Genomic DNA, 57,671 nt, shown 5'->3' with positions numbered 1-57,671 from the left:
TTATGTAGTGGGTAAACAAAAAATATTAATGAGACTGCAGGTTGTAAATGCTTTGTTGGTTTTTATTTCAATTTATTCAGGGTATTATTTCTTTTCAGATTACTATATTTCATTGATATTATTTTCTGGAGTTTCTATTTTATCAAATATTATTTTCTTAATTTTTACAAATAAATTATCAAAAGGTGTATACTGAAAAAGTAAATAAATTACAAGTCGTTTTTTTGGTTCTGATGCTTTATGGGTATGAACTGGTATCTTTTTTTCCTAGTTTACTGAATATGGAGTCATCAAGACCTGTATCTGTAGGATATAGAGTATTTGTTTTTTTATTGGCTAGCTGGGTAATTCTTAAAAATAAAATCAGATTAACAAATAAACACCTTTTAATATATACTTTCTGGTTCCTGTATTTATTACGATTATTTTATGATTCAGCATTGACCTCAAAAATAATACAATCTCCTATTGTAGATTATTGGGCTTTCTCTGCAGGGATTATCGGCTGTTCTTTGGCTTGTACAACAAATTTTAATCAAAATACCATTATATCCGCACGAAAATGGGTGGTAATTGTTTTATATATCGTTAATTTATGGGGGCTGTATAATAACATTACACAGCCTCAGATAGTACCAGATGATGTGCTGGTAAGAGCAGATGCTAATGCTGCTCTTAATACTGTTTCTTTCGGTAGGGCAGCCGCTGTTATGTTCTTTATTTGTTTTACTATATTTTTAGAAAAAAATACAGCCTGGCAGAAAGTTTTGCTTGGTATAGGGATGGGGATCAGCCTTTTCAATTTGTTTATGGCAGGGTCAAGAGGCCCTTTATTACAGCTAGTGATTGTTATTATTGTATTTTTATTAAGTTCAAGAAAACTTATTAAGCCGAAATATATTCTCTTATTTGTCATTATGGTAGTAATACTGATGACCCTTTTTCCACAATATTTAAATATTTCAGAATTAGTTTTTGAGAGATTTAAAGAAACAGGTTTTTCTTCTAATGATAGTGATCGGTTTAGAGCAGAATTATTTAAATCAGCCTGGAATCAGTTTCTTGATCATCCCGTCTTTGGTGACTCGATTGAAACTGTTTTTGAAGGTACTTATCCCCATAATCTGTTGCTTGAATCCTTAATGAGTATTGGTTTTGTGGGAGGAATAATGATTATTATAATTATCATAATAGCATTCATTAATGCTGTCAGATATATAAAAATACCCTATTATAATTGGCTGGGAGCAATTCTATTGATGGATGTGATTTCATCCAATTCATCAGGATCTATTGCCAATTATTTATTATTCTGGCCGTTATTGGCATTTACCATTAATAGCCATATTACAAAACAACAAAACGGAAAAACAATACAGATATGAAAATATTAATGCTGTGTGATGCCTACTTTATCGACTTTCAGTATCAGGAAAATTTAATTGCGAAAAGTTATATTAAATTAGGATATGAAGTGGTCGTGATAACAAATACAAATGAAAAAATTCTTGACTTTATTAATGATATTCATGATAATTCACTTCCTGAAAAAATTGAATATGATAATGGAGTTAAAATTTACAGAGAGCCTTATAGTATAAATATTCTACACAGGGTAAGACGCTTTAAAAATGTTAAAAGAATTCTGGATCAGGAAAAGCCGGATTTTCTCTTTTCTCATGATATACAGTTTAATATCGGAGATCTGGTAGATTATAAAAAAAAATATAATACCAGGATTATTATGGATTATCATGCTGATTTTTCAAATTCTGGAAAAAACTGGGTGTCAATTAACATTCTTCATAAAATTATACGAAAAAGATACCTGTATAGATATAAAAAATATATTGATAAAATATATCCTGTAGTTCCTGCCGGTGAAGAATTCCTCCATAAAATCTATGGAATTTCATATGATGAGATGGAACTTCTCCCTCTTGGCTGTGAGTATGATGAATGTGAAAAATTTAGAAAAGAAACGGATATTATAAAACTTAGGGAAGAATATGGTATTTCACCCAATGATATTGTGATTATCACAGGTGGAAAATTCCATAAGTTGAAACGTACCGATTTGGCTGTAAAGGCAGTGAAAAAAATAAATCAGAAAAATGTACATATGATAGTATTCGGTACGGCAGATAAGAATCATGAAGAGTACTTAAAAACTATGCTGCAAGATGCTGAAGGCGCCAATATACATTTTACAGGATGGGCAGATAGTAAAAAAATTTATGAGCTAATGGCAATTTCTGATATTGCATTATTTCCGGCCAGTCAGTCAGTACTCTGGCAGCAGTCAATAGGGATGCATTTACCTCTTATTGCTGGGGATGCTGGGGGTCAGGATATGTCTTATCTCAATCAGAATGGTAATCTTATAAAAATTGATGCCCCTGATATTAATGAAGATTTTATTAAAGAAATTTTGCTAGATTTAATTCAGAATCCTGAGAAAATTGAATCAATGAAAAAGGGAGCTGAAAAAACAGCAAAAGAGTATTTAGATTACTCTATTATTGCAAAAAGAACTCTAAGCTAAGCAGCTGTCAGATAAGTCTTATGAAAATAGTACAAATAAGCAGTGAAGTAAATATTGGATCTGTAGGTAGAATTGCCGAACAGATTGGAGAAAATGTCCTGAATGAAGGATGGAAAAGCTATATTGCTTATGGAAGAGAAGCTCTTCCCAGTAAGTCTGAAGTTTTTCAGATCGGAAATAAACTGGATATTTATAAACATGTTATTTTGACAAGACTTACCGATAGACACGGATATGGATCTGGAAGAGCAACAGAAGAGCTTATTGAGAAAATAAAAAAAATTAATCCGGACATTATTCATTTACAACATGTACATGGATATTTTGTAAATATTGATATTTTGTTTAATTTTTTGAAAGAGGCCAATTTACCTGTAGTATGGACTTTCCATGACTGCTGGTCTTTTACAGGACATTGTGCCTATTATGAGTTGATAGAATGCAATAAATGGGAAACACAGTGTAGTGAATGTCCGCAAATTTCAGAATATCCAAAGTCTATATGGAAAGATAATTCGAAAAAAAATTATATTGACAAAAAGAAGTTGTTTACCTCAGTACCCCGAATGACCATTGTACCCGTATCCAGTTGGCTCGAAGGTGAAGTGAAAAAATCCTTTCTGAAAAGTTATAATGTGAAGACTATTCATAATGGTGTTGATATTCAGCAATTTGTGTATAGGGAGAACGATTTTAAACAACGGCATCATATTGAAAATAAATTTTTAATATTAGGAGTAGCTAGTCCTTGGGATAAGCGAAAAGGATTAAAGTATTTTATAGAATTATCAAAAATGTTATCTGATGATTATAGAATTGTATTGGTTGGATTAAGTAAAAAACAAGTAAAAGCTCTACCTGTAAATATTATTGGATTTGAAAGAACAAAAGATGTAAATGAGCTGGCAGAACTCTATTCCGCTGCGGATGTGTTTGTAAATCCTACGCTGGAAGACACTTTTCCAACTACCAATTTAGAAGCTCAATCTTGCGGAACGCCGGTTATTACTTTTAAAACAGGAGGTTCCCCGGAAGCGATCAGTGGATTAACGGGAATTGTAGTAGAAAAAGGTGATGTTTCTGGACTTGTAAACGCTATCCAGGAAGTGCGGAACAACACCCGTGCTTTTTATTCTGAAAACTGCAGAAAAAGAATCTTGGATTTATTTGATAAAAAAAATGCATTCAAAAATTATATAGATTTATATAAAGAATTAATAACTAAGAATTAAAAACGAATACTAAAAAACCAAATAGATATGAGTTTCACTGTAAAAATACGATCTACCATCAATGCATTGACCGGAAAAATTACTAATGTAAAAAGAAACATAAATATAAACCATAAATGGTATGGTAATGATTACAGTGGTTTTTATGTTTCTCCGGTAAAACTTAGTGAAAAATCGATTATCTATTCTTTTGGAGTAGGCGAAGATATTTCATTTGATGAAGATTTGATCAAAGAATTTGGATGTAAAGTATTTGCATTCGATCCGACTCCAAAATCCATAGAATGGATTAAAAATAGAAATATACCTTCAGAATTTGCTTTTTTCCCCTATGGTATAGATGACCATACAGGAGTAGTTGAATTTTTGTTACCTAAAAATGATAATCATGTTTCAGGAAGTGTGATCAATCAGATCAATGTGGATGAAAAGAAAACTGTAAAAGCATCAATGAAATGTCTTTCAGATATTGTTAAAGACTTGGGGCATTCATATATAGATATCGTAAAAATTGATATTGAAGGTTCTGAATACAAGGTTTTAGAGAGTATATTGTCTGCTCCGGTAGAGATAGGTCAGATATTAATAGAAATTCATGAGAGGTTTTTTTCAGATGGAAAAGATAAAACCAAAGAACTTCTTAATATGCTGGATCAAAAAGGATTTAAATTATTTGGAATATCAGATTCAAAAGAAGAATTGTCTTTTATAAAACTATAGTTGCTTATTTCTTTTTTAATAATTGTAAACAGAAAATTATGAAAAGTTTATTATCATCATTATTTTTACTGTTGATGGCTTGTACGTCAACTTCACAAGTTAAAAATAACCAGACAAAACTCTATTATTCATTGGGTACAATAGGAAACAAGGCTGACAATTATTTTAAACAGATAGGAGCTGTTGAAGTGGGCTTTTTAGACGAAGGGCAGTTCATTTCCAGGACCGGAGATAAGTACTATCTGAACAGAGAATTACTAGAAAAAGAAATCAATAGAGGAGTTCCCGATAAAAATGCAAAAGGTATTGTTTATATAGACCTGGAAATGCCATTTGAGGATATGAATGGTAAGGATAATAATCTTGCCATGAAAGGCATGAATTATTGCCTTGAAGTATTAAGATATGCTAAAAAAGCAAGACCAAATATAAAATGGGGATTTTATGGATTCCCATTTACCAGTGTTTGGGGACCGAATAAGGAATTTTTTGATGAACAAAACAAATTTGCACCTCTATTGAAAGAATGTGATATTTTTTTTCCGTCACTATATACCTTTTATAGTAATCCTGCAGCGGTTCTTGCTAATGGTAATTACTTAGAAAATAATCTGAACGGACTTATAAAATTAGGAACTGCTTATAAAAAGCCTGTTTATGTTTTTATGTGGCACAGATACCATACCAGTAATGAGAAAGATGCTATGAAGGAAATTTCAGATAAGATATGGCAGGAACAGATGGAAACTGTTGCAAGTCAAAATGTAAATGGTAAATTTGTAGATGGAATTATGTGGTGGGGAGCAGATGCCTATTTTTATGAGAGACCTGAAGCGGAAAATATGAGAAAAGAATTTAAAGGGACCCTCAATAATTTTATTTCTCATAATGATGAGTCGATAATAAGGAAAGCCAAGATAATAAAAGACGTTTTACAAAGTAAAAAATGATGAATAAAAGACCATATCAGATCTGTACAAAAACTATAATGGACACTACAGACCCGAATATTATTTTTAATGAAAGGGGAGAAAGTGATTATTATACCAATTTTAAAGAAAATATTGAACCCAACTGGCATACAGATCAGCAAGGATACGACGAATTGATGAAAATTGCTGATAGAATCAAAAAAACATCTAAAAATAAAGATTTTGATTGTATTATTGGTCTGAGTGGAGGATTAGACAGTTCTTATGCAGCTTATATAGCAAAAGAAGTTATGGGGATTCGTCCCTTGATTTTTCATGTTGATGCAGGATGGAATACAGACAAAGCCGTGGGAAATATTGAAAAACTGATCAATGGTCTGAATCTGGATTTATATACTGAAGTAATCAATTGGGAAGAAATGAAAGATCTGCAGGTCGCATTTTTAAAGTCTCAAATCTCAGATCAGGATTTACCACAGGATTATGCTTTCTTTTCTGCCCTATATAAATTTGCAAAGAAAAATAAAATCAACTATGTACTTACGGGAAGTAATTTTTCTACTGAATGCTGCAGAGAACCTGAGGAATGGGGAGGGTTCCCCGGGATTGACACCACCTTGGTAAAAGATATTCATTCCAAGTTTGGTAAAAGACCTCTTAAAACATTTCCGTTAGTTGATATTCTTTCTTATAAAATTCTTTACAAATATGTATACGGAATGGAAGTATTCAAACCTCTGAATCTGGTTCCGTTTCATAAAAAAGAAGCTGAATCCCTTTTAGTAGAAAAGTTTGGTTGGGAACCTTTCCAACACAAACATCATGAATCAAGATTTACCCGTTTTTATGAAGATTACTGGTTACCAAGGAAATTTGGTTTTGAAAAGAGAAAAGCACACTTTTCTTCACTGATTCTTACCGGGCAGATGACCAGAGATGAGGCTTTGGACAGAGTGTCAAGACCTGAACTGTCAGAAGAATTTTTACAGAAAGAATTTGAATATGTCGCAAACAAGTTAGACCTTACAAAAGAAGAACTGCAGCAGATCTTCGAAGGAAAAAATAAGACATATAAAGACTATAAAAATAAAATGGGTATCATTAAATTTGGTGCTCAGACCATGCAAAAGTTAGGGTTAGAAAAGAGACTATTCAGATGATTACAATTATTGACTACGGTGTAGGAAACATTAATGCTTTTGTAAATGTGTATAAAAGAGTGGATGTTCCTGTTAAAATAGCCAGAACAAAAGAGGACTTAGAAGGAGCGCAAAAATTAATCTTGCCCGGAGTAGGGCATTTTGACCATGCAATGGCTCAACTGAATAATTCGGGGATGAGAGAGAAGCTTGATGATTTGGTAGTCAACCAGAAAGTACCTGTTATTGGGATCTGTGTGGGAATGCAGATGATGGCTAACAGAAGTGATGAAGGAGTCATGGAAGGTCTTAAATGGATTGATGCTACTGTTAGGAAATTTGACGAAACTAAAATACAGCAAGTAACCAGATTACCCCATATGGGTTGGAATGATGTGAAACCTGTAAAAGATGTAGGGTTATTTAACGGATTACATGAGAATTCAATTTTTTATTTCCTTCATACGTATTATTTTGAATGTAATAATAATGAAGATATCATGGCAGTTACGGAATATGGTGGAGAATTTGCTTCTGCTGCCCATCATGAAAATAAATTTGGAATACAATTTCATCCGGAAAAAAGTCACCATTATGGTGAGATTTTATTACACAATTTTGCAAAACTTTAAGAGTCTATGTTAAGACCCAGAATTATACCTTCTCTTCTGATACAAGATAACGGACTTGTAAAGACAGTCAATTTTAAGAATCCTAAATATGTAGGAGATCCTATCAATGCAGTAAGAATTTTCAATGAAAAAGAAGTCGATGAGCTTGCTATATTTGACATAGACGCGACTGTAAAAGGATTGGAACCTAACTATAGTTTAATTGAAAGAATTGCTAACCAATCCAGAATGCCTCTTTGCTATGGAGGTGGAGTAAAAACAGTAGAACAAGCTCAGAAGATTTTTGGACTTGGCATAGAGAAAATTGCACTTTCGTCTGCTGTCCTTCAACATCCTCAGCTGATCACTCAGATTGCAGAAAGAGTAGGTTCACAAAGTGTTATCGTGGTGTTAGATGTAAAGAAAAAATTATTTGGTGGATATGAAGTTTATACCCACAATGGTAAGAAATCCACCGGAATTAATCCTTTTAAATTTGCGGAAGAGGCTCAGAAATTAGGAGCAGGAGAAATTATTATCAATTCAATTGATCAGGATGGGGTAATGAAAGGATATGATATAGGACTAATAGATAAGGTAAGAGAGAAAATCTCACTGCCTCTTACGGTTTTAGGAGGAGCCGGATCCTTAGATGATATAAAACAGGTCATCGATAAACATGGTATCATTGGTGTGGCTGCAGGCAGCTTATTCGTGTTTAAAGGAGTTTACAAAGCTGTATTGATCAATTATCCTTCCTTTGAAGAAAAAGAAAAATTAAGACACAAATAATTATTGATGATATGAAATCGTTCTTTTAAGATTGTTGCTTGTTTCCCTAAAAGAGCTTTCTTAAGAATTATCAATATCATGTAGAAAAAAAATATTACTATGCACATAAAAGATAAAATACTTCTCATTACAGGCGGAACAGGTTCATTTGGCACAGCTGTTTTAAGAAAGTTCATCAATACAGACCATTTTAAGGAGATCAGGATTTTTTCCCGTGATGAGAAAAAGCAGGATGATATGAGAAATCAGTTTAAAAATGATAAACTCAAATTTTATATAGGGGATGTAAGAGATTATAATAGTATTGAATCTGCCATGAGAGGAGTAGACTATATTTTCCATGCAGCAGCACTGAAACAAGTCCCATCCTGTGAATTTTTTCCAATGCAAGCCGTAAAAACAAATGTAGAAGGAACGCAAAATGTTATTGATGCAGCGGCCAGGAATAAGGTGAAAAAAGTTATCTGTTTAAGTACAGATAAAGCTGCTTATCCCATCAATGCAATGGGAATTTCCAAAGCTATGATGGAAAAAGTTGCCGTTGCAGCATCCAGAAATCTGGAAGAAACTGTAGTTTGCCTTACAAGATACGGAAATGTAATGGCTTCAAGAGGATCTGTAATTCCTTTATTTATCAAACAGATCAAAAACGGAGAGCCAATAACAGTTACAGATCCTAATATGACCAGATTTTTGATGTCTCTTGAAGAAGCTGTCGAACTTGTATTGTTTGCTTTTGAACATGGAAACTCTGGAGATCTGTTTGTCAACAAGGCCCCAGCAGGAACTATAGGTGATTTGGCGCAGGCTCTAAAAGAAATGTTTCAGGCTGAAAATCAGATTAAAATAATAGGAACAAGGCATGGTGAAAAGCTTTATGAAACACTATGTACTCGTGAAGAAATGTTAAAAGCCGAAGATATGGGAAATTTCTATAGAATTCCTGCTGATAACAGAGACCTGAACTATGCACAGTTTTTTTCAGAAGGAGTGGAAGATGTCTCAAAAATAGAAGACTATCATTCCCATAATACTGAGCAGCAGGATGTAGAAGGAATGAAGAAGCTATTATTGAAATTACCTCTGATCAGGAAAGAAGTTTTAGGTGAGGATTTACTGCAATATCCGGATTAATAAAAAGAATATCTAATGAGTTTACCTAAGGTTTTCAAAGGAGGAAAATATTCGGATGAAAGAGGATGTCTTTTCTTTAATAATAACTTTGATGCATCTGTAATTAAAAGAATTTACTATATCGAAAATACTGATTTACAGTTTATCAGAGGCTGGACGGGACATAAGATTGAGCAACGCTGGTTTTCAGCTTTGTTAGGAAGTTTTATCATAAGGCTGATCAAAATAGATGACTGGTCTGTGCCTTCCAAAGGATTGGAAATTTTAGAATATCAGTTAGATACAGACCAATTGGATGTGCTCCATGTTCCTGAAGGCTACGCAAGTGCTATTCAGGCTAGAGAAAAAGCATCAAAATTATTAGTAATGGCAAATTATTCTTTAGGAGAAATAGATGATGATTATCGTTTTCCTATAGATTATTTCGAAAATTTATAAAATGAAAAGAATAGGAATTACGGGACAGAATGGGTTTGTAGGATCTCATTTATATAATACTTTAGGGTTAAAGCCGGAAGAATTTGACAGAATTGAATTTAAAAAAGAATATTTCAACAACCCTGAGAAACTGGACCATTTTGTAGAACAATGCGATATCATTGTGCACTTAGCCGCTATGAATCGCCATCCGGATCCCGAAGTTATTTTTGAAAATAATATCAATCTGGTTAAAGAGCTGATCGCTTCTTTAGAGAGAACCGGATCAAAGGCTCATATTCTGTTTTCCTCCTCTTCTCAGGAAGAAAAAGAAAATTTATATGGAAAGTCTAAAAAAGAAGGAAGAGAACTGTTCTCAGAATGGGCTAAAAGATCTGGAGGTACTTTTACGGGAATGGTGATTCCAAATGTTTTCGGCCCTTTTGGTAAACCCAATTATAATTCATTCATTGCAACTTTCTGTCATAAACTTACTCATGGAGAAACTCCAAGTATTGATCATGATGGAGAAGTTAAACTTATTTATGTAGGAGAGCTTGTGCAGGAAATTATAAATAATATATATACAGGAGAAACGAAAGAACTATACGAAGTTTCCCATACCTCTGTCAATAAAGTTTCGGAGGTACTGGAAAAACTAAACAGCTATAAACAGCTTTATTTTGAAAATGGAGAAATTCCGGAATTAAAAACCCAATTTGATTTAAACCTATTCAATACTTTCAGATGTTATTTTGATGTTAAAAATCATTATCCTGTAAAATTTACACAGCATATAGATCCGAGAGGTGCTTTTGTAGAGGTAATTCGTTTAGGAATTGGCGGCCAGTGTTCCTTTTCTACAACAGTTCCCGGGATTACAAGAGGAAACCATTTTCACACCAGAAAAATAGAAAGATTTGCTGTTATTAAAGGTAAGGCTTTGATACAGTTAAGAAAAATAGACACAGATGAGGTACTGGATTTTTATCTGGATGGAAGTGAACCTGCCTATGTAGATATGCCTATCTGGTATACACATAATATTAAAAATATAGGTAATGAAGAGCTTTATACGATCTTTTGGATCAATGAACCATTTAATCCTGAAGATGCGGATACTTACTTTTTAAACGTCTAAATATGATCACGATAAAGAAAAATTATATTGAGTATATTTTTATTTTTTTTCTGACTTTTGGGTATATCTTTTTTTACTCACTTGCAGTTCCTCTGAATGTTCCGAATACGCTCTTTTCGGTTCCTTTTCGTGTTGTGCTGCTCCTCATCAGTTTTTACATTATCTATGCCAATTTTGATACGATAAAGAAAAGAAAAACGACAGTCATTTTTGTTATTCTTTTTTGGGGGTTCTATTTTATAAAAGCAATCTATAGCTTTAATACAGATACCTATCTGCAGAAAACATTAAATAATGAACAACAGATTTATATAAGAATTATCGGGTTGAATTTAATCCCTTATATTGCTGTTTTAAGTATTCATTTTTCAAAAGAAATTGTAATAAAACTGAACCGCTTAATATTTAATTTTTTATTAATCATATTAGGAATAAGCTGCTTATATACAATATTTGTCTTTCAGTCTTTTGAAAAATCAAGCGGGATATTTGCCGGATATTATATTAGTACCGGGCATTACAGTTTGTCGTTACTCATATTATCTGTGTACTATTATTTTGTGTCACCACAAAAAATCAAATCTTTTTTAGGAATACTTATTGGAGCTTTTACTGTATTTAGTTCTTCAGCAAGGAGCCCTATGTTAGCCGCTTTTGTGATCTTATTTATCGTATTATTATATGTTAATAAATTAAAATACTGGGTGGCATTATTGCTTACAGTACTTCTTTTTATTATAAGCATTTATATTTTGAAACAGGTTTATATGTTTGATTTTGAATTTGTTGAAAGGATGTATAATGCTATTTTTAAAGGAGATGGATCCGGGAGGTCTTATTACTTAACAAAAGGATGGGATGTTTTCAAAAATAATATACCTTTTGGAGGGCGTATTTTATTTGAAGATGGTTTGTATCCGCATAATGTTTTTATGGAAGTTCTTATGAGTATGGGGATTGTTGGAATCATTTTATTCTTTTCGTATTTTAAAGATGTATGGAAGTTTAGGATGAAATTTATAAGTGAGAATACATACTACTTACCATTTATTCTATTTTTTATACAATATTTTGTTCTTGTCCTGACTTCTTATAACCTATTTGCTAATATGGAATTCTGGACTTTTTCAACAGTATTTATATCCATAATTTTATTTTGTCATGATGAAAAAATTAAAAGTAATGACGGTCGTGGGAACACGGCCGGAAATCATTAGATTATCAAGAGTATTATCAGCATTGGATTCATCTGAGGCTGTAGAACATATTATTGTCCATACAGGGCAGAATTACGACTATGAGCTTAACCAGATCTTCTTTGATGATCTTGGATTAAGAAAACCTGATTATTTTCTGGAAGCAGCCGGAAAGTCGGCTACGGAAACAGTTGGAAATATCCTGATCAAGATTGATCCGCTTTTAGAAGAATTGCGGCCAGATGCTTTCCTTGTTTTAGGGGATACCAATTCATGTCTCTGTGCAATTCCAGCTAAAAAAAGACAAATTCCTATTTTCCATATGGAAGCAGGTAACAGATGCTTTGATCAGAGAGTGCCGGAAGAAACCAACCGTAAAATTGTTGATCATACATCAGATATCAATCTGACATATTCGGATATAGCCCGTGAATATCTGCTGAAAGAAGGACTGCCTGCGGATAGAATTATCAAAACCGGATCTCCCATGTTTGAGGTACTACACCATTATTTACCACAGATAGAAAGCTCTGATGTTCTGAAAAGGTTAGACTTAGAAGAAGGGAAATATTTTGTCGTTTCATCACACAGAGAAGAAAACATAAACTCTGAAAAGAATTTTCTGGGATTAATGGAAAGCCTTAATACAATTGCAGAAAAATTTGCATATCCAATTATTGTTTCTACCCACCCCAGAACAAGAAACATGATTGATAAAATGAAGATATCTGTAAGGCCTGAAATACAGTTTTTAAAACCTTTGGGTTTTCATGATTATAACGCACTTCAAATGAGAAGTTATGCAGTATTATCAGATTCAGGCACGATTTCAGAAGAATCTTCAATTCTTAATTTCAGAGCCCTTAATATCAGAGAAGCACACGAAAGACCTGAAGCTATGGAGGAAGCATCAGTAATGATGGTAGGCTTATCTCCTGAAAGAATCTTACAGGGATTGGTTCAGCTTCAACAACAAAAAACAGGGAAAGAAAGAAATTATAGACCGGTATCAGATTATTCTATGCCAAATGTTTCTGAGAAAATGGTGAGAATTATTCTTAGTTACACAGATTATGTAAACAGAGTGGTCTGGAGAAAATAGAAAATATGGCTAAAAAAGTACTCATTCACAGTATTGTTTTTGCTCCTGATGCTGTTTCTACAGCTTACCTTTATAATGATATTGCATATAATTTAAAAAAGAACGGCTTTGAAGTGGAAGTTCTTTCCACAATGCCACATTATAATAAAGTTGATCAGAGTAAAACAAAATTTAAAAAGAAATTCCTAGGACTTTATTATTCCAGTAATTATAAAGGGATCAAAGTATATCATGTACCTCAGAAGAAATATGAAAGTGTTCTTTTAAGAGGATTTGTTATGATTTACTGGCATTTGCTATCGTTTTTTCTTGGAATGAGAATTAGAAATGTTGATGTGATTATAAGCCCTTCACCTCCTCTTACTATTGCACTGGTATCTATTGCATTGGCAAAACTAAAAAAGGCGAAGTTTATCTATAATGTTCAGGAAATCTATCCGGATTTTTTTGTGAACCAAGGCAAAATGAAATCTCAGTTTGTTTTAAATATTCTTAAGAAGCTTGAAAAATTTGTTTACAGGCATTCAGATTCACTGGTAACAATAGACCAGAATTTTAAAAATACATTGATTCCAAGAGTTGAAAATCCTGATAAAATTGAGATTATTGCTAATTTTGTAGATACGGAACTTTATCATCCAATAGATCTTCCGGTAGTTAATACTCAACTATTTCCTGCTAATGATCATTTAAAAGTAATGTATGCGGGTAATATTGGTTTTGCCCAGGACTGGATTCCGCTTATAGAAATTGCAAAGAAAACAAAGGGGATGGCTATCAGTTATTTTGTTATTGGTGATGGGGCCTGCAGATCATGGCTTAAAACCCAAATTGAAACACATAAGCTGAATAATATAAGTTTAATTGATTATCAGGCGAGAGAAACGATACCTCATATGATTAATTATGCAGATCTGCACTTCATCTTTATGAATAAAAAATTAGAAAAAGATGGTCTTCCCTCCAAAGTGTATACAATTATGGCATGTAAAAAACCTTTGCTGGTAATCAGTAATAAGGATACACCTCTGTATGACCTGCTGGAAAATACCGGTGCTGCATTTTTAATTGAAAATTCTTCTAATCATGTTAATGAAGAATTATTTACTGTACTCCAGGACGTATTGAATCATAGAGATAAATTAAAACAAATGGGGGAGAAAGGATTTAATATGGTACAAAAAGATTATACAAAAGAAAAAGTTACCGAAAAATATTATCAACACATCAATAGTGTCATGAATAGCTAATAAAAAAACAACGATGAAAATAATAATTATTACTCAGGAGGATTCCTTTGTTGTTCCCAAAAATATTGAAAAGATTCTGCATTTAGAAAATGTGGAGCTTTTAAAAGTAGTAGATATTGATTCTAATTATAGTCTTGTTAATAAAAAATCATACTTTATTAAAGGTTTTGGATTACTGCAGACTATAAAAATGGGTCTGAAAGTAATCTCGGCTAAGGTCTTGAATAGTGTAGATATCTTTACATCTTACAGACTTGCTATTAAACCTAAAAGTCTGAAAGCCGTTTCGGGACGATACAATATACCATTTGAAAGGATAAAAAACCCCAACTCAGTAGAGTTTTTAGAAGAAGTAAAAGCTTTACGGCCGGATCTTATAGTGTCCTATTCTGCACCTGTGGTATTTAAAGAACCCTTATTGGAGATTCCTAAACACGGGTGCATCAATCTGCACTGTTCATATTTACCTTATTATGCAGGGGTAATGCCTAGTTTTTGGACATTGTATAAAAAAGAAAAAACAACGGGAGCTACAGTACATTATATGGATTCAAAAATTGATAATGGGGCCATCCTAAATCAAGAGGAAATTCAGATTTCTCCAAATGAAACTATGTTTTCCTTAATTTTAAAAAGCAAAGAAATAGGTGGAAATCTAATGTGTGAAACTATTCGTAATATTCAAAATTCTACTGTTAGCATTAAAGAGAATTTTGCTGAGAAAGGCAGTTATTTTACCTGGCCTACGGTTGACCAATTTCAGGACTTTACTAAAAACGGAGGAAAATTAATATGAATAAGTATGCTGTGCTTAGTATGGATGTAGAAGAGTGGTATCATCTGGACTATTTTACAAAAGAAGAATGTGAGTTGAGTCAGTCAACTTTAGACGGATTGGATATTTATTTGGATATTTTAGATCAATATGATATTAAAACTACCTTTTTTATTGTAGGAGAACTTGTAGAAGTTTTAAAGGATAAGATTAAACATATAAAGGATAAAGGTCATGAAATTTGTCTGCATTCGTATGCTCATAAAAGACCTCTTCAGCTTAATCTTGATGAGTTTAGAAAAGATACCATTAAAGGAATCAATTCATTTCAAGAATTTACGGGCCTTGCAGTGGATGGATACCGGGCTCCATGCTTTAGTTTAGATAGACCCCGGCTGGAGATTTTAAGAGAATTAGGATTTTCATTTGATTCGAGTAAAATAAAATTTGATGCACATGACTTATATGGAAGCATTAATCTTGATGATTTTGAGGAATTCAGCCCAACAATATATAAACAGGGGTCATTTTATGAGTTTGAAGCTTCTACCGTAGAAGTATTGGGGAAAAACCTGCCGGTTTCAGGAGGGGGATATTTAAGAATTTTTCCTTGGGCACTTACGAAAATGCTTTTAAAAAAATATTTTAAAAAAAATCAGCATTATTTCTTTTATATTCACCCATTTGAGTTTTCGAAAAATTATAATATTACTGTTCCCGACAATACAGATTTTAAAACAAAAATCAGATTTAGCCAAGGAAGAAAGAGCGTGGAAAATAAAATGCATAAACTGATTAAATTGTTGAAAGAGAATAACTATAAGTTTGTTACATTTAACCAAATTATTAGAAATGAAGGCTAAGTTGCTTTTGACAGGAGCTAGCGGATTTATAGGTTCACAAATATATAAAGCTCTGAAGGATAATTTTGATGTTACTGCGGTCTCTTCTTCTTCTGTAGGAGAAGAATATACAGCTCTCGACCTTTTGAATCAAAGTGACTGTGAATTATTTTTTAAAAATAAAGAGTTTGATTATATTATTCATGCTGCAGCAATAGCCCATGGCAATAAGAAGAAGAGCAGAATGGAAGTGGGTGAAGCTAATGTTTTGATGACCAGAAATATTTTTAATTCTCTGGATGTAAGAAATACAAAAGTTATTTTTTTAAGCTCGGTTTCTGTATACAGTTTCAAAAATAATAAAGAAATAATTTCAGTGAATGATCAGCCATTACCTGTTACAGACTATGGGAAAAGTAAGCTGGCATGTGAAGAATTGTTAAAAGGGAAAAAGCCTGAATCACTGCATATCCTAAGATTAGCACCTGTTTACACACAAAATAATTTAAAAGATTTAGGAAAAAGAGTTTTCCTTCCTGTACTGAAGATCCCTTTCATTACAAAGCAAAAGAGAATTTATTCATTATGTCATGTCGATGTGGCTGTGAGTGAAGTAGTAAATTCTATAAGTGCAAGCCAGGATTCATTAAAGATTGTAAAGGATTTTAAAGATCATACACAGGAAGAGCTGTTATCATTTTTTAAAATTAAAAAACCGCAAGTGGTTGTCAATCAGGATATTGTTAAACCATTATTTTTTGTATTAAGCTTAATCCCTGTTTCAAAGTCGAATATTGTAAGAGATATGTTTACGAAGTTATTTTATTCGGCTGTATATATTAATTAATTTTACTTTTGATGAATGAATTTATTTATTTAGTGATAATTTTATTACTTTTTTTGGCTGAATTGATTTATTTCAAAATAGCCGATAAATATAATATTATAGATAAGCCTAATCATAGAAGTGCCCATACCCAGGTTACTTTAAGAGGTGGCGGAATTATATTTCCAATTGCTTTTATACTTTTTAGCCTTTTCAATTTCAGTGAAGTAATTAAAGAGTACTGGGCTTTTGGTTTAGGAATGCTTGCCATTTGTACCATTAGTTTTATAGATGATGTCAAGCCATTATCAAATAAAATAAGACTTACGGTTCAGTTTATTTCTGTTGTTTTACTTTTGTACTTTACAAATGCATTTGCTTTGATACCGTTTTGGGCATGGCTGATGACGTTTATTGTGATTGTTGGAACATTGAATGCTTATAATTTTATGGACGGAATCAACGGGATGACAGGATTATACAGCCTGGTTACCATTGGCTGTCTTATTTATATCAATAGTAATATTGTTCAATTTACTGAGAGTAACTTTATTTACTATCCGGCTTTGGCGTGTATTGTATTTCTTTTTTTTAATTTTAGAAAAAAAGCAAAATGTTTTGCAGGAGATGTGGGAAGTATGGGAATTGGTTTTTGGGTGATAGGACTTATTACGCTATTGATCATGAAAACTCAGGATTATAAATACATACTACTGTTATCTGTTTACGGAATTGAAGTCGTTTTGACAATCATTGAAAGGATTATATTAAAAGAAAATATCTTTGAGGCACACAGAAGACATCTGTATCAGCTTTTTGCCAATGAAAAAAAAGTTTCCCATCTGTTGATAAGTTTTGTATATTCCTTTCTGCAACTGGTAATAAATGCTTTTTTAATATACTCTGATTTTCCAATCTGGTTAGTTGCTCTTATGGTTTTTTTACCCATTGGAGGATTGTATCTGATATTAAAATGGAATATTAAAAAACAATATAATCTCTAAACTTTTTAGAAATAAATCATGAAAATTAAAGAAACCCCGCTTAAAGACTGCTACATTATAGAGCCTACTGTATTTGAAGATGAAAGAGGCTATTTTTTTGAAAAGTTCAACGAAAAAAAATTTGAAGAACTGACAGGGATGAATGGTCATTTCGTACAGGATAATATCTCTAAATCATCTTATGGTGTATTGAGAGGACTGCATCTTCAGAAAGGAGAACACGCCCAGGCAAAATTGGTTTCCTGTCTTGAAGGAAGTGTATGGGATGTAGCTGTAGACCTTAGAGAAGATTCCCCTACTTATGGAAAATGGTTTGGAATAGAACTTACCGCTGAGAATAAATTACAGCTTTATGTACCGAGAGGTTTCGGACATGGATTTTCTGTGCTGAGTACGCATGCCGTATTTTCTTATAAATGTGACAATTTTTACAACAAAGAATCAGAAGGCAGTGTCAGATTCAATGATCCGGATCTTAATATCGACTGGAAGATAGATGAAAAAGATACTGTGCTTTCAGAAAAAGACCAGAACGCTCCTGGATTCAAAGAAAAAAACTTTTAAAGCATATCCCTGAAAACCACTTTTATAAAGTGGTTTTTATTTTTTTGATTTTAACTCTTCAATATTTTGTATCTTTGCAGACTCAAAATCAAAACGATGCGTACAAAATCTGTAGGGAAGAAGAAAATCAATGTAGTCACTCTTGGATGTTCCAAGAATGTATATGATTCTGAAGTATTAATGAGCCAGCTGAAGGCCAACGGCAAAGAAGTGGTTCACGAAGACCGTGGGGACATTGTTGTGATCAATACCTGTGGATTTATTGATAATGCTAAAGAAGAATCTATCAATACCATCCTTGATTATGTAGAAGCGAAAAACAGAGGTGAAGTAGAAAAAGTATTTGTTACAGGATGTCTCTCTGAAAGGTATAAGCCGGATTTGATCAAAGAAATTCCCGATGTGGATCAGTATTTCGGGACAAGGGATCTTCCGGTACTGTTAAAGCACCTTGGAGCTGATTATAAACATGAGCTGGTAGGAGAGAGATTGACAACAACTCCCAAACATTATGCATACCTGAAAATCTCTGAAGGATGTGACAGACCATGCTCTTTCTGTGCTATTCCACTGATGAGAGGGGGACATGTTTCAACCCCTATTGAGAAACTGGTTTCAGAAGCTCAGAAACTGGCAAAAAAGGGCACCAAAGAATTGATTCTTATTGCGCAGGATCTTACGTATTATGGTCTTGATCTTTATAAAAAAAGAGCACTGGGTGATCTTTTAAAAGAACTGGTAAAAGTGGAAGGTGTGGAATGGATCCGTCTTCATTATGCTTTTCCGAGCGGTTTCCCTGAAGATGTGCTTGACATTATCCGCGAAGAACCTAAAGTTTGTAATTATATAGATATTCCTCTTCAGCATATCAACTCCGATTTGCTGAAATCAATGAAAAGAGGAACTACCCATGAGAAAACAGATGCTCTTTTAGGAAAATTCAGAGAAAAAGTACCTGATATGGCGATCAGAACAACGCTGATTGTTGGATATCCAGGAGAAACAGAAGAGAGATTCCAGGAGCTTAAAGATTGGGTAAGAGAGCAGAAGTTTGATAGACTAGGCTGCTTTACTTACTCTCACGAAGAGAATACAACGGCTTATGTGTTGGAAGATGATATTCCACAGGAAGTAAAAGAAGCAAGAGTAGAAGAGATCATGGAGCTGCAGTCTCAGATTTCATGGGAAAAAAACCAGGAAAAAGTAGGTAAGACATTCAGATGTATTTTTGATCGTAAAGAAGGAAATTATTTCATTGGTAGAACAGAGTACGACTCACCGGATGTAGATAATACGGTGTTGGTTTCCGCTGAAGATACCTATATTTCTATCGGTGAATTTGCAGAGGTCAAAATCACTTCCGCTGAAGAATTTGATTTATACGGAGAATTGGTATAGCTAAATACTTATTAATCAGGAAAAAAAATAAATTTAAAAATTAAGATATTCATAGAATTTAACATAATTTTGTTTCTCTAGATTATTTTTAAACAATTGTTTTCCAGTTGATTATGTTTTTGTGAGATTAAGAATTTTTAAATTTTTTTCTTAAATTATTAAAATTCGAAAATTATGTCTTAAATTTGCGCAATAAGCAATATTTTTAAATCATGTGCTTTCAATAAGTTAATCATTTAAAGTGAGCTAAAAACATAGGAACGAATTGTTTTGTTTTTAAATGCTTTGATATTCACAAGTTGGGATGCAGTTTTCTATAGAATATTGATTAAAATGTAATTAAAAATCTTTAAAAACTTATGAAAAAATTTTTATTAACAACAATTATGCTTGTTGGCCTTTCGGCGCTTTCCAAGGCTCAGCAGGGGCGAGTGGGGATTAACACAACCACACCTGCCACAACCTTAGACGTAACAGCAAATACTGCTGATACTTCTAAACCTGATGCCTTATTGGTCCCTCGTTTGACAAGAGCTCAATTATTAGCAAAAGATGCAGCTTATACTGCAGATCAAAATGGAGCCCTTACATTTGTTACAACAATAGATGGTACAGCCACTCCAAAAACAACGAATGTTATTACAACAGGTTTTTATTATTATGATGCCCCAAACTCTGTTTGGAAGGGCGTAGGTGGAGGATCTTCTACTCCCAACTTCCAAATTCAAAAAGGAAGACTTCACTCAGCTAACGCTCCAATTGTATGGGCTGCTGATGACTACTCTGTCGTTACAACAGCAATGGGGGGTACGAGCCAGTTATTATTACCTAATGCAACAACATTACCTCTAAACTCAGTAAGATGTGTGTCTTCTAACGGACCCGGAAATGTGGGATGGGATCCTGCAGCAGTTCCAGGTACTACAAGACCCATTAACAATTTACCAAGTACAATTACTTCAGGAGGATCTTTCTGCTTTATCATAGTTGATCAGGCTGGTACGAACGTTTGGGCTATGCTTTCCGGTAGATAATAGAATTTAGTTGTAATATTTAATTTAAAACAAAATGAAAAAAATAATATTTGCGCTTCTTGTAGCTTCAGGTACATTAGCAAGTGCTCAGGTTTTATCTAATGGTGCTATCGCCAATCAGTTCCCAAATGAGAATGTATTCTTAGATGCTTCTACAAATAATAATGCTACAGTTAATGATGGTAAAGGTTTATTATTTCCTTCAACTGATTTAACTCAGTTTACTTTTAAAACGGCCAGCCTTGACGGAATTAACTTTCCATCTGCCTATGATGGTATGGTAGTTTATAATACGGCTACTGGTAATACTGTAACAGGAAATGGAATTGTAACTGCTGTAGTTCCAGGATTTTATTACTTCTCAAACCCTGGTCAGACTACAAATGTTGCTCCAGGTAGATGGGTTCCGATGGGAGCTAACCCTAATGCAGGTAAAGTAAATATCCTTACTACAGAGACTATTACTAATACTTCTGTAAATGGAGCCCAGGTATATGCTGTGAAAGGTACATTTACTACTACAGGAGCTTCTACTGCTGTATCTATTCCTTCACCATCAGGAATGACTTCATTATACGGAATTACTATTTATAAGACTTCAGGTACGGGTAACAAAGTAGTATACTCTAGAGATCTTTATTCTTATAATCTTGGTAGCACAAATAATGCTGTTACAGGTTCTCCCAGCATGTCTGTAGTATACCCGGCTGATACATATGACTATGTATTAGAATACGTGAAATAATAAAGAATTAATTATATTATAAAAAACCAATGAGCAATCATTGGTTTTTTATTTTTAAGAGACTGTACGTTCATTGATTTTTTGTAACTAAAAGTAATACGGATCAAGCGCAAAAGTTTGGGGCTCGTACAAAATCTATACTTTTTATTGAACCGACAGGCCATTTTTTAATCGCAAAGAAAAACGATTCAAATGTTTTATTTCAGGAAGCTAAGAAGTGCAACTTTGTCGTTGAAGAAGCTTAGTGGATATGTATTTGCTAGAAAGAATCAATGAAATTGATTCCATCCTTTGCTCCTTGAAAATATGAGATAAGAGGCTAAAAATTTAAATTCCATAAATACAATATCCCCCAGCTTTTGAGACTGATCCAGTAATACTGATTCAAATATTTAGTATTTAATCCTAAATATTTACTGAAATTAGAACATTCTGGAATTTTAACAATCTGTCAGCATGTTAAAATATTTTTTGGGAAATATAACTTTACAGGGCTGTACATAGTCTGTCAGCAGTTTTCTTCATATCCGGATTTTAAGACTTTTATTTTTAAAGATAATTATTTTGATTCAGAAATTAACATTGCGTATTTTATAATTAACTGATTATCAGTTATATTTGAATTTGTATTTTTTAAATTATGCACAAATTAGTTAATTATGTTAACTTTTCAGATGTTTTTTTAACGTTTTTTAACAGTGTGACATAAAACCCCTATTCATAGGATGTTGCAGGGTTTGTTAACATTTTATTAGTGTTTTGTTAACTGTTTTTAACATGTGGAGTAGGGTTTTATAAAGATTCCTGATACTTTTGCTCCGTCAAAACCAATAAAAGTTCAACATGATGAAAAGATTCATTCTCGTAATCATAATGATGATTTCAACCTTAGGTATTTATTCTTTTACGAGTAATGCCTTAGATGCGAAAAAAACAAGTTATGCATCGTACTACCACGATAAATTTAACGGTAGAAAAACCGCTAGCGGAGAAATCTTTGATAACTCAAAGTTTACCGCAGCAAACAGAACGCTTCCATTTGGAACAAACGTTAAGGTAACGAATCTTAATAACGGGAAAGAAGTAATAGTAAGGATTAATGACAGAGGACCTTTCCATTCATCAAGAGCTTTAGATATGTCTAAAGCAGCGTTCGATGAGATCGGAGATATCAATCATGGTACCATTCCGGTTGAATATGAAATTGTCGATTAATTTTATGATTTAAATTAAAAAAAGCCAGCTGACAAGCTGGCTTTTTTGTATGGATATTATCCCATTGATTATATATTAAGTTCCAATAATGCAGGGCAGTGGTCAGAATGTACTGCTTCCTTTAAAATAACAGCTCTGCTGAGTCTGTCTTTTAAACTGTAAGAAGTAAAGTTATAATCCAGCCTCCATCCTTTATTTCTTTCCCTGGAATTTTGCCTGTAGCTCCACCATGTGTAATGATCAGGTTCATTGTTGAAGAATCTGAAACTGTCAATAAGTTCACATTCATTAATGAAATTGGTCATCCATTCCCGTTCCATAGGAAGAAAACCTGAAACATTCTTTAAGCCGACAGGATTGTGAATGTCGATCGCTTCATGACAGATATTGAAATCACCGGATATAATCAGGTTGGGAATTTCCTTTTTTAAATTTTTGATATACTCCAGAAAGTCATGGCAGAACTGCATTTTAAAATCCAGCCTCTCAATATTAGATGCAGAGGGAACATACACAGAAATAGCAGAAAATCCATCAAAATCTGCACGGATGATTCTCCCTTCATTATCATAACTTTCAATACCGCACCCGTACTCTACATGATTAGGTTTGATTTTTGAAGCAATTCCGACACCGCTATAGCCCTTTCTTACTGCTGAGTGCCAATAACTGTGATATCCCAATTTTTCAAGGCTTTCAATGTCTATCTGATCGTTTCCGGCCTTGCTCTCCTGAATGCAGATAACATCTGGATCAGCAGTCTTCAGCCAACCCAGAAAATCTTTAGTAAAAGCGGCCCTTATTCCGTTGACATTGTAAGTGATTAATCTCATAAACAAAATAAATTTTTTCAAATGTAGGGAAATAAAAAAGCCGGTCTTTAATTTCAAAGCCGACTTTTTATATTTTTAGGAAGTGAGTTTATTTTTTAAAAACTGTTTTACCATCCTTCGTCAGTTCTATTTCCTCACCTTTTCCTCTCAGTTCATAATGATCATTCTTGTACCATATTCCTGAAGCAGGCTTTTGCCCCTGCAGTTCAATCGTTTCATTGTTGAATACTACTGTAGCTGTATTTTTGGTATTGTTGAAAGTCATTTCCAGAGTTTTTCCATGGCTGTCTTTCGAGGTGCTTTTTACAATCTCATCCTGATTCCCTGCAACAACGGCTGAATCAGTCGGTTTAGAAGCAACACTGTCTACAGAGGCAGAAGTAGAATCTGTTACTTTGTTTTCTTTTTTACATGAAGTTAAAAGTAGTGCAACAGCTGCTGCAGCAATAAAAATATGCTTTTTCATAAATATATATTTGTTTAATGTTGTATTCTAGCATGCAAAATGAGTGCCTAAAAAAGAAGCGGAAAAAATCAATCGATTTTTTCCGCTTTAAACCCAAAATTAAATAAACTATGAAAAAAACTACTTGGGTTCTAAAATGCTGATAGGAATGATGCACTCTTCCAGTGATATTCCTCCATGCTGGTAAGTTTCTTTATAGTAATTAACAAAATGATTATAGTTCTTAGGATAAGCAAGAAAGGTATTGTTTTTGGCAAAAATATACTTCGAGCTCAGATTTCCTTTTGGAAGGAAAAGTTTTTCAGGATTGGTAATAGCCCATACATCACTGTCATCATACGTCAGGCTCTTGCCGGTTTTATATCTGATATTGGTAGAAGTCTCCCTGTCTCCAACAACTTTGCTCGGTTTTTTTACATAAACAGTACCGTGATCTGTCGTGATGACCAGTTTATATCCGTTTTCTGCAGCGGTTTTGATAATCTTCATCAGTGAAGAATTTTCAAACCAGTTAAGGGTAAGAGAACGGAAGGTTTTATCATCACGGATCAGCTGATCAACAATATGGTTGTCTGTTTTGGCATGCGAAAGAATATCGATGAAATTGTATACGATCACCAGCAGATCGTTATTTTTATGCTGGTTAAAATCATCATAGATCTTTCTTTCAAAATCAGCGTTCAGTACTTTAAGGTACTTCATAGACTTGGAACCAAGGCCAATTCTCTTCATCTGATCTTCAAGGAAGTCACGCTCAAATTCATTTTTGTTTCCTTCTTCGTTGTCATTGAACCATTTGTCAGGGAAACGTTTCTCAATTTCAGACGGCATTAATCCCGCAAAGAAAGAGTTTCTTGCATATTGTGTTGCGGTAGGAAGTATGCTGTAGTAATAATCTTCGGATATTTTATTATAATATTTCGTGAACAGGGGTTCAATAACTTTCCACTGGTCATAACGAAGATTGTCCACCATCAGTAAAAGAACTTTTTCTTTTTCTACTTCCGGTTTTATTTTTTCCTTGAAAAGCGTATGGCTCATCATGGGTTTATCAGAATCTGTAAGCCAGTTCTCATAGTTTTTCTCAATAAACTTGGCAAACTGAATATTGGCTTCTTCTTTCTGGGACTGCAGAAGATCTGCAAATTCATTATCTGCTACCTTATCAAACTTAATTTCCCAGCTAAGGATCTTTTTATAATATTCAGCCCATTCCTGATATGTTCTCAGGTAAGAAAGTTCCATAGAAAGGTTTCTGAATTCCTGCTGATATTGTAAAATCGTTTTTTGCTCCACCAGGTTATCCTGCTGAAGGTTTTTCTTTAGGGAAAGTAATATCTGATTAGGATTGACAGGCTTTAATATATAATCGGCAATCTGAGAGCCGATAGCCTCTTCCATGATGTGTTCTTCTTCGCTTTTGGTAACCATTACGATTTTTAAGGAATTATCTTTTTCCTTAATCATAGGAATTGCTTCCAGTCCTGAAATACCAGGCATATTTTCGTCGATCAGCGTTAAAGCAAATTTCTCTGAATCCATAAGTTCCAAAGCCTCATTCACATTATTAACAGGGGTTACCTGGTAACCCTTTTTTTCTAAAAATACGATATGAGGTTTAAGTAAATCTATTTCATCATCGATCCATAATATCTTTTCTGACATAATTTATTTTTTACATGGTTATTGTATCAAAATGTTGACCAATTCCTTTTAAAATCTCACAAAATCGAAAGATTAAAAGTTAAATATTAGTTAAATGGAAATATCGTAAAATATTTCACATTTTCTGTTTCATTCAATTGATGGTCTTTATATATTCCAAAGCCCTTTCCAGGACTTCATCCTTTCCGTTTTTAAGCCCCTCAATACTGGGCTTTACAGTAATATCAGGAATGATGCCTATCCTTTGTGTTTCTCTGCCATCAGGATAATAAGCTCCAAGGCCTGTAAACCGGGTATCAAGACCGGCAATTTTAAATGTGATAACATCGCCGTTGGCTCCTGAAGTATGACTGCCGATAATTTTGGCTTTCGGATGCTGCTTCAGCATCATCGTGGTAGTCTCGGCCTGGCTCTGAGTACTTTCATCTACTAAAACGATTACATTTCCTTTATAGTATTCGGGATTCTTTCTGCCCGTAACATTTTTTCTGCTGTAGAATTTGCCGGGATAGCTGCTGTCCGGAAAAGTAAACTGATAGTAAACTGACATTTCGGGAAGCAGTAAATAGCTTAAAGGTACAATAGTTTGTTTGGGATAATTTCTAAGATCAAAGATAATGGATTTTGTTGACTTTAAATTTCTGTACATATCATCCAGATCTCCTTTCTCTATAATTCCCATATTGACATAGCCTGTTTCATTTTCGTTGTCAATGAATTTCCACTTTTGGATCACTTTATCTTTGATGTGAATAATGTCTTTGACAAAATATGTTTTGGTTTTGATTTCTCTATTTTGTCCTTCTCTTTCAATCATTAGAGAAAGAGAATCGCTATTGCTGAAGAGAAGTTTTTCTTTTATCTTATTTACTTTACCCCAGGAGTTGGATGCGGGTACATATTTTCCCAGAATGTTGATCATCTGCGGAATTGTTTTACCTTCAATGGCATAGATAATATCTCCGGTCTGGAAAGGGCTTTTTTCTCCGGATCTTGTGGAATTGATTCTTGTAATCACCAATTTCCCTTCTGCATAGGAATATTCCACGGGAACTTTTCGGTTTCCGTACAGATTGCGCTGGATCTCTTTCGAGGAAAGATAGGCATGGGAGTCATCTGTTTTGGTAACAAGTTCTGCCAGTGCCAAATGATAATTTTCATCATCTCCGATCATCAGGAATTTTGGGATCATTTCGGAAAGAACATCATTCCAGTTCTGATCAGTTTCATACTTATAGGGGAAAAAGTATTCAACATAATTCCAGTATCTGAATAATTCCAACAGGCTGACTTTTCTGGATGTAAATCCGGAACCATAAGATTCTTCATTTCTGAAATATATTTTTCTGCCACTTTTACCCAAATAATGATTGTCACCAAGATTCCGGTTGTTTTCAATATAATGAAGTTTTTGGGATAATTCATTTGAGAAAATAAGGCGGTTATCCATCCAGCTCAGGTCAAAGTTTTTAAGAAAATAGACTTTATTCTCTTTTATTGGGCAATCTCTGCAAAGGGAAACTTCTCCCAGACTTTTGATCCAGTCAGAATAAAAATGGTTCAAAGCTTCTTTATTATCGATATTTTCCAGGTCATCAATTTTCTGAAAAAGTTGTCTGTCCCAATTCAGATCTCCTTTCGCGACGTAAGGATGATAGTATTTAAGAAACCCCCAGATCCTGCAGAGAGATTCCAGTTTTTGTGTTTCTGTGACAATCTGCGCGGAAAATTTTAAACTTAACAATAATAAAAGTAGGAGAGAGAAACGTCTCATTAAAGGGAGTGTGTTTTCTCTCAAAGATAATGCTTTATCACAACAGATACAAAGGTTTTCAAAAAATTGGATTAAGATACAGGCGTTTGGGTAATTTCTGAAAGCCGGTAAGAAGGTCATTTGCAGAAAAGATGATGGGTGTGATGGCCGTGTGACAATCTTTTAATAGTAATTTAATAAAATGCTAAACTTTAAAATGCCTAACTTTGTTTACTAATACTGAAGTTTCAATGCAGAATAAGCTAAAAATCATCAACGATCCTGTTCACGGATTTATCAAAATTCCACACGAAATTTTATTTGATATCATTGAGCATCCTTACTTTCAGAGATTAAGAAGAATCGGACAGACCGGACTTTTGAACCTGATATTTCCAGGAGCTACCCATACAAGGTTTCATCATGCCCTTGGAGCAATGCATTTGATGTTTACAGCCCTGGAAACATTGAAACAGAAAGGCGTGAAAATTTCTGAGGAAGAAGAAAAAGGAGCAATGCTGGCTATTCTGATGCATGATATTGGTCATGGTCCGTTTTCACATGCGCTGGAAAGCATGCTGATGGATGACTGGCATCACGAAAACCTTTCTTTATTGCTGATGAATAAACTGAATGAAGAATTTAAAGGAGAGCTTTCCATGGCCATTGAAATGTTTCAGGGAAGGTACCACAGAAAATTTTTCAACCAACTCATCTCTTCCCAACTGGATGTTGACCGTTTGGATTATCTGAAAAGAGACAGCTTTTTTACCGGAGTATCAGAAGGGAATATAAATACCCAGAGAATTATTTCCATGATGAATGTATGTGAAGAAGGCGAACTGGTGATTGATGCAAAAGGGATTTATTCTATTGAAAATTTTCTGACAGCCAGAATGTTTATGTACTGGCAGGTCTACTATCACAAAACTTCTGCATTGGCAGAGTTTCTTTTGGTTAAAATCCTCGAAAGAGCAAAATATCTGATTTCTCAAGGCATGGAGCTTCCAGCGACGGATCATCTGAAATATTTTTTATACCGGGAGAAAAGTGCGGCAACGGATGAAGATATAGAAAGATTTACCAGGCTTGATGACAATGATGTCATCCAGGCAATGAAAGAATGGCAGAATTCCGATGATTTTGTGCTGTCCTATTGGTGTAAATGTGTAATTCAGAGAAATTTACCCAAAACAATCATTTCATCACATCCGTTTAAAGCGGAAATAATTGATGAAAAAGTGAAAAATGTCAATAAATTTTTCGGAATTGATAATGGGCATGAATTGGTTCATGAAATAAAAAGAAAATTACTTCCTTATCATGCGGAAAAGCAGCCTATCTATTTGTTACATAAAAATGGTAAAAGAACAAGGCTGCATGAGTCAGAAGACCAGCTTTTATCAGGGTTGATGGTGAACAAGACAACCCGCTATATCCTTATGTTTCCAAGAGATATGTCCGGACTGGATTCTTAAAGAATATTAAAATTTACGATCTGAAACTAAAACGTGTTTGCAAATTATAGAATTTCTTATCTTTGCAGAATATGGAATTTACAGCTTCGCAAATTGCAAGTTTTATTGACGGAAAAATAATAGGTGACGAGAATGCGCTTATTACAGGGGTTTCACCAATTGAAAATGGGGAATCAGGACATCTTTCTTTTATAGCACAAGATCGGTTTTCTCATTTTTTGAATACCTCAAAATGTTCAGTTATCATCGTTTCGGAAAAACTTCTCGAGAAAAATCATTATAACCCTACCTTAATCGTTGTAAAAGATGCCTATCTTTCTTTTCAGGTTCTGATGAATCTATACCAGGAAATGCAGGGGAGAAAAGAAGGTATTGAAAATGGTTCATCCATACACGATACAGCTATAATAGGAGATAAAGCTTATATTGGAGCATTTACCTATGTTTCGGAAAAAGCTAAGATCGGGGAAGGATCACAGATCTACCCACATGTATATATTGGAAAGGGAGTAAAAATTGGTAAAAACTGTAAAATAGACAGTGGTGCCAGAATTTATGACTATTGTATCATAGGAGATAATTGTGTGATTCATTCCAATACGGTTATTGGTGGTGATGGTTTTGGCTTCCAGCCGACAGCCGAAGGTTTCAAAAAAATACCGCAGCTTGGAAATGTAATTATTGAAGATGATGTTGAGATCGGTTCAAACTGCAGTATTGACAGGGCTACAATAGGCTCTACCGTTATAGGAAAAGGAACTAAAATTGATAACCTGATCCAGATTGCCCACAATGTGAAAATAGGTCAGAATAATGTGATTGCAGCCCAGGCAGGAATCGCAGGTTCTACTACAATTGGTGACTGGAACCAGATTGGCGGCCAGGTAGGAGTTGTAGGGCATATTAAAATTGGAAATCAGGTGAAAATTCAGGCTCAGAGCGGTGTGAATTCCAGCGTTAATGATAGAGAAACACTGTATGGTTCACCGGCCATCAGCTATAACGACTATTTGAGAAGCTATGTTCATTTCAGGAATCTGCCTGGAATAGTAAGTAGAATAAATAATCTTGAGAATAACTCAAAAGATAATACTAATGAGTGATATGCAAAAAACACTTCAGCAAGAGGTAACTCTTTCTGGAATTGGTCTTCACACGGGTAAAGAAGTAAAACTTACCATTAAACCTGCCAAGGAAAATACAGGTTTTGTATTTGTAAGAACAGACCTGGAGGGACATCCACAGGTAGAAGCAGATGTAAACTATGTTGTAGCAACGGAAAGAGGAACTACATTAGAAAAATTAGGGGTAAAAATTACCACTTGCGAACACCTTTTAGCAGCCCTTGTCGGTTGTGATATTGACAACGCCATTTTAGAAATGGATGCCTCTGAACCTCCTATTCTGGATGGATCTTCAAAATATTTTGTGGAAGCTATAGAAAGTGTAGGAGTAACAGAACAGAGCATAGCAAGAGAATATCTTGTGGTAAAAGAAGTTCTTACTTACAGTGATCCGGCTACAGGTTCGGAAATTACAATCATTCCTTCAGATACTTACGAAGTAACGACAATGGTAGATTTTGGGACTAAAGTATTAGGGACCCAGAATGCCACTCTTAAAAATATTTCAGAATTTAAAGATGAAATCTCATCCGCAAGAACTTTCAGTTTCCTGCATGAATTGGAAATGCTTTTGGATCATGGGCTGATCAAAGGTGGAGATATTTCCAATGCCATCGTATATGTGGATAAAGATCTTACACCGGAAACAACAGAAAAATTAAAGAAAGCCTTTGGAAAAGATAATGTATCAATCAGACCGAACGGTATTCTCGATAATCTTAATTTAAATTATCCTAACGAAGCTGCGAGACACAAATTACTGGATGTAATCGGTGATCTTGCTTTGGCAGGAGTAAAAATAAAAGGTAAAGTTATTGCCAACAAACCGGGACACTATGTGAATACCCAGTTTGCCAAAAAACTAAACCGCCAGTGGAAATTGCAGAAAAAGAAAAATGTTCCGGATTTTGATCTGACGAAAGAGCCGGTATTTGACATCAACGGAATTATGAAGCTTATGCCGCATAGACCGCCGTTCTTATTGATCGATAAAGTTCTTGAACTTTCAGATTCTCATGTAGTAGGACTGAAAAATGTAACCATGAATGAGCCTTTCTTCGTTGGGCACTTCCCTAAAGAACCTGTAATGCCCGGAGTTCTTCAGGTGGAAGCATTAGCACAGACAGGAGGTATTCTTGTACTGGCAAGTGTTCCGGATCCTGAAAACTATTCTACCTATTTCATCAAAATCGATAAGGTAAAATTCAAAAGAAAAGTAATTCCCGGAGATACGCTTATATTCAAAATTGAATTGATAGAGCCAATCAGAAGAGGAATTGTTCATATGCAGGGGTATGGATATGTAGGCGATACCGTAGCAGTAGAAGCAGAGCTTATGGCTCAAGTTGCAAAAAATAAAGTTGATTAAATGATTCATCAATTAGCAGCCGTAGATAAACGTGCGAAAATCAGCAAAAATGTAATTGTAGAACCTTTCACTACAATTGCAGGAGATGTGGAAATCGGAGAAGGAACCTGGATCGGTCCTAATGTTACCATCATGGATGGAGCAAGAATAGGGAAAAACTGCAGGATCTTCCCGGGGACAGTAATTTCTGCGATTCCTCAGGATCTGAAATTCGATGGCGAAGATACACAGGTAATTATCGGAGACGATACAACAATCAGAGAGTGTGTTACGGTAAACAGGGGAACAAAAGCCCTGGGATATACTAAAATAGGTGCCAACTGTCTTATCATGGCTACTTCGCATATAGCACACGACTGTGTCATCGGAGATCACGTTATCATCGTAAACGGTTGTGGTATTGCAGGACATGTGGAGATTGGAGATTATACAGTAATGGGAGGTTTATCTGCTGTTCATCAATTTGGTAAAATCGGGAAACATGTCATGATTTCCGGAGGTACCCTGGTAAGAAAAGATATTCCACCTTATGTAAAAGTAGCGAGAGAACCAATGTCCTATGCAGGGATCAATTCTGTTGGTTTAAGGAGAAGAGGATTTACCAATGAGAAAATCTTCGAAATCCAGAAAATCTACAGAGCAATCTTCCAGATGAAAATGAATGTTTCCCAGGCAATTTCCCATATTGAAAAAGAAATGCTTCCAACCGCTGAAAGAGATGAGATTCTGCAGTTCATTCAAAACTCACCACGAGGTATCGTAAAAGGATACGGAACCGGAAAGGATAGAGAATAACTGAATAACAAATACTATCATACCATGAAAAGTTTAATCTTACTTATGGCACTTTCTTCAATATCTTTTTTGTCCGGACAACAAACAGAAAAGTCTGAAAGAGTAAAAAAAGAAAAACCTTTCACCATAGAAAGGAAGCTTTCTGAAGAGTCTAATGATAGTATTGCAAAGAATAATTTAAATGGTATTCTGAAACAGAAAAATACCGGAAGTTCAATTTTAGGAACAACTGATCAGTATAAATCTGATATTCAGATGAATGTCATTCGATTGAATAACAATGTGAATACATTCAATAATAATACATTTAACAGGATGCAGCAGCAGGGGCAGGGGATACAATTTAATAAAAGAAAATAAATATTTACATATTAATGGCAACAAGTAACGATATCAGAAAAGGGCTGTGCATTGAGTACAGCAATGATATTTATAAAGTAATCGAATTTCTTCACGTAAAACCAGGAAAAGGACCTGCTTTCGTAAGAACAAAATTAAAGTCAGTAACTAACGGTAAAGTAATAGATAATACTTTCTCTGCAGGACACAAGATTGATGAAGTAAAAGTAATTACCAGAAAATTCCAGTATCTGTATGATGATGAGAACGGATTTCACTTCATGAACAATGATGACTTCTCTCAATTATATATCAACAAAGAAATGATCGAGAACTCTCAGTTTATGAAAGCTGGTGAAGAAGTAACAATCATTTTGAAAGAAGCTGATGAAACTCCACTTTCTGCTGAACTTCCACAATCAGTATACCTTGATGTTATCGAAGCTGATCCGGGAGTGAAAGGGAATACTGCAACCAATGCTCTTAAAAACGCAATCGTTGAAACAGGAGCAAGAGTAATGGTTCCTTTGTTCATTGAACCGGGAGACAGAATTAAAGTAAGCACTGAAGACGGTAGCTATTTAGAAAGAGTAAAAGAATAAATAAAATTTACATACATTCGGTTTGCATCAGCACTCCGAATTTTGTTTTATAAGAAAATCTATTGTTATGAGATTCCATTCTCCGCAAAAGCTTAAAACCATTGCAGATTTAATAGGCTCAGCATTTGTAGGGCCTGAAGATTTTGAAGTATTGGGAACCAATGAAATTCACATGGTAAAACCAGGTGATATCGTTTTTGTGAACCATCCTAAATATTATGACAAAGCATTAAACTCTGCAGCGACTATTATTTTAATTGATAAGGAAGTAGAATGTCCTGAAGGTAAGGCACTTTTGGTTTCTGATGATCCTTTCAGAGACTTTAATAAAATCAATACTCATTTCACCAGAATATATAACTTTACAGAAGAACTTCATGATGTTGAAATAGGTGAAGGTACCAGGATTCACCCTTCTGCAGTCATTGGAAACAATGTTAAAATCGGAAAAAATACCCTTATCTTCCCCAATGTTGTGATTGGAGACCGTACAGAAATCGGAGATAATGTGATTATCCAATCCGGTACTGTTATCGGTGGAGATGCTTTCTACTACAGAAAACTGAATGGAAATTTTGACCGTCTGGTTTCAGTCGGAAATGTGGTGATTGAAAACAATGTGGAAATTGGTAATAACTGTACCATCGACAGAGGTGTTACAGATTCTACCGTGATTGGAGAGGGATCTGTTTTGGATAACCTGATTCAGATCGGCCATGATACTGTGATCGGGAAAAAGTGTCTTATTGCTTCTCAGGTGGGGATTGCAGGATGCTGTATCATTGAAGATGAAGTAACCATGTGGGGACAGGTAGGAATTGCCTCCGGTCTTACCATTGAGAAAGGGACCGTTTTACTGGCTAAATCCGGCGTTAATAAAGATCTTAAAAAAGGAACATACATCGGTCTGTTTGCAGAAGATTTTAAAAGCTATCTGAAAAAAGAAGTAAAGCTGAGAAATCTCAAATAAACAATTCCAAAGGTTTTATCTGAAATCAAAGAAATTTAAGTAAATTTGTGAGCATTAATAAAATAATAAATAAATTAAAACAACAATAAAATGTCAATTTTAGTAAACAAAGATTCTAAAGTAATTGTACAAGGATTTACAGGGAACGAAGGAACTTTCCACGCTGGTCAGATGATTGAATACGGAACAAACGTAGTAGGTGGTGTTACTCCAGGAAAAGGAGGAAGCGAGCACTTAGGAAAGCCGGTATTCAATACAGTAGCTGACGCTGTTGAAAAAGCAGGAGCCAACGTAAGTATCATTTTCGTACCACCGGCATTCGCAGCAGACGCTATTATGGAAGCTGCTGAAGCAGGGATTAAAGTAATCGTATGTATTACTGAAGGTATTCCTGTAGCTGATATGGTAAAAGTAAAATCTTACATCGCTGACAGAGACTGCAGATTAATCGGACCAAACTGCCCTGGAATCATTACTTCTGAAGAAGCTAAAATTGGTATTATGCCAGGTTTCGTTTTCAAAAAAGGTAAAGTAGGTATCGTTTCAAAATCAGGTACCCTTACTTACGAAGCTGCTGATCAGGTTGTAAGAGCTGGTTACGGTATTTCTACTGCAATCGGTATCGGTGGAGACCCAATCATCGGAACAACTACCAGAGAAGCATTAGAGCTATTTATCAACGACCCTGAAACTGAAGCTGTTGTAATGATCGGTGAAATCGGTGGAGGTCTTGAAGCGGAAGCTGCAAGATGGTACAAAGCAAGCGGATCTACTAAGCCGGTTGTAGGATTCATCGCCGGACAAACTGCTCCAAAAGGAAGAACCATGGGACACGCAGGTGCCATCGTAGGTGGTGCTGAAGATACGGCTCAGGCAAAAATGGAAATCATGAGAGAAAACGGTATCAACGTAGTAGATTCTCCAGCTGATATCGGTGCTACTGTAGCAAAAGTTCTAGGATAACATAAAATCACACCATATGAAAAAACTTTTATTGGCCTCAGCTTTGACTTTTTCTGCTTTATCCTTTGCACAGGTGCAATGGAATAATACAAGATTCGGTCTTACAGCAGGTTTAAACTACTCAAGAGTAGCAAATGCCCACAATCCCTCTGGCCCTAGATACACCTTTCAAGGTGGAGCTTTGGCTTTGATCCCCGTAGGGAAGGCAAACCAATTCTTTATTCAGCCGGAAGTACTGTATTATGGCGCAGGAGAAACCGGAAAAGATAAAGATGCTAAAGGAAAAGATGGTTATGATGCAGTATATGCCAATAATTATCTGAGTGTACCCCTTTATTTTAAAGGATACTTTTCAGAAGCTGAATCGGAATTCTTTGGATTAATAGGCCCTAGATTTAACTTTTTAGTGAGTCAGGATGTTAAGAATGCTCCTATAGGAAGACCTTACTATGATCCGGATGTTACTGATCCTACACAGCCACCGGGAGTAAACGGAAAAGCAAAAAGCTTTAACTGGGGACTCGGACTTGGTATAGGATACAGCTATAAGAGGCAGCTTGAATTAGCTTTAAAATATGATTTAGGTTTATCAGACACCTACCCAGGTCTTGTGAAAGAAAAGGGAGGTACAGATAAGAAAAAATCAGAACAGGTAATCGCTCTTACTTTAAGCTATATATTCAAATAGAATATTTCAAAATAAAAAAAACCGGAAACTCAGTTTCCGGTTTTTTTGTTATTTTATTTTTATCAACGGGCACAATTGGATTTCTCAGCAATTTTTTCCCTTTATATTTTCGCTTTATTATCCTTTAATCCACTTCCAAAGCTCCTTTAATGTAGCCTTATTTCCGTACATCAAAATACCTACACGATAGATTTTTCCTGCCAGGAAGATCATGAAAACAGTAGTTCCCAGCAATAATACAATAGATAATGCAATCTGCCATGCAGGAACACCAAACGGAATTCTTGCGATCATGGCTACCGGTGAAGTAAACGGAATAATGGACAGCCAGAAACCTAAGGGACCATCCGGATTATTCATCAATGTGAAACTTCCATACATGCCTAATGTTAATGGTAAAATCGCAAATAAAGTAAACTGCTGCGTCTCTGTTTCGTTATCCACAGCAGAGCCGATGGCTGCATAAATAGAGCTGTAAAAGATATATCCTAAAAGGAAAAAAACAATAAATACAAAGATAATCAACGGAAAGTTCAGCTCCAGTAAACTGTGAGAAATCTGGGTAGCAAGCTGTCCTACGTCCAGTTTATTGGCAAGTTCTTCATTTCCGCCAGGAATATTTCTCTGAAGAGGTGAGAATCCTGTATTTAATACCAATGCTCCTATGACAGACATGGTAATCCAGATAACAAACTGTGTAAGTGCTACCATCGTTACCCCCAGAATTTTCCCCATCATCAGTTCAAAAGGTTTTACAGAAGAAATGATGATTTCCACAACGCGGTTATTTTTCTCTTCCAGAACACTTCGCATTACTCTTACTCCATAAATAATGATGAACATAAAAGTGACATACATCAGTACCATACTCAGCCCTGATTTAACCCCAAAAACAAGATCAGAATCCTCTTTGTTGTTGTCTGTAACGTTGATGGTTTTTAAAGTAAAGCTTTTATCCAGATTAATTAACTGTGTTTCCTGAATGCCCAGCTGCTTGATTTTTTCTTTTTTTACAACATTGCTGATATCAGAAACAATTCTCTGTTTTGTGTCAAATCCTATTTTGCTGTTGATGACCAATCTGGTATCCTTTTCAAGCTCATCAAAATTCTGATTTTTCAGCTCAGGCAGGATCAGAATACCATCCAGGGATTCATTTCCTTTCAGATTGTTGATCTTTGATTTTTCGTCGGCAGCAGAAACAAAAACGTAATTTAACTGATCATTGGATTTCAGCTGATTGGTAAACAATCCGCTTTTATCAACAACTTCTATAATACTGTGTGACTCATTCGCTTTAAACATTAATCCGATTACGGCTCCGAAAGCAATAATCATAACGGGAGCAAGCAGTGTCAATATAATGAAAGATTTTTTCTTAACCTGGGTAAGAAATTCTCTTTTGGTAATTAAAAAAATATTATTCATAAAAATTAAGAATGGTTACTTACAGCATTAATAAACACTTCATTCATACTAGGAATCCTTTCGTCAAATGATCTTACTTTACCCACCTGTACAAGATCAAGGAGAACATTATTCTGGCTTTCTTCATTTTTCAGCTCAAAAGAAACAAGATTGTTGGCATTCGACAAATTGAAAATATCATACTTGTTTCTGAAACTTTCAAACTGATCATGACTTACTTCAGAAAGCGTAACCCCAAAAATATTTTTCTTGAACTTTTCTCTTACATCAAAGACTCTTCCGTCAATAATCTTCTTGGAATTGTTGATCAGGGCGACATAATCACACATTTCCTCCACACTTTCCATTCTGTGGGTAGAAAGAATGATCGTTGTTCCGTTATTTTTAAGATCAATAATCTGATCTTTGATTAAGTTGGCATTTACCGGATCGAAGCCTGAAAAGGGCTCATCAAGGATTAAAAGATGAGGCCTGTGAAGAACCGTGACTACAAACTGTATTTTTTGAGCCATCCCTTTTGAAAGCTCAGAGAGCTTTTTTTTCCACCATTGATCGATATTCAGCTTTTCAAACCATTTTTTTGCTTCATTCAGGGCATCGCTTTTACTCATCCCTTTCAATTCTCCAAAATAAAGAATCTGATCGCCGACACTCATGTTCTTATACAATCCTCTTTCTTCGGGCATATAGCCAATATCTTTAATATGGCTCGGATTCAGTTTCTGTCCATTGATATAGATATCTCCGGAGTCTGCCTGTGTAATTTGATTAATGATGCGGATAAAAGAAGTTTTTCCGGCTCCGTTGGGACCTAAAAGGCCATAAATACTGCCTTTTGGAACATGGATGCTGAAATCATCCAGTGCGACCTTTTTTCCGGCATTATAGGTCTTTTTAATATGTTCAGCTTTTAGCATTAAATTGTTCTTTTTACTATTAGTATTAAAAAGTTCCGAAAGTTACGGAAATATTAAAACAGAATTAATGTAAAAGAAAAAATCCTGATGATTATCAGGATTTTAATTTATTGTTTCACGATTTGGGTAACTTTTTGTGTGTTATCACTTAAGATATAGCGAATCATATATTTCCCAGGTTTCAATTTTTCAATATTGATCTCCCCGGAATTCATGTTCACAGTATAGTTAGCGACCTGCATACCCAAAATTGAATAAAAAGTCACACTTTTGATTCTTAAAGAAGAATCTTTTGCCTTAATAATAAGGAAATCCTTTGCAGGATTTGGATAGGCAAGCAATACACCATCATCCGCCTTTTGAGTGATGGAACCCGGCTCTCTAAGCTGAGCTTTAAAATTGTTGGAAAATCCAACAAAAGTGCCTACAAATAGAAATAAAAGTAAAAGTTTTTTCATCAAATTTATAATTTCTCGAATATATATAACAAATGTAATACATTCTGCAATTTCATACAATAGTTTTTTGCAGAACTTGTAGTAAATTTGTAGAAACTTATTCAAAAAGTATTCCAAAAATGATACATTCAAGAAATAGAAGACTTAGAGTTAATGAATCTATCAGAAGTCTGGTAAGAGAAAATGTGCTTACAACTGATGATTTTGTAATGCCGATCTTCGTAATGGAGGGCGAAAACAAGCAGGAGGCGATCCCATCTATGCCGGGAATTTTCAGGCGGAGTATAGATTTAACAGTGAAGGAATGTAAGGAGTTATTTTCTTTGGGAGTAAAAGCTGTCAATTTGTACATGAAAGTGTCAGAAGATCTGAAAGACAATACAGGAAAAGAAGCCTGGAATAAAGACGGATTAATGCAGAATACGATCAGAGCGATCAAAGATGCTGTTCCGGGAATGATTGTTATGCCTGATGTCGCCTTAGATCCTTATTCAATCTACGGACACGACGGAATTATTGAAAACGGAAAAGTGCTGAACGATGCGACCAATGATGCTCTGGCAAGAATGTCTGTATCCCATGCAGAAGCAGGAGCGGACCTTGTGGCACCAAGTGATATGATGGATGGAAGGGTACAGGTTATCCGTGAAGCATTGGAAGAAAGCGGTTTTACAGATGTAGGGATTGTAAGCTATGCTGCCAAATATGCAAGTTCTTTCTATGGACCTTTCAGAAGTGCTTTAGACAGTGCTCCGAAAGACAATATGGAAATTCCGAAAGATAAGAAAACCTATCAGATGGATTTTCACAACTCACGAGAAGCTTTGAATGAAGTATTTAAAGATATTGAGGAAGGGGCAGATGTTATCATGATCAAACCGGGACTTCCTTACCTGGATATCGTTTCAAAAGTACGTGAAGCCATTGATCTTCCAATTGCAGTATACAATGTAAGTGGAGAATATGCAATGGTAAAAGCTGCTGCCCAAAATGGATGGCTGGATAATGACAAAACGATCATTGAAAGTTTAACATGTTTCAAAAGAGCTGGTGCGGATATGATCTTTACGTATTTTGCCAAAGAAGCTGCTATCCTATTGAATCAATAAGCTGATATTCATTTATAAAAAATCGGCGGTTCTGATCAGAACCGCCGATTTTTTATAATTAAGTTCATTATTTCTTATAGCCAGCCTTTTTTGCCATATACATAAGTGTCATCAAATTGTTTGTCACTCATAAAGAGATATAAAATGCCTTCGATAAAAGGAATAATAGAAGCTGCTCCTAAAGTGACAACATTCAGAACAAGCTGAATGATTCCCTCCTTTGTATACCCCAGATAAAATTTATTTAAAGCCAGCCAGCCTACAAGAATTCCCAATAAAGCTGCAGGGATTTTCTTTTCTGAACGGTAAGGGACACCGCTTTGCTGGTTTTGTTCATTTTCTGTTTTTGTGTAACCGTAATTTTCCATTGCTTAGTATTGAGATTTTAGCTTTAAAATTGAAAACCGTATATCAAAGCTGCAAATTCACCCAATTCTCCTTTTGTTATTTAGCCTTTTAGCCTTTTTGCTCTTTCGCCTATCCGCGAGTTTATATTTTTGATATATTTGCCTTATGATTTTACGAGGAGAAAACTTAATCAAGGAATACGGTCCTAAAAAAGTTGTAAAAGGAGTTTCTGTACAGGTTCAACAGGGAGAAATTGTTGGTTTGCTGGGTCCAAACGGAGCAGGAAAAACCACATCGTTTTATATGATCGTAGGGTTGGTTAAGCCCACTTCAGGGAAAATTTTTCTGGATAAACAGGAGATTACTACTGATGCCATGTACCGAAGAGCTCAAAAGGGAATCGGGTATCTGGCTCAGGAAGCCTCAGTTTTTAGAAAACTTTCCGTAGAGGAAAATATTATGGGAGTATTGCAGTTGACTAAACTTTCAAAACGGGAGCAGCAGATCAAATGTGATGAACTGATCGAAGAATTTTCTTTACAGCATGTCCGTAAAAACAGAGGAGATCTTCTTTCCGGAGGAGAAAGACGTAGAACCGAAATTGCACGCTGTCTTGCCACAAGCCCGAACTTTATCCTTTTGGATGAGCCTTTTGCCGGTGTAGACCCGATTGCTGTCGAAGATATTCAGAAAATTGTAAGAAGCCTTGTAGATAAAAATATCGGAATTCTCATTACCGATCACAATGTACAGCAGACCTTAGCAATTACCAACAAAACCTATATTATGTTTGAAGGAAAGATCCTTAAAGAAGGGCTTCCTGAAGATCTTGCGAACGATCCGCAGGTAAGAGAAGCATATCTGGGCGAAAACTTTGTTTATCAAAGCATTCTGGATAAGCCGAAAAAGAAAAAGTACGCCTATAATATCTGGGCAGGTAATTTTGATTCAAAGGTACAGTTTCAAGGATTTGTAGATGAAAATTTCAGACAGTTTGATGACCTGAGACTGATGTATGGATTCGAAGATATTAGTTTTGCCTCATTAGCCAACTCTGAAATTGAGCATATTTTTAATGATGTGGTGGATAAAAATGCCAACAATTCATTTGTTTTCCAGAAAAAAGAGATCAACAGCCAGTATTCTCTGGAACAGGCAGAAGCAGAGTCTAAAGAAGCCAGCAGGAAAGAGCTGCACTACCTTACGACTTATATGTATGAAGGATAAAATATAAAGCATTTATTTGCTGAACATGATAATAAAACGTACCTTTTTCTTTTGAAAGCGGTACGTTTTTCATTTAAAATGATTTCTATGGCTAAACCTTTTAACAGAACCGTTACCTTATTCGGAATCTATAAACAGCTTGTCCCATTTATCAGACCTTACCGCCCTATGATTTATGGAACACTTTTTCTTACATTTCTCGGGGCTTTGGCCGCACAGGTCAATCCGATTGTTTTGAAATACACGGTTGATGAAGTGACCCAGCTTACCCATCTTCCACATCCGATGTCCGAAGGAATTCATATCCTTATTATTATTTCCATTATTTTACTGGGAAAGGAATTGTTGAATATTTTTATCAATTTCGGACAGAAGTTTTACGGAGAGAAGATCAGGATCAATGTTAGTTCCGTATTGGCACAGTCTGCGATTGATAAGATTCTGACCTATAAAGTTGCTTATTTTAATGATGAAAATCATGAATCCGGAAAATTGCAGATCAGAATAGATCGCGGTATTGAAAGCTTAACAAAACTGGTCCAGAATTTTTTTATTGATATTCTTCCGTTGTTTTCCAATGCCATCATTGCTCTTGTTATTATGTACATGCAGAATATGTATGTAGGAATAGTCTCTACAGTTATTGTTCCGATTTATTTTTATATCAGTTCCCTGCAGGCGAAAAAGCTAAGCGGAGTACGCCGCCAGCTCAGAAACCAACGGGAGAAAAAGACCTCAGGTCTGTTGAATCTGATTAATTCGATAATGGTTATTAAAAGTTTTGTTCGTGAAAAATTTGAAGGAAAAAAACAATATGATCTTCAGATGGAACTCATGGAAAGCCAGATGGTAACCAGAAGAACCAATTTTATTTATGATGGTTTAAAAACCTTTATTGAACAATTCGGAGTGGTTCTAATTATCCTATTAACCGTATATCTGGTACTTGATCAACAGATGACGATTGGTGCCATCATGCTTCATATCATGCTTTTTAACAATGTTTCGGCACCTATTCGCCAATTGCACAGAATTTATGATGATATGAACGATGCGATGATCTATGCAGAAGGGTATTTTGATATTTTAAATGCAGACAATGAAACTGAACCTAACGGAGGCTTTATTGAAAAAGAAATCAAAGGAACTTTTGAATTAAAAGATGTAGACTTTACTTATCCTAACGGAACGAAAGCATTGCATAATGTTTCTATGAAAATTGAAAACGGAAAGACTACCGCTCTGGTAGGATTAAGTGGAGCTGGAAAATCAACAGTGATTAATCTGTTATGTAAATTTTATCTTCCGGATTCCGGAGAGATTGTATTGGATGGAGTAAATCTTAATGAATATGACAATACTTTTCTGAGAAGCGACCTTGGGCTGGTGCTTCAGAAAAATCATATTTTCCAGGGCAGCATTGAAGATAATATCCGGTATGGAGATATGGATGCAAGCTTTGAAGAAATTCAGGCGGCGGCGAAGAAAGCTTATCTGCACGAACAGATTATGGATCTTCCGGAGAAATACCAGCATGATGCCACGCAGCTTTCCGGAGGGCAGCAACAGAGAATTGCAATTGCAAGACTGTTTCTTAAAGATCCTCCGATCATCTTTCTGGATGAACCGACTGCCAGCCTGGATGCCATCGCTACAGAACAGATCAAAAACTCTCTGGATGCTATAAAAGAAGGAAGAACAGTCATCATTATTTCTCATTCCCTGTCACAGATTCTGGATTCTGATATCATTTATGTGATGAAAAAAGGAAGAGTGGTAGAGAACGGAACTCATGATGAACTTTACAATAAAGAAGGTACTTACCGTGAGATTTTTGATGCCTCTGCCCGCAGTCTGAATCTCGATAAACTGGTGAATACTTTTAAAGAAAATTAAATAAAAAACTCAGCGGTCAGGCTGAGTTTTTACATTTAAAAAAATCATTTATTAGGCTTTTTCAGAAACCTGATATGCTCCTACATCTGCCCCGAATGCAATATTTATTCTGTTATAGCTGTTAATAGCAATGACAGCCATGGTCAGATCTACCATTTCAGTTTCAGAAAAGTGATGGCTTACCTGTGAATAAATTTCATCATTCACTTCTTTACCACTTAAAGCAGTTAGAGTTTCAGCCCATAATAACCCGGCCTTTTCTTTATCCGTATAAAATGAACATTCTCTCCAGGCGCTTACCAGAAATATTCTCTGTTCCGTTTCTCCTTTCGCTCTTAATTCTTTGGAATGCATATCCAGACAAAAAGCACATCCGTTCATTTGGGAAACCCTGAAATATATCAGTTCCAGGAATGAATTGTCCAGTGAAGAATTCTGTACCTGAAATCCCATGTTATGAAGGGCATTTACCGCTTTGTTTCCGATCGCAAATGCGTTGATTCTTTGTGACATAATATTTATTTTTGATGAATTATGTGACAAATGTAGAATGGAATTTTTCTGATTTTTTTTACAAATGATAAATTTTAAAAGAAAAGATTTTTTGAAGCTGTAGGATGGGAGCTGGATGCTGGAAGTTACTATTAAGTAGTTGATATATTCGGTCTTCAATAACTTCCCCCCTTCCAGGCTTCCTTTACTCTAAAGTTTCTGTGCCCTGATTCTGCTCAAAGAAACCTGGGTGATGCCAATATAATCTGCAAGATCTCCAAGGCTGATACGTTGAATAAGATCAGGTCTTTGCTTCAGAAAATTATGATAGCGTTTTTTTCCGTCGTCTTCGAGCATTTCACTGATCCGCCCCATCATATTGACCGGAGCTTTTGAATAAAGTTTACTGAAAAGTGTTTCTGCGGTATGATATTTTTTACATAATCCCTCAATGACGTCTTTGTGTACACGAAGTACCTCAGTGGTTTCCAGGGCAACGATCATATACTTTGACGGCTGTCCTGTAAGAAAACCACTTAATTCTGCGAAAAAAGCATTTTCTGCAAAAAATGTCATGATAAAATCCTTATCACCATTATCAAAAAACAGTTTCACCAGTCCTTTTTCAATGAAATAAAAATACCTGCAGGTTTCATCAGCCTTTAACAGGAAATCTCCCTTCCTGTAAGTTTTGGTTTCCATATGGGAAACAAGTCCATCTATGACTGCCTGTTCCGGTTTTAAAACTTTTTCAATAGACTGAACAAAATGAGTATGAAGCATAAAGAAAGAATCTGTTTTTGTAAAAAATAAATTTAATAAAAAAGCTGCCATATTTATAAGCCATACCTCAAAAAAGAATTTTAGTTTTGCTATATAATGAATGATCACTACCTTAAAAAACTCGATCGGGTAACGGCTATCCTTACCCAGTTACAGTCGAAATCTGTTGTACGCGCACAGGATCTGGCTGAAAAGTTCGATGTAAGCATCAGAACCATTTATCGTGATGTAAAAACTCTGGAAAATGCAGGGATTCCTATTGTTGGAGAAGCGGGCAACGGATATTCTCTTATGGAGGGCTATAAACTTCCTCCGATCATGTTTACAAAGGAAGAGGTCTTAAGTTTCATCACTGCTGAAAAACTGATGCAGAAATTTTCCCACCAGAGTTTGGGAAATCATTATCAGGCCGCTATGGAGAAAGTACGTTCAGTGTTGAAATATTCTGATAAAAATCTGATCAAAAATATAGAAAAGCAGATTGATGTTTTCAGCTTTCATACAGATTCGGGCGACTCACTGAAAAATGTAATTCCTATCATTCTTGAAAGCATTGCTGAGAAGACCCAGCTGACTATAAAATATCAGACGGTAGAGGGAAGGGTAAATCACAGAACCATTGAAACCGTGGGGATGTTTTTTGAGTTTAATTTCTGGTACATCATGGCCTTCTGTACTTTGAGAAAAGATTTCAGACAGTTTCGTATAGACCGTATTCTGGAAATTTCAAAGACGCAGAATCCCTTTTTGCAGGAATACGGACAGGTGAATGATTACCGTAAAAAATCAAATGGAAATAAGATAAGGGCTAAACTTCTGGTAGACAAAAAGGTCATGTCTCATCTGGTGAATTCTAAAAAATACTACGGACTCGTAGAAGAAGTAGAAACCGGACAAGGGGTAGAGCTTACTTTTGAAACCGAATGGATCAGTGACGGTTTTCCCCGATGGCTCATTACTTTTGCCGATTATGCTACTGTTCTTGAACCGGAAAGTCTTCGCACACGATTGAATGAACTGTTGATAAAAATGATAGAAAGACATCAATAAAACCCCAACAGATATCTGTTGAGGTTTAAAGACTTAATTGAGGCAAATAAATGAAATGGCTTGAAGTGAAAAGGCAGAATTGCAAATAAGCAGATTTGTTTTGTCGCAAAAAAAGATATGAGTTTGTTTAACCTTTTTGCAATTTTACCTTTTCGCTTTTATTAAAATCTTTCCCAGAAGAAAGGTGGTTCAATCCCTAAAGCTCTTAAATAAACATATCCCTGCCCACGGTGGTGGATTTCATTGTCAATGAAATAAAGAATATTTTCATACACGGGGAATTCATATTGTCCGAACAGGTTGAATACTTCCTGGAAACGCTCTTCAGAAATCTGATTGAAATAGTGGTTGATCACTTCTGTTTCTTCATCCCATCTTTTTAATAATTCTTCTTTAGTTGAAGGATTGAAGCCTTCTTCATTATAACCTTCCATATTTCCTTCAATGATTCCTTTCAAAGCAGGACCTGCAATGCTGATCATCTCCGTGGCAAGTTTGGCAAAAGGTCTCATCCCTCCAACAGAAAATTCAAATAATTCTTTTTCAGGAAAAGCTTCAATCACTCTTCTTGTAAGATTTCTGTGTCCCTGCCAGTCTTTTAATAACTGATCTGTAGTCATGAATTGCTTAGTCGCTGTGGCTGTAGTTGTCATAATATTATTGTTTTTGTTTGTTGTTGATACAAAGGTAAGATGTGGTAATGACAACAGTTTGTCAGTAGTGTTTCTGATATTAAAAAAATATTTTTTTCTTTGCTAAAATATCCTGACCTATTTTTCCGTTAGAAGAAGGGATATTAATAAAAAATCGCTATTATTAAAATTATGAAGAAGTATATTTTACCTGCTATTACCACTTTTTTATTAGTATCATGCAATAAGATTGAGGAAAAAATTGATCAGACTGTTCAGAAAACAACTGAAACCGTACAACAGAAAGCACAACAGGCTGTTGAAGAAACAGTGAAGAAAACAGTCAATGAATCTGTGAATTCTTTAATTAATTCTGAAGACGTTAAGTTTAGTACTGTTTTTCCGGGCACAGGTGCTTCCATTGTTTCCGAAGAAAAAGGGAAAAAGATCAAAATTCCGGGAAGACCTGAAGGTTATATTTTTAAATACAAAGCGGATATAGCAGCAGTACTTCCTTTTTTAGAGGGGCAGCCTACTTCTGATGAAAGTAAATCTGATAAAACTGCCCGAAAAATAGATGGACAAAGCATTGTAGATAAAATAAGCTTGTTATCTAAATTCCTTCCTGACAACACATTGGATACTGGTATTCTGGAGGATATAAAATCAGACAAGAATATTCAGTATTATAAGCTGAAAAGATTTCCCAAAAGCAGTACCATTATCTACAACCCAAAAAATCAGACCATCATACAATACGTAGAGGTAAATAAATAATTTGGATATGGCCGGTTTCTCCCGGCCATTTTTTATTCCCATTCATTGCAAGCCATAAGCGAAGCAATCTCAACCCGTTGAAAATTACTTATCAGAACGAATAAAATCATGTTTATTTCTGATGTTAACTGATTGATTTTTTTTATACAAATATGATGTTATTGATTTATTTTTTTTCATGTTTTGAGTAAATCACTTTATGTTTTGTAGATCAATTTTTATTTTAATGAAATGGTATGATTTTGGCAAATATGAAATTAAATTGTTATTATATGTTTTATTTTTATGATTAATGTTTATTTTTTCATTAGATTTATTGAATAATTAACAATTAACATGGAAAAGAATTTATTTAATAGAAAAATCTATGTCTTAGTATTAAGCGGAGCTGGTGCTATGGGATATGCTCAGGACAGCATAAAACAAAATAAAATAGATGAAGTGGTGGTTACCACGGGTAGAACTAAGCCCAGAACCATCATTACCTCAGCAATTCCTATAGACAATATTTCGGCAGCACAGCTAAAATCTACAGGTCAGGTTACTTTTGATAAAGCTTTAACCTATGCTGTTCCATCTTTCAATTCATCACAACAAACTGTTTCTGACGCCACGGCCCATTTTGATCCGGCAGACTTAAGAGGTTTGGGGCCTTCCAGAACATTAGTTTTAGTCAATAATAAAAGAAAAAATCAAAGTGCTCTTATTTATGTAAACGATACGCCGGGAAAAGGTGAAGTAGGTACAGATCTGAAAAGTATTCCTTCAGCAGCCTTACAAAACGTAGAGGTATTAAGAGATGGTGCATCTGCACAATACGGATCTGATGCTATTGCAGGTGTGATCAATATTATTCTTAAGAACGGTGTTGGAAAAAGCACGGTGAATCTCTTTTCCGGAATTACTTCAAAAGGAGATGGCTTTAATATCGGAGCAGATTTTAATACAGGAATCAGAATCGCAAAAACAGGAAGCCTGAATCTTACACTAGGATTTTCCTCACAAAATAAAACTAACCGTGCAGGTTCTGTTACAAAGGATGAACTTTTTGGTGTGGATAATGCCTGGACACAGGCTAATCCTGGTTTAGGAATGATCATTGGGCAACCGGAGACAAAAGTTGTCAATATGTTTGTGAATTTTGAATTGCCAACCGGCGAAACGGGTAAATTTTATGCTTTTGGCGGTACAACTTACAGAAATGGGACCAGTTTCGCTTTGTATAGAACACCTTATTGGGTATCATCAGATTTTGGTTTATTAACTCCAAAAGGACAGCCTTACAATGGATTTCAGCCGGAATTTAAAACCGATGTTTATGATTATAATTTAACCTCTGGATGGAAAGGCATGTTTGGAAAATGGAGTTTTGATGGGAGTGCCACCTTTGGCTCTAATGCAGTAGATTATGTGGTAGGAAATACCATTAATACATCTTTGGGTGCAAAGTCACCAACAAGTTTTAAGGCAGGTGGTCACCAGTTCAGTAATATTATAGGAAACATAGATGTCAGCAGGGATTTTGGTGTGCTTGTTTTAGGAGCCGGAGTAGAGATGCGCAATGAAAACTATCAGGCAAGAGCAGGAGAAGAGGCATCTTATATAGGAAGTGGTGCAGAATCATTTCCAGGACTACAGCCTCAAAATGAAGTCAATAAAAATCGTCAGAATATTGGAGCTTATATGAATGCTGAATGGGATGTTACAAAAAACCTGCTGCTTGGAGGAACAGTAAGATACGAAAACTTTAGTGATTTTGGAAATAATGTTTCCTGGAAAGGAAATGCAAGGTATAAATTGCTGGATGATAAATTAGTTTTCCGTGGATCTGTTTCCACAGGATTCCGTGCACCTTCATTACACCAGATTTACTATTCCAATGTTCAGACCAAAATTACTGGGAATACGGTAGCTAATCAGGGTACCTTTAATAATGACTCTCCCATTGTAAGATCTGATCTTGGGGTACCCAAATTAAATGCTGAAAAAGCCTTTAACATTACCGGAGGAGTTGCCGTAAAACCTTTTAAAAATCTTACTATTACAGCAGATTATTATAGAATAAAAATTGAGGACCGTGTACTTTTTTCAGGTGATATTGGTTACAAAACCGGTGCTCCGGGGAGTCCTGACCTGTCAAACCCTGTGGAAGTCATATTGAACAATAATAAAATAACTTCCCTGAAGTTTTTCACCAATGCTGTAAATACAGTTACCCAGGGAGTAGATTTCGTTGCGAATTACTATACTTCCGCTATTGGAAAAGGAAGATTAGGCGTTATTGCAGCCTTCAATTATAACGAAACTAAAATAGTGGATAATATTGCCGTTCCGTCTATTTTGGCACAAAATGGCTATTCAGAAAACTTTTTTGACAGAAAAGAACAATCCAGAATTACTTCCGCAAGGCCAAAAACAAAAACGATCCTTAGTCTGTCGTATGACATTACAACGTTTAATTTCAATCTTAATAATACTTACTTTGGTTCTGTTACATGGCAGCACGCTACTGATCCTGCCAAAGATCAGACATTTTCCGGTAAGGTAGTTACAGACATTGTTTTAACCTATAAAATTACGAATGATCTTAAAGTTTCCGGAGTTGTAAATAATTTATTTAATATTTATCCGGACGTAATAGACAGCAAAGGAGATGTGGTAACAGATCTTGGAGGAAGGTTCAAATATCCGTGGGAGGTTAATCAGTTTGGATTTAATGGTACAACTTTTCAGCTTAATGTAAATTACACCTTTTAGCTAGTAAATAAGGAATTGGAATTGTTTTGTCATGGTTAACAGGGGAAGTCAATTTCAAAAGATAAACCAAACTATATGAAAATTGCCTGACCTTAACTAAGGTCAGGCAATTTTTTTCAGATAGAACAGGACGTTATTACTACATTTTACTTTTTACATTGTACAAAAAAAGGTATTTTAGTCCTATGAAAATTTATACAAAAACAGGAGATAAAGGTCAGACGGCATTATATGGCGGAACAAGAGTTTCCAAAGCCAGTGCAAGGGTAGACAGTTATGGAAATATAGATGAACTGAATTCATTTATCGGAATTGCAAAAAGTCATATCGAAAATGAAGAAGTTTTAAGACAGCTGAAAAAAATACAGTTTGATTTGTTTACTGTGGGTTCAGAAGCTGCAACACCGGTAGATAAGCTGATGCTTGCCAATGGGAAATCCCGCCTTCCTATCATTATTTCAGAAACAGAAATAGAAGAACTGGAACAGTGGATGGATACTTTTGATGAAAAACTGGAACCGCTTCAGTATTTTATTCTTCCGGGAGGAGGGAAATCGGCCACTTTTTTACATGCGGCAAGAACAATTTGCAGAAGAGCAGAACGTTCATTGGTATTTCTGAATGAATCCGAAGAAGTACGCCCGGAACTGATTAAATATTTAAACAGACTTTCAGATTATCTTTTTGTGTTGGCAAGATACATTTCAAAACTGAACAACGAACCGGAAGAATACTGGAACCCAAATGAGAGATAAAGTATTACTTTTCATCAACGGAGATGCTCCAAAATCATTACCCAATCCTGAAAATTATGGTTTGATCGCCTGCACAGACGGGGCCTTCCATTATTTGAAAAGAATGGGCTTTCCTTTAGATAAACTGGATTTTATATCCGGTGATTTTGATTCGCACTCCGGATCAGATGAAGGTATGTATGAAGAAAAATTTATTCTTACATTAGATCAGGACAAAACAGACTTTCATAAAGCTCTGGAAATTATTCAGGAAAAAGGTTTTTCAGAGATTGATGTTTTTGGAGGAAGTGGAGGTGAACAGGATCATTTTCTTGGAAATCTTACCGTTGCTTATACCTTCAAAGATCATATGGATCTAAAGTTTTATGATGAATATTCAGTGTATTATTTTATCCCTAAAAGCTTTAAGGTAGAAGGAGTGAAAAATAAAATGATCTCCCTATATCCCTTTCCTTCAGCGGAAAATATCACCACAAAAGGGTTGAACTGGCCATTGGAAAATGGAAGCTTATCCATTACTTCAAGAATTGGAACCCGGAATTTCGCTGTTGAAGATGAGGTTTCCATAGAATATGAATCAGGAGACGTTTTATTTTTTGTAGGGATCAAGGAGATAGAATATCCTGCAATCTATTAAATATTAAAAGAGTCTTTATTGGCATATTCTCCTATCAATAGAAGCGGGCATTAGCCCGTTTAATTTAAAACAGATGAATCCATTGGCTTTAGCCAAAACTTATTAAAAACCATTGAATAAACTAATCAAAATATCAGTTTTCACCATTTCATTATGCTGCATTGTTTCATGCAAAACACAGCATTTTGAAACCCCGGAATACGGAAAAAATGAAGCTGAAAAAGTGATCCGGCTTAAAAAAGTACACAATTTCCGGACCGTAGGAAATATCAAAAACACAGAAGGGAGAATATTAAAAGAAGGAAAGCTGTATAGAAGTGCTCATCTTCATAAACTCAAAAAGAAGTCTTTTGACCGTTTTGATGAACTGGGAATTAAAGAGATTATTGATCTCAGAAATTCTAAAGAAATAGCTCAGAAACCTGATCAGCTTCCGGCAGAAAGTGCATATAAAAAATATTCGGCATTTGAAGATGAAGGCGATCAGCTGGCTCAGGCAAAAAAACTGGTTCTTAAAGGCAAAGTGAATGCTTCTGATGCGGATAAAAGAATGATCGATTTTTACCGTGAATACGTTACGGAAAATCCCGAAACCATAAAAATGATTATCACCGAAGTGCTGGAGTCCAAAGACCCTGTTCTTTACCACTGTACAGCCGGTAAGGACAGGACCGGGATTATCACAGCACTGATCCTTACCATTCTGAAATTTGATAAAGAAACCATTTACAATGATTATCTTTTATCCAACAATTACAGGAAAGACCTTGTTCAGAAAAGGCTCCGCCTTGCTGGCAGATTACATTTCCTCTATCCGAAAATGGATTTGAAGGTGCTGGAAAAGCTGAGCTGGGTTGAAAAAAGATATCTTGACGCAGCTTTTGAAGAGATCAATAAAAAATATGGCTCCACAGATGCCTATATTCAACAGGTATTGGGGATTTCAGAAGCCAAAAGAAGAGAATATATTCAGAAATTTACCTATTGATTTTCAGGGGGAAATTTTTACCGGATTTAATATTGGCTCTTTATTTAAAATTATAATAATTTTAACACCTAAAAATGAAACTTTTTTAGCAATTTTGCATTTCTTAATTCACTTGTTTAGAAATGAAAATAAAGTACTCGGAACTTATTGATCAGACATTATATTTTCCTACGGAGGAATTTAATGTTTCTGAGAACAATTTGTTGTTTCACGATATTCCGTTGATGGATGTTGTTGAACAATTTGGCACTCCGCTAAAGATTAGCTACCTGCCGAGAATTTCTCAAAATATTCAGAAAGCGAAAGGCTGGTTTAAAGAAGCTTTTGAGAAAACCGAATATAAAAAGAATTATACCTACTGCTACTGTACAAAATCCAGTCATTTTAATTTCGTATTGGAAGAAGCTCTGAAGAATGATATTTCAATAGAAACATCGTCTGCTTATGACATGGATATCGTAAAATCTCTTTATGAGAAAGGTAAGGTAGATAAGAATATTGAAGTAATCTGTAATGGTTTTAAAACCGATGATTATCTGGCCAAAATTTCAGATATGATCAATAACGGATTTGAAAACATTACTCCGATTCTTGACAATTACAGAGAGCTGGATAAGCTTACAGAAAGCATCGATTCTACTTTTGATATCGGGATCAGAATTGCATCGGAAGAAGAACCGAAGTTCGAATTCTATACTTCAAGATTAGGGATCGGATATAAAGATATTATTCCTTATTACAGCCAGAAGATTGCGGAACATCCGAATGCAAGGCTGAAAATGCTTCATTTCTTTATCAACACGGGGATTAAGGATACGGCATATTACTGGAACGAATTGTATAAATGTCTTCGTGTATATGCACGTCTGAAGAAAATCGCTCCGGAAGTGGATTCACTGAACATCGGAGGAGGTTTCCCAATCAAAACTTCTTTGAACTTCGATTACGATTATCAGTATATGGTAGAAGAAATCGTTTCCCAGATCAAGAAATTCTGTGAAGAAGAAGGAGTAGAGGAACCCAATATCTATACTGAGTTTGGAAGTTTTACCGTAGGGGAAAGTGGAGCCAACCTTTATAAAATTATCTCTCAGAAACGTCAGAACGACAGAGAAAAGTGGAATATGATTGACTCTTCTTTCATGACCACTCTTCCGGATACATGGGCCATTTCAAGACACTTTATCATGCTTCCGCTTAACCGTTGGGAAGATACCTATGAAAGAGTGTTCCTTGGAGGACTGACTTGTGATTCAGACGATTATTATAACTCTGAACAGCATACCAATGCTATTTATCTGCCGGTTTTCAGTGATACAAAGCCTTTGTATATAGGATTCTTTCATACGGGAGCTTATCAGGAAACAATCGGTGGTTATGGCGGAGTTCACCACTGCCTGATGCCTCAGCCGAGACACGTTCTGATTCAGAAAGATGAAAACGGTGAATTACAATACGAAATTTTCCGTGAAAAACAGGAGCCGGAAGATGTATTGAAGCTTCTTGGATATAAATAATTTTATGATCAATAGAAATGGGCTTTAGCCCATTTACAATCAATAGAAAAGTCAATTGGCTTTAGCCAAAACTTATACAAAACAAAAGCTCTCAGATTTTTCTGAGAGTTTTTCATTTAAAAATATTTTGAAATCTTATCCAGTTCTAATTCTTCATAATCGGAAACCACTGTATCTGCTAAGGTATAATCCTGGTTTTTTGAATGTGGGCTTCTGTATGCAGCACAAAAGATTTTTGCCCTGTGAGCCGCAAGAATGCCGTTTGTGGAATCTTCAATCACCATACAGTTTTCAACAGGTTCTCCAGCCATTTCAGCTGCCAGCAGAAAAACTTCAGGATGAGGTTTTGATTCCTTTAAATCGGCGCCGCTAATCTTTCCACTGAAATAGGGCTCCAATCCGAATTTTTCAAAAACCATATTAATGGTTACCATTGTAGCAGAAGAAGCCAGGATAAGCTTTATCCCATTTTCATGATAATGCTCAATCAGTTTTCTTACCCCCGGAATTAGGTCAAATTCTTCATCATTGTAAAAATAATCCTTGAAATGAGATCTTTTGATTCCTGCGATCGTTTCGTAAGTCTGATCTAAGTTAAATTCAGTAATCAATATTTCAGAAACTCTTTTGGTAGAAGCTCCTGTAAAAGAGGTGTACAGTTCCTCGGGTACTACAATTTCCAGTTCATCAAATGTTTTGAAATAGGCTTTTCTATGTAAGGGTTCCGTATCTACAATTACCCCATCCATATCAAAGAGAACAGCTTTTAAAGGCATATCAGTAGTTTTATACAAAAATAACTTTTAAAATTTAAATAGGGAAAGATTTAAAAATTTAAAAATCAGGATAAAGGTTAAATATTCATAACAAACCGTTCATCATTTATAACTCGGGTACTATTTTGTATCTTTGCGGAATCATTTAATCTTTCAATCATTTAATTTTTTAATTAATAATTATATATGAAAACATACGCAGGAATTCCCGAGGAAAATGCAACGTTAGAGAATTCGAAAGTAATGTTGTTAACCGTTCCTTACGATGGAACTTCAACATGGGGTAAAGGGGCTGATAAAGGTCCGGAATTATTCTTAGATGCTTCTGAAAACATGGAGCTTTATGATATTGAAACCCAAACAGAGCCTTATCTTCAGGGGGTATATCTGGCAGGAGAAGTTTCTGAAAATTCCAGTCCGGAAGCAATGACAGAAGCCGTTTATCAGAAAACAAAAGAGCTTTTGAACAATGAAGGGAAAGTATTTACTTTATTTGGAGGTGAACACTCTGTGTCTATCGGTTCTATCCGTGCAGTAGGAGAGAAATTTGAAAACCTTACCGTTCTTCAGCTGGATGCTCATACAGACTTACGTCCTGAATTCCACGGTTCTACTTCTAACCATGCTTGTGCGGTGTTTGAAGCTAACCAGAAACATAATTTAGTTCAGGTGGGAATCCGTTCTATGGATGCTGAAGAAGCTCAGTATTTACCGGAAGGAAGAGTATTCTTTGCTCACGAAATTGCGAACAACGAGAACTGGGTGAATGATGTATTGGAAAAAGTTTCAGGAAACGTATATATTACAATAGACCTTGATGCTTTTGATCCATCTATTGCTCCATCTACAGGAACTCCTGAGCCAGGCGGGTTACAATGGTATCCGACACTGGAATTATTAAGAAAAGTATTTGAAAAATGTAATGTTGTAGCATTTGACATTGTAGAGTTAATGGATTCTCCAATGGCTAAGCCAACGGCTTTCCTTGCTGCTAAGCTATATTATAAAATGCTTGCTTATAACGATATTTATAACAACAACTAATATTCCGCAAGAATCGGATTTTTTCTGCCGTATATTCTTTGGAAATTTGTGAGGTAAAATCATAATACAATGTCCACACAAAGTCAGATAGATTATAACAGAATTGCAAAAGCGATAGAATATATCCAGAGCAATTTCAGGCTTCAGCCAAGTTTGGAAGAAGTGGCAGAAAATGTTCACTTGAGTCCGGCCCATTTTCAGAAGATCTTTACAGATTGGGCAGGAACAAGTCCGAAAAAATTTTTACAGTTCATCAGCCTTGAACATGCTAAAAATTTATTGAAGGAAGAAAAAGCAAGTTTGTTTGATACTGCCTATGAGACAGGCCTTTCAAGCACCAGCAGGCTCCATGACCTGTTTGTGAAAATAGAAGGAATGTCTCCGGCAGAATATAAAAACGGAGGAAAAAGCCTCCATATTCATTACAGTTTTTCCGAAAGCCCTTTCGGAAATCTGTTGGTAGCTTCTACAGAAAAAGGAATCTGCTATATGGCTTTTGAAGACGATAAAGAAAAAGCATTCGGGGAACTGAAGCAAAAGTTCCCTAATGCTTCTTTTATTGAGCAGCAGGATGCTCTTCAGAAGAATGCACTGTCCATATTCGATAAAGACTGGACTCAACTCAATACGATTAAATTACACTTAAAAGGAACTGATTTTCAGCTGAAAGTATGGGAAAGCCTATTGACAATTCCTATGGGTAAACTGTCTACGTATGGCAGTCTGGCTGAAAAAATAGGTAATCCTAAAGCATCCAGAGCGGTAGGAACAGCTATTGGGAGTAACCCTGTTGCATTTCTGATACCTTGTCACCGTGTGATTCAGTCTACCGGACACCTCGGCGGTTACCGATGGGGAAGTGAAAGAAAACAACTTATTGTAGGTTGGGAAGGTTCACAGATGTACTCGTAATATATTTTTATCACAAAAGACACAAAAGGATTTTTGAGAGATGGATCATAAGATTAAAAATTATCTGTAATAAAGTTCACAACAATAAAATCAAAGATCTTCGAAGGCTTTAGTATACTTTTATATATGAATCTTGTTAGTTAAATAGTAATGTATTATAACTTTTGTGGTTGAAAAATATTGAGCCTTAAGTTTTGGCTAAAGCCAATGGATTAACTCTCTTTTTATTAAACGGACTAAAGTCCGTTCCTATTGATAAAAAAGAATATGGTGTTATTTGTGATCTGTATTAGTGTCATTTGTGTTTAAATAAAAGCCATAAATACATTTTACATTGTACCTTTTACAAAATAAAGCATTTAAATTAAAAAAACGATGATGAGTCTCTTTGAAGAAATTTCAGATTATCCTCTCAACATACTTCCGCATGACGGAACCGTTCATTATTACGGCAAGGTTTTCTCCAAAGAAAAATCTGATTTTTATTATGATTATCTGCTTAATCAGATTCCATGGGAGAATGATGAAGCAATCATCTTTGGAAAATTGATTTTAACTAAAAGGAAAGTAGCCTGGTTTGGAGAAAAAGCATTTGAATATACGTATTCAAAAAGAACAAAATTTGCAAAGTTCTGGACCCCGGAATTATTGGAACTGAAGAAAAAGTGTGAGGAAGTTTCAGGAGAAATCTATAACTCCTGCCTGCTCAATCTATACCATGACGGAAGTGAAGGAATGGCGTACCACAGTGATGCAGAAACAGATCTTAAGAAACACGGGGCAATCGCTTCCCTGACTTTCGGAGCGGAAAGAAAGTTTTTATTTAAACATAAAACAACCAAAGAAAAAGTTGAAATATTCCTGGAAAGCGGCAGTTTGTTAATTATGAAAGGAACTACTCAGGACCACTGGCTTCACAGGCTTCCGCCTACCACAAAAGTGCATACTCCAAGAATAAACCTGACTTTCAGAACCATTGAAGAATAGTTTTAAGAGGATATTTATCCACAATGTTTGTCTATTATATTTATCAATAGAAGTGGGCTTTAGCCCACTTGAACAAAAGAACCAATTCATCCGGCTTTAGCCAAAACCTAAAATAAAACCTCAGATCTTTAAAAAATAAAAAGCTGTTCAGACGAACAGCTTTTTATTTTATTTTATTTTAAAACATCAGCTTCAATAGAGCTGTCATCATATACTTTGATAAATGCCTTGGTGTAGTCCTCCTTGTTGGCAAAATTCGGATTATCCATAAACTTCTGCGGGTTGATCGCGAAAAGTGGAAACCATGTACTGCTGATCTGAATCTGAATTTTATGTCCTTTCTTGAAGGTATGAACCACATCCTGAAGTCTGAAATTGACCGCTGTTTTCTGATCAGGAACCAAAGCTTCTCCCTTTTCTCTTGTATTTCTGAATCTCGCAGGCATGATCTCACTTCTTACCATCTGGTGATAGTTGCCATAGATAACGCCTTCTTTCTTTTCTGCTGGTTTGAAATCTTCA

At 35.2% G+C, this 57,671-nt stretch carries 58 protein-coding genes and 1 pseudogene (2 of these 59 cut by a window edge); 46 read left to right on the top strand and 13 right to left on the bottom strand.

Features of this window, described 5'->3' with window-relative positions:
* The 24 genes from CRS_RS15200 to CRS_RS15085 all read left to right on the top strand — a co-directional run.
* Window positions 1–196: the 3' end of a lipopolysaccharide biosynthesis protein gene (locus CRS_RS15200; RefSeq protein WP_172617090.1), read on the top strand. Its footprint begins 1,079 nt before the window's first position; 196 of the gene's 1,275 nt are visible here — the last part of the coding sequence; its start codon lies beyond the left edge, outside the window; the stop codon is at window positions 194–196.
* An 85-nt stretch (window positions 197–281) separates the two neighbouring features.
* A complete protein-coding gene (locus CRS_RS15195; RefSeq protein ID WP_172617089.1) occupies window positions 282–1,385 on the top strand; it encodes an O-antigen ligase in 1,104 nt (367 codons plus the stop codon).
* Complete coding sequence (locus CRS_RS15190; RefSeq protein ID WP_142724867.1) at window positions 1,382–2,545, top strand: glycosyltransferase family 4 protein; 1,164 nt, start codon at window positions 1,382–1,384, stop codon at window positions 2,543–2,545. Before CRS_RS15195 ends, CRS_RS15190 begins: the two co-directional genes overlap by 4 nt.
* Before the next feature lie 20 nt (window positions 2,546–2,565).
* Entirely contained in the window at window positions 2,566–3,777 is a 1,212-nt protein-coding gene (locus CRS_RS15185; protein WP_142724866.1) for a glycosyltransferase, read from the top strand.
* Window positions 3,778–3,804: 27 nt separating this feature from the next.
* Window positions 3,805–4,497 carry an FkbM family methyltransferase gene (locus CRS_RS15180; RefSeq protein WP_142724865.1) on the top strand — a complete coding sequence of 231 codons (693 nt, stop codon included), beginning with the start codon at window positions 3,805–3,807 and terminating at the stop codon, window positions 4,495–4,497.
* A 38-nt stretch (window positions 4,498–4,535) separates the two neighbouring features.
* Entirely contained in the window at window positions 4,536–5,447 is a 912-nt protein-coding gene (locus tag CRS_RS15175) for a hypothetical protein (RefSeq protein ID WP_142724864.1), read from the top strand.
* Window positions 5,444–6,589, top strand: a complete 1,146-nt coding sequence (locus CRS_RS15170) for an N-acetyl sugar amidotransferase (RefSeq protein WP_142724863.1) — start codon at window positions 5,444–5,446, stop codon at window positions 6,587–6,589. Before CRS_RS15175 ends, CRS_RS15170 begins: the two co-directional genes overlap by 4 nt.
* Entirely contained in the window at window positions 6,586–7,200 is a 615-nt protein-coding gene (gene hisH, locus CRS_RS15165; RefSeq protein ID WP_142724862.1) for an imidazole glycerol phosphate synthase subunit HisH, read from the top strand. The genes CRS_RS15170 and hisH overlap by 4 nt, the downstream gene beginning before the upstream one ends.
* Window positions 7,201–7,206: 6 nt before the next feature.
* Window positions 7,207–7,971 (top strand): AglZ/HisF2 family acetamidino modification protein, encoded by a 765-nt coding sequence (locus CRS_RS15160; RefSeq protein WP_142724861.1) that lies wholly within the window; start codon window positions 7,207–7,209, stop codon window positions 7,969–7,971.
* Window positions 7,972–8,070: 99 nt separating this feature from the next.
* A complete protein-coding gene (locus CRS_RS15155) occupies window positions 8,071–9,105 on the top strand; it encodes a polysaccharide biosynthesis protein (RefSeq protein WP_142724860.1) in 1,035 nt (344 codons plus the stop codon).
* A 15-nt stretch (window positions 9,106–9,120) separates the two neighbouring features.
* The gene (locus CRS_RS15150; RefSeq protein WP_142724859.1) at window positions 9,121–9,543 is read left to right on the top strand and encodes a WxcM-like domain-containing protein; all 423 of its coding nucleotides are present in this window, start codon (window positions 9,121–9,123) and stop codon (window positions 9,541–9,543) included.
* 1 nt (window position 9,544) lies between these two features.
* On the top strand, window positions 9,545–10,663 hold the full coding sequence (locus CRS_RS15145; protein WP_142724858.1) for an NAD-dependent epimerase/dehydratase family protein: 1,119 nt from the start codon (window positions 9,545–9,547) through the stop codon (window positions 10,661–10,663).
* A gap of 326 nt (window positions 10,664–10,989) precedes the next feature.
* A complete protein-coding gene (locus CRS_RS15140; protein ID WP_172617088.1) occupies window positions 10,990–11,880 on the top strand; it encodes an O-antigen ligase in 891 nt (296 codons plus the stop codon).
* Window positions 11,828–12,961: a non-hydrolyzing UDP-N-acetylglucosamine 2-epimerase gene (gene wecB / locus CRS_RS15135; protein ID WP_142725009.1), complete on the top strand. Its 1,134-nt coding sequence runs from the start codon at window positions 11,828–11,830 to the stop codon at window positions 12,959–12,961. Before CRS_RS15140 ends, wecB begins: the two co-directional genes overlap by 53 nt.
* A gap of 5 nt (window positions 12,962–12,966) precedes the next feature.
* On the top strand, window positions 12,967–14,211 hold the full coding sequence (locus CRS_RS15130; RefSeq protein ID WP_142724856.1) for a glycosyltransferase family 4 protein: 1,245 nt from the start codon (window positions 12,967–12,969) through the stop codon (window positions 14,209–14,211).
* Window positions 14,212–14,224: 13 nt separating this feature from the next.
* Entirely contained in the window at window positions 14,225–15,007 is a 783-nt protein-coding gene (locus tag CRS_RS15125) for a methionyl-tRNA formyltransferase (protein WP_142724855.1), read from the top strand.
* A complete protein-coding gene (locus CRS_RS15120; protein WP_142724854.1) occupies window positions 15,004–15,849 on the top strand; it encodes a polysaccharide deacetylase family protein in 846 nt (281 codons plus the stop codon). Before CRS_RS15125 ends, CRS_RS15120 begins: the two co-directional genes overlap by 4 nt.
* The gene (locus CRS_RS15115) at window positions 15,839–16,675 is read left to right on the top strand and encodes an NAD-dependent epimerase/dehydratase family protein (RefSeq protein WP_142724853.1); all 837 of its coding nucleotides are present in this window, start codon (window positions 15,839–15,841) and stop codon (window positions 16,673–16,675) included. The genes CRS_RS15120 and CRS_RS15115 overlap by 11 nt, the downstream gene beginning before the upstream one ends.
* Before the next feature lie 53 nt (window positions 16,676–16,728).
* On the top strand, window positions 16,729–17,658 hold the full coding sequence (locus tag CRS_RS15110) for a glycosyltransferase family 4 protein (RefSeq protein ID WP_228451269.1): 930 nt from the start codon (window positions 16,729–16,731) through the stop codon (window positions 17,656–17,658).
* Window positions 17,659–17,676: 18 nt separating this feature from the next.
* Window positions 17,677–18,222, top strand: a complete 546-nt coding sequence (gene rfbC / locus CRS_RS15105) for a dTDP-4-dehydrorhamnose 3,5-epimerase (RefSeq protein WP_142724851.1) — start codon at window positions 17,677–17,679, stop codon at window positions 18,220–18,222.
* Between the two features lie 96 nt (window positions 18,223–18,318).
* Window positions 18,319–19,620, top strand: a complete 1,302-nt coding sequence (gene rimO / locus CRS_RS15100) for a 30S ribosomal protein S12 methylthiotransferase RimO (RefSeq protein ID WP_142724850.1) — start codon at window positions 18,319–18,321, stop codon at window positions 19,618–19,620.
* A gap of 359 nt (window positions 19,621–19,979) precedes the next feature.
* Entirely contained in the window at window positions 19,980–20,654 is a 675-nt protein-coding gene (locus CRS_RS15095) for a hypothetical protein (RefSeq protein WP_142724849.1), read from the top strand.
* A gap of 34 nt (window positions 20,655–20,688) precedes the next feature.
* Window positions 20,689–21,399: a hypothetical protein gene (locus CRS_RS15090; protein WP_142724848.1), complete on the top strand. Its 711-nt coding sequence runs from the start codon at window positions 20,689–20,691 to the stop codon at window positions 21,397–21,399.
* A gap of 843 nt (window positions 21,400–22,242) precedes the next feature.
* Window positions 22,243–22,614 carry a septal ring lytic transglycosylase RlpA family protein gene (locus tag CRS_RS15085; protein ID WP_142724847.1) on the top strand — a complete coding sequence of 124 codons (372 nt, stop codon included), beginning with the start codon at window positions 22,243–22,245 and terminating at the stop codon, window positions 22,612–22,614.
* Window positions 22,615–22,682: 68 nt separating this feature from the next.
* Here CRS_RS15085 and CRS_RS15080 read toward each other — a convergent pair whose 3' ends face one another.
* From CRS_RS15080 to CRS_RS15065, 4 genes are all read right to left on the bottom strand, one after another.
* A complete protein-coding gene (locus CRS_RS15080; RefSeq protein WP_142724846.1) occupies window positions 22,683–23,447 on the bottom strand; it encodes an exodeoxyribonuclease III in 765 nt (254 codons plus the stop codon).
* 88 nt (window positions 23,448–23,535) lie between these two features.
* Window positions 23,536–23,913, bottom strand: a complete 378-nt coding sequence (locus tag CRS_RS15075; protein WP_142724845.1) for an MliC family protein — start codon at window positions 23,911–23,913, stop codon at window positions 23,536–23,538.
* Window positions 23,914–24,033: 120 nt separating this feature from the next.
* Window positions 24,034–25,578: a bifunctional response regulator/alkaline phosphatase family protein gene (locus CRS_RS15070; protein WP_142724844.1), complete on the bottom strand. Its 1,545-nt coding sequence runs from the start codon at window positions 25,576–25,578 to the stop codon at window positions 24,034–24,036.
* Between the two features lie 133 nt (window positions 25,579–25,711).
* Window positions 25,712–27,352: a S41 family peptidase gene (locus CRS_RS15065; protein ID WP_172617087.1), complete on the bottom strand. Its 1,641-nt coding sequence runs from the start codon at window positions 27,350–27,352 to the stop codon at window positions 25,712–25,714.
* 230 nt (window positions 27,353–27,582) lie between these two features.
* On the opposite strand from CRS_RS15065, the gene CRS_RS15060 reads away from it, so the two are divergent.
* The 9 genes from CRS_RS15060 (at window position 27,583) to CRS_RS15020 (ending at window position 35,659) form a co-directional block, all read left to right on the top strand.
* Window positions 27,583–28,809 (top strand): HD domain-containing protein, encoded by a 1,227-nt coding sequence (locus CRS_RS15060; RefSeq protein ID WP_142725008.1) that lies wholly within the window; start codon window positions 27,583–27,585, stop codon window positions 28,807–28,809.
* 71 nt (window positions 28,810–28,880) lie between these two features.
* Window positions 28,881–29,912, top strand: a complete 1,032-nt coding sequence (gene lpxD, locus CRS_RS15055) for a UDP-3-O-(3-hydroxymyristoyl)glucosamine N-acyltransferase (protein WP_142724842.1) — start codon at window positions 28,881–28,883, stop codon at window positions 29,910–29,912.
* Window positions 29,905–31,302, top strand: a complete 1,398-nt coding sequence (locus tag CRS_RS15050; protein ID WP_142724841.1) for a bifunctional UDP-3-O-[3-hydroxymyristoyl] N-acetylglucosamine deacetylase/3-hydroxyacyl-ACP dehydratase — start codon at window positions 29,905–29,907, stop codon at window positions 31,300–31,302. Before lpxD ends, CRS_RS15050 begins: the two co-directional genes overlap by 8 nt.
* Complete coding sequence (gene lpxA, locus CRS_RS15045) at window positions 31,303–32,097, top strand: acyl-ACP--UDP-N-acetylglucosamine O-acyltransferase (protein WP_002977135.1); 795 nt, start codon at window positions 31,303–31,305, stop codon at window positions 32,095–32,097.
* Between the two features lie 24 nt (window positions 32,098–32,121).
* Window positions 32,122–32,457 (top strand): hypothetical protein, encoded by a 336-nt coding sequence (locus CRS_RS15040; RefSeq protein ID WP_228451268.1) that lies wholly within the window; start codon window positions 32,122–32,124, stop codon window positions 32,455–32,457.
* A gap of 14 nt (window positions 32,458–32,471) precedes the next feature.
* Window positions 32,472–33,038, top strand: a complete 567-nt coding sequence (gene efp / locus CRS_RS15035) for an elongation factor P (RefSeq protein WP_002977139.1) — start codon at window positions 32,472–32,474, stop codon at window positions 33,036–33,038.
* 67 nt (window positions 33,039–33,105) lie between these two features.
* Window positions 33,106–34,008, top strand: coding sequence for a UDP-3-O-(3-hydroxymyristoyl)glucosamine N-acyltransferase (locus tag CRS_RS15030; protein WP_142724840.1), 903 nt, complete (start codon window positions 33,106–33,108; stop codon window positions 34,006–34,008).
* A 90-nt stretch (window positions 34,009–34,098) separates the two neighbouring features.
* Window positions 34,099–34,971 carry a succinate--CoA ligase subunit alpha gene (gene sucD, locus CRS_RS15025; RefSeq protein ID WP_034735515.1) on the top strand — a complete coding sequence of 291 codons (873 nt, stop codon included), beginning with the start codon at window positions 34,099–34,101 and terminating at the stop codon, window positions 34,969–34,971.
* A 16-nt stretch (window positions 34,972–34,987) separates the two neighbouring features.
* Window positions 34,988–35,659, top strand: coding sequence for a porin family protein (locus CRS_RS15020; RefSeq protein ID WP_142724839.1), 672 nt, complete (start codon window positions 34,988–34,990; stop codon window positions 35,657–35,659).
* A 117-nt stretch (window positions 35,660–35,776) separates the two neighbouring features.
* Here the strand turns inward: CRS_RS15020 and CRS_RS15015 are convergent, their stop codons facing one another.
* The 3 genes from CRS_RS15015 to CRS_RS15005 form a co-directional block, all read right to left on the bottom strand.
* Window positions 35,777–37,087 (bottom strand): ABC transporter permease, encoded by a 1,311-nt coding sequence (locus tag CRS_RS15015; protein ID WP_142724838.1) that lies wholly within the window; start codon window positions 37,085–37,087, stop codon window positions 35,777–35,779.
* Window positions 37,088–37,092: 5 nt separating this feature from the next.
* On the bottom strand, window positions 37,093–38,004 hold the full coding sequence (locus CRS_RS15010; RefSeq protein WP_142724837.1) for an ABC transporter ATP-binding protein: 912 nt from the start codon (window positions 38,002–38,004) through the stop codon (window positions 37,093–37,095).
* 107 nt (window positions 38,005–38,111) lie between these two features.
* Window positions 38,112–38,462: a T9SS type A sorting domain-containing protein gene (locus tag CRS_RS15005; protein ID WP_002977152.1), complete on the bottom strand. Its 351-nt coding sequence runs from the start codon at window positions 38,460–38,462 to the stop codon at window positions 38,112–38,114.
* 119 nt (window positions 38,463–38,581) lie between these two features.
* Here CRS_RS15005 and hemB point away from each other — a divergent pair, with 119 nt between their 5' ends.
* Window positions 38,582–39,571 carry a porphobilinogen synthase gene (gene hemB / locus CRS_RS15000; RefSeq protein WP_142724836.1) on the top strand — a complete coding sequence of 330 codons (990 nt, stop codon included), beginning with the start codon at window positions 38,582–38,584 and terminating at the stop codon, window positions 39,569–39,571.
* A 74-nt stretch (window positions 39,572–39,645) separates the two neighbouring features.
* On the opposite strand, the gene CRS_RS14995 is transcribed toward hemB, so the two are convergent.
* Complete coding sequence (locus tag CRS_RS14995; protein ID WP_142724835.1) at window positions 39,646–39,939, bottom strand: TM2 domain-containing protein; 294 nt, start codon at window positions 39,937–39,939, stop codon at window positions 39,646–39,648.
* Window positions 39,940–40,084: 145 nt separating this feature from the next.
* Here CRS_RS14995 and lptB point away from each other — a divergent pair.
* A pseudogene (gene lptB / locus CRS_RS14990) lies at window positions 40,085–40,810 on the top strand (LPS export ABC transporter ATP-binding protein); the annotation flags it as partial.
* Window positions 40,811–41,314: 504 nt separating this feature from the next.
* Entirely contained in the window at window positions 41,315–43,042 is a 1,728-nt protein-coding gene (locus CRS_RS14985; protein ID WP_142725006.1) for an ABC transporter ATP-binding protein, read from the top strand.
* A 51-nt stretch (window positions 43,043–43,093) separates the two neighbouring features.
* Here the strand turns inward: CRS_RS14985 and CRS_RS14980 are convergent, their stop codons facing one another.
* Both CRS_RS14980 and CRS_RS14975 read right to left on the bottom strand, forming a co-directional pair.
* Entirely contained in the window at window positions 43,094–43,555 is a 462-nt protein-coding gene (locus CRS_RS14980) for a carboxymuconolactone decarboxylase family protein (protein ID WP_142724833.1), read from the bottom strand.
* A gap of 189 nt (window positions 43,556–43,744) precedes the next feature.
* The gene (locus tag CRS_RS14975) at window positions 43,745–44,317 is read right to left on the bottom strand and encodes a Crp/Fnr family transcriptional regulator (protein ID WP_172617086.1); all 573 of its coding nucleotides are present in this window, start codon (window positions 44,315–44,317) and stop codon (window positions 43,745–43,747) included.
* Between the two features lie 96 nt (window positions 44,318–44,413).
* Between CRS_RS14975 and CRS_RS14970 the strand changes: the two genes are divergently transcribed.
* The gene (locus tag CRS_RS14970; RefSeq protein WP_142724831.1) at window positions 44,414–45,367 is read left to right on the top strand and encodes a YafY family protein; all 954 of its coding nucleotides are present in this window, start codon (window positions 44,414–44,416) and stop codon (window positions 45,365–45,367) included.
* Between the two features lie 161 nt (window positions 45,368–45,528).
* Here the strand turns inward: CRS_RS14970 and CRS_RS14965 are convergent, their stop codons facing one another.
* Window positions 45,529–46,020, bottom strand: a complete 492-nt coding sequence (locus CRS_RS14965; protein WP_142724830.1) for a DinB family protein — start codon at window positions 46,018–46,020, stop codon at window positions 45,529–45,531.
* Between the two features lie 171 nt (window positions 46,021–46,191).
* On the opposite strand from CRS_RS14965, the gene CRS_RS14960 reads away from it, so the two are divergent.
* From CRS_RS14960 to CRS_RS14935, 6 genes are all read left to right on the top strand, one after another.
* Window positions 46,192–46,776: a hypothetical protein gene (locus CRS_RS14960; RefSeq protein WP_142724829.1), complete on the top strand. Its 585-nt coding sequence runs from the start codon at window positions 46,192–46,194 to the stop codon at window positions 46,774–46,776.
* A 336-nt stretch (window positions 46,777–47,112) separates the two neighbouring features.
* Entirely contained in the window at window positions 47,113–49,533 is a 2,421-nt protein-coding gene (locus tag CRS_RS14955; protein ID WP_142724828.1) for a TonB-dependent siderophore receptor, read from the top strand.
* 185 nt (window positions 49,534–49,718) lie between these two features.
* Entirely contained in the window at window positions 49,719–50,288 is a 570-nt protein-coding gene (locus tag CRS_RS14950) for a cob(I)yrinic acid a,c-diamide adenosyltransferase (RefSeq protein WP_142724827.1), read from the top strand.
* Entirely contained in the window at window positions 50,278–50,925 is a 648-nt protein-coding gene (locus CRS_RS14945) for a thiamine diphosphokinase (RefSeq protein ID WP_142724826.1), read from the top strand. The genes CRS_RS14950 and CRS_RS14945 overlap by 11 nt, the downstream gene beginning before the upstream one ends.
* 112 nt (window positions 50,926–51,037) lie before the next feature.
* Window positions 51,038–51,913, top strand: coding sequence for a tyrosine-protein phosphatase (locus tag CRS_RS14940; RefSeq protein WP_142724825.1), 876 nt, complete (start codon window positions 51,038–51,040; stop codon window positions 51,911–51,913).
* A gap of 122 nt (window positions 51,914–52,035) precedes the next feature.
* A complete protein-coding gene (locus tag CRS_RS14935; protein WP_142724824.1) occupies window positions 52,036–53,430 on the top strand; it encodes an arginine decarboxylase in 1,395 nt (464 codons plus the stop codon).
* A 116-nt stretch (window positions 53,431–53,546) separates the two neighbouring features.
* On the opposite strand, the gene CRS_RS14930 is transcribed toward CRS_RS14935, so the two are convergent.
* Complete coding sequence (locus CRS_RS14930) at window positions 53,547–54,206, bottom strand: HAD family phosphatase (RefSeq protein ID WP_142724823.1); 660 nt, start codon at window positions 54,204–54,206, stop codon at window positions 53,547–53,549.
* 186 nt (window positions 54,207–54,392) lie between these two features.
* On the opposite strand from CRS_RS14930, the gene speB reads away from it, so the two are divergent.
* The 3 genes from speB (at window position 54,393) to CRS_RS14915 (ending at window position 57,149) form a co-directional block, all read left to right on the top strand.
* Window positions 54,393–55,250 carry an agmatinase gene (gene speB, locus CRS_RS14925; RefSeq protein WP_142724822.1) on the top strand — a complete coding sequence of 286 codons (858 nt, stop codon included), beginning with the start codon at window positions 54,393–54,395 and terminating at the stop codon, window positions 55,248–55,250.
* Between the two features lie 69 nt (window positions 55,251–55,319).
* Entirely contained in the window at window positions 55,320–56,162 is an 843-nt protein-coding gene (locus tag CRS_RS14920) for a methylated-DNA--[protein]-cysteine S-methyltransferase (protein ID WP_142724821.1), read from the top strand.
* Window positions 56,163–56,540: 378 nt separating this feature from the next.
* Entirely contained in the window at window positions 56,541–57,149 is a 609-nt protein-coding gene (locus CRS_RS14915) for an alpha-ketoglutarate-dependent dioxygenase AlkB (protein ID WP_142725005.1), read from the top strand.
* A gap of 173 nt (window positions 57,150–57,322) precedes the next feature.
* On the opposite strand, the gene CRS_RS14910 is transcribed toward CRS_RS14915, so the two are convergent.
* A protein-coding gene (locus CRS_RS14910; protein ID WP_142724820.1) for a CocE/NonD family hydrolase crosses the window boundary here: on the bottom strand, window positions 57,323–57,671 show its 3' end. 1,511 nt of this gene lie beyond the right edge of the window; only the last 349 of its 1,860 coding nucleotides appear in the window; its start codon lies beyond the right edge, outside the window; the stop codon is at window positions 57,323–57,325.

It is taken from the genome of Chryseobacterium sp. ON_d1, assembly GCF_006829085.1.
Taxonomy (GTDB): Bacteria; Bacteroidota; Bacteroidia; order Flavobacteriales; family Weeksellaceae; genus Chryseobacterium.
The sequence above is the reverse complement of the archived record's forward strand: the minus strand, read 5'-3'. Positions and strand labels throughout refer to the sequence as shown.

Coding starts and splice junctions, on each gene's coding strand:
- CRS_RS15065 (WP_172617087.1), bottom strand. CDS start 27,352: ATGAGACGTTTCTCTCTCCTACTTTTATTATTGTTAAGTTTAAAATTT.
- CRS_RS14960 (WP_142724829.1), top strand. CDS start 46,192: ATGAAGAAGTATATTTTACCTGCTATTACCACTTTTTTATTAGTATCA.
- CRS_RS15030 (WP_142724840.1), top strand. CDS start 33,106: ATGAGATTCCATTCTCCGCAAAAGCTTAAAACCATTGCAGATTTAATA.
- speB (WP_142724822.1), top strand. CDS start 54,393: ATGAAAACATACGCAGGAATTCCCGAGGAAAATGCAACGTTAGAGAAT.
- CRS_RS15175 (WP_142724864.1), top strand. CDS start 4,536: ATGAAAAGTTTATTATCATCATTATTTTTACTGTTGATGGCTTGTACG.
- sucD (WP_034735515.1), top strand. CDS start 34,099: ATGTCAATTTTAGTAAACAAAGATTCTAAAGTAATTGTACAAGGATTT.
- CRS_RS14965 (WP_142724830.1), bottom strand. CDS start 46,020: ATGACAACTACAGCCACAGCGACTAAGCAATTCATGACTACAGATCAG.
- lpxA (WP_002977135.1), top strand. CDS start 31,303: ATGATTCATCAATTAGCAGCCGTAGATAAACGTGCGAAAATCAGCAAA.
- hisH (WP_142724862.1), top strand. CDS start 6,586: ATGATTACAATTATTGACTACGGTGTAGGAAACATTAATGCTTTTGTA.
- CRS_RS15150 (WP_142724859.1), top strand. CDS start 9,121: ATGAGTTTACCTAAGGTTTTCAAAGGAGGAAAATATTCGGATGAAAGA.
- CRS_RS14955 (WP_142724828.1), top strand. CDS start 47,113: ATGGAAAAGAATTTATTTAATAGAAAAATCTATGTCTTAGTATTAAGC.
- CRS_RS15005 (WP_002977152.1), bottom strand. CDS start 38,462: ATGAAAAAACTTTTACTTTTATTTCTATTTGTAGGCACTTTTGTTGGA.
- CRS_RS14980 (WP_142724833.1), bottom strand. CDS start 43,555: ATGTCACAAAGAATCAACGCATTTGCGATCGGAAACAAAGCGGTAAAT.
- CRS_RS15090 (WP_142724848.1), top strand. CDS start 20,689: ATGAAAAAAATAATATTTGCGCTTCTTGTAGCTTCAGGTACATTAGCA.
- CRS_RS14950 (WP_142724827.1), top strand. CDS start 49,719: ATGAAAATTTATACAAAAACAGGAGATAAAGGTCAGACGGCATTATAT.
- CRS_RS15095 (WP_142724849.1), top strand. CDS start 19,980: ATGAAAAAATTTTTATTAACAACAATTATGCTTGTTGGCCTTTCGGCG.
- CRS_RS15040 (WP_228451268.1), top strand. CDS start 32,122: ATGAAAAGTTTAATCTTACTTATGGCACTTTCTTCAATATCTTTTTTG.
- CRS_RS15125 (WP_142724855.1), top strand. CDS start 14,225: ATGAAAATAATAATTATTACTCAGGAGGATTCCTTTGTTGTTCCCAAA.
- CRS_RS14975 (WP_172617086.1), bottom strand. CDS start 44,317: ATGCTTCATACTCATTTTGTTCAGTCTATTGAAAAAGTTTTAAAACCG.
- CRS_RS15115 (WP_142724853.1), top strand. CDS start 15,839: ATGAAGGCTAAGTTGCTTTTGACAGGAGCTAGCGGATTTATAGGTTCA.
- CRS_RS15185 (WP_142724866.1), top strand. CDS start 2,566: ATGAAAATAGTACAAATAAGCAGTGAAGTAAATATTGGATCTGTAGGT.
- CRS_RS15145 (WP_142724858.1), top strand. CDS start 9,545: ATGAAAAGAATAGGAATTACGGGACAGAATGGGTTTGTAGGATCTCAT.
- CRS_RS15160 (WP_142724861.1), top strand. CDS start 7,207: ATGTTAAGACCCAGAATTATACCTTCTCTTCTGATACAAGATAACGGA.
- CRS_RS14920 (WP_142724821.1), top strand. CDS start 55,320: ATGTCCACACAAAGTCAGATAGATTATAACAGAATTGCAAAAGCGATA.
- lpxD (WP_142724842.1), top strand. CDS start 28,881: ATGGAATTTACAGCTTCGCAAATTGCAAGTTTTATTGACGGAAAAATA.
- CRS_RS15010 (WP_142724837.1), bottom strand. CDS start 38,004: ATGCTAAAAGCTGAACATATTAAAAAGACCTATAATGCCGGAAAAAAG.
- CRS_RS15020 (WP_142724839.1), top strand. CDS start 34,988: ATGAAAAAACTTTTATTGGCCTCAGCTTTGACTTTTTCTGCTTTATCC.
- CRS_RS14945 (WP_142724826.1), top strand. CDS start 50,278: ATGAGAGATAAAGTATTACTTTTCATCAACGGAGATGCTCCAAAATCA.
- CRS_RS15085 (WP_142724847.1), top strand. CDS start 22,243: ATGATGAAAAGATTCATTCTCGTAATCATAATGATGATTTCAACCTTA.
- CRS_RS15050 (WP_142724841.1), top strand. CDS start 29,905: ATGAGTGATATGCAAAAAACACTTCAGCAAGAGGTAACTCTTTCTGGA.
- CRS_RS15060 (WP_142725008.1), top strand. CDS start 27,583: ATGCAGAATAAGCTAAAAATCATCAACGATCCTGTTCACGGATTTATC.
- wecB (WP_142725009.1), top strand. CDS start 11,828: ATGAAAAAATTAAAAGTAATGACGGTCGTGGGAACACGGCCGGAAATC.
- CRS_RS15155 (WP_142724860.1), top strand. CDS start 8,071: ATGCACATAAAAGATAAAATACTTCTCATTACAGGCGGAACAGGTTCA.
- efp (WP_002977139.1), top strand. CDS start 32,472: ATGGCAACAAGTAACGATATCAGAAAAGGGCTGTGCATTGAGTACAGC.
- CRS_RS15120 (WP_142724854.1), top strand. CDS start 15,004: ATGAATAAGTATGCTGTGCTTAGTATGGATGTAGAAGAGTGGTATCAT.
- CRS_RS15195 (WP_172617089.1), top strand. CDS start 282: ATGGAGTCATCAAGACCTGTATCTGTAGGATATAGAGTATTTGTTTTT.
- hemB (WP_142724836.1), top strand. CDS start 38,582: ATGATACATTCAAGAAATAGAAGACTTAGAGTTAATGAATCTATCAGA.
- CRS_RS15170 (WP_142724863.1), top strand. CDS start 5,444: ATGATGAATAAAAGACCATATCAGATCTGTACAAAAACTATAATGGAC.
- CRS_RS15015 (WP_142724838.1), bottom strand. CDS start 37,087: ATGAATAATATTTTTTTAATTACCAAAAGAGAATTTCTTACCCAGGTT.
- CRS_RS14935 (WP_142724824.1), top strand. CDS start 52,036: ATGAAAATAAAGTACTCGGAACTTATTGATCAGACATTATATTTTCCT.
- rimO (WP_142724850.1), top strand. CDS start 18,319: ATGCGTACAAAATCTGTAGGGAAGAAGAAAATCAATGTAGTCACTCTT.
- CRS_RS14970 (WP_142724831.1), top strand. CDS start 44,414: ATGAATGATCACTACCTTAAAAAACTCGATCGGGTAACGGCTATCCTT.
- CRS_RS14995 (WP_142724835.1), bottom strand. CDS start 39,939: ATGGAAAATTACGGTTACACAAAAACAGAAAATGAACAAAACCAGCAA.
- CRS_RS14930 (WP_142724823.1), bottom strand. CDS start 54,206: ATGCCTTTAAAAGCTGTTCTCTTTGATATGGATGGGGTAATTGTAGAT.
- rfbC (WP_142724851.1), top strand. CDS start 17,677: ATGAAAATTAAAGAAACCCCGCTTAAAGACTGCTACATTATAGAGCCT.
- CRS_RS14915 (WP_142725005.1), top strand. CDS start 56,541: ATGAGTCTCTTTGAAGAAATTTCAGATTATCCTCTCAACATACTTCCG.
- CRS_RS15130 (WP_142724856.1), top strand. CDS start 12,967: ATGGCTAAAAAAGTACTCATTCACAGTATTGTTTTTGCTCCTGATGCT.
- CRS_RS15180 (WP_142724865.1), top strand. CDS start 3,805: ATGAGTTTCACTGTAAAAATACGATCTACCATCAATGCATTGACCGGA.
- CRS_RS15070 (WP_142724844.1), bottom strand. CDS start 25,578: ATGTCAGAAAAGATATTATGGATCGATGATGAAATAGATTTACTTAAA.
- CRS_RS15190 (WP_142724867.1), top strand. CDS start 1,382: ATGAAAATATTAATGCTGTGTGATGCCTACTTTATCGACTTTCAGTAT.
- CRS_RS15080 (WP_142724846.1), bottom strand. CDS start 23,447: ATGAGATTAATCACTTACAATGTCAACGGAATAAGGGCCGCTTTTACT.
- CRS_RS14985 (WP_142725006.1), top strand. CDS start 41,315: ATGATTTATGGAACACTTTTTCTTACATTTCTCGGGGCTTTGGCCGCA.
- CRS_RS15075 (WP_142724845.1), bottom strand. CDS start 23,913: ATGAAAAAGCATATTTTTATTGCTGCAGCAGCTGTTGCACTACTTTTA.